The sequence below is a fragment of the Falcatimonas sp. MSJ-15 genome (assembly GCF_018918265.1).
Lineage (GTDB): Bacteria > Bacillota > Clostridia > Lachnospirales > Lachnospiraceae > Falcatimonas.
Map to the genome: position 1 here is coordinate 115,344 of NZ_JAHLQC010000009.1, position 43,269 is coordinate 158,612.

The window sequence follows — 43,269 nt, forward strand, 5'->3', positions numbered from 1 at the left end:
AAATAATGCTGCGCAGGAACTACAGGAATAGGTTCTTTAGTTATATCATATCCTTCTTCAAGACACTGTTTGTAGATATTAGGGAAGTGTGTAAGAATCTCATCAGTTGGAATATGTTCAAGTGATAATCTTACATAAGGCATATTATCAATCTTCATCTGTTCAAAGATTGCATTAGCAACAACATCTCTAGGAAGAAGTTCATTAACAAAACGTTCATTATTCTTGTTAAGAAGAATAGCACCTTCACCTCTTACTGATTCAGAGATAAGGAAACGTCTTCCATCTTTTTTGGAATAGAGAGTTGTTGGATGAATCTGAATATAATCAGGATTCTGTAATCTTATGCCATGTTTTAGTGAGATTGCAAGTGCATCACCTGTAAGATGACGGAAGTTAGTTGAATGTGTAAACAGACCTCCGATTCCACCAGAAGCAAAAACAGTATAGTCAGCAGTGAATGTTATAGGTGTTCCGGCTTCATTGCGTGCAACAATACCATAACATGTATTATCTTTTTCAAGAATGTCAAGCATTGTTACATGTTCATACAAAGTGATATTATGATGCTTCTTAGTCTCAGTGAGAAGTTTAGAAGTAATCTCTTTGCCTGTTATGTCTTCGTGGAAGAGAATTCTCTTGTCAGAATGTGCACCTTCTCTTGTATATGTAAGTTCACCATTCTCATCACGTTCAAAGTCAACGCCGTATCCGATAAGCTCATTAATAACATTTCTTGAAGATCTTATCATGATATCAACAGATTCCTTGTTATTCTCATAATGTCCCGCTCTTAAAGTATCTTCAAAGAAACTGTCATAGTCATTTTCATTCTTGAGGACACAGATTCCGCCTTGTGCAAGGAAAGAGTCGCTGTTCTCAAGAGAATCCTTAGTTATAACAGTAATACGCTTGTCTTTTGGAAGGTTAAGTGCACAGTATAAGCCTGATACACCACAGCCAATGATTATAATATCTGATTTGATATTGAATTTGTCATTTCTTCTAATCATTTTTTTTCATCTTCTTTCATATATTAAACTGGATTAATGCTAACATGTTATATCTTTGTTAGAAAAATACCAAACTTTTATGTGAGATTATAACACATAAAATTACAGGTGACAAGACACCTGAATATACAAAAGTAAAATTAGTGTAAAATAGTATATAGTTTAAATTGACGAAAAAAAATAAAAAATTTGTAAAAATGTTACATAGTGAACATTATATCCGATATATTCATCAATAATATTTTCTGAATAAAGCATCATATCATAATGTTAACATATTCATTATGATATGATGCTTGTAGCGATACATATATAATATATCAGATATTTTTATGCATCATATTTTTTAATAAGGCCAACACCAAGTGGATAAGGACCTGTATGAACTGCAATAGTAGCACCAATCTGGTAGATCTCTATGTCTTTTATGTTAGAATATTCACTAAGTGACTCAAGAAGTGCATCACGGAATCCAACAGCTTCATCATAATCGTAGCCAAATCCAACGACAATTCTGTAATTGTCAGGAGTGTCATGTACTTCTTCAAAATGTTCACGAATCTGAACAAGAAGTTTCTTAATAGAAGCTTTTCTGCTTCTTGCAACACCATTAGAGAAGATCTCGCCCTCTTTTAGAATGATCATAGGTTTGATTCCAAGAGTATCGACAGCTTTTCCCATAACTTTTCCGATACGTCCACCATGAATAAGATATTCAAGATTGCCAACAGTGAAGATGATACGACCGGTTGTCTTTATCTTATTGATAATCTTTATTGCTTTATCAAGTGTTATGCCATTAGCTTGCATACGGGCAGCTTCTTCAACAAGAATACCTTGAAGAACAGTATTAACTGTTGTATCAATAACTTCAATTCTGGCATCTGGATAAGTCTCAAGAAGGATGTCTTTTGCAGTCATTGCAGAATTGTATGAACCACTGAATTTGGTTGTAATACACAGACACAGAACATCTTCACCATCTTTTATAATTGGTTCAAATACATCTATATAGTCCTGTGAAGATGGCATAGAACTCTTTGGAAATACAGTAGGATTATCAACAATATGCTGATAGAAATCACGGATTCCTATATCAACGTTCTCTTTCATATATGTTTTTTCATCAAATGATACATAAAAAGGTACAACTGTAAGGTTAGCTCTATCTACATGTTCTTTTGAAAGGTCACAAGAACCATCTGTTACTATTCTATAACTCATAAAAATTCCTCCGGTTAATAATTATCTAATATGATATATGGTTTTGAAAACTACATTTCATTATATATCAGTCATATAATGTTGTCCATAGTTCATTATATAAAATCGGAATATTGTTGAAAATTTGCCATGGTAATTATAACGTCTTATATGATTATTGAAGAAATCAGCTGGTTAAGTGCTGAAAATATTGATAATTCACTAAAAAAATAATGTCGGATAATGAAATATGGTCAGTTCACTTGAAAAAAATAATGCCAAATAATCAAATATGGTCAGTTTAATTAAGAGAAATAAGACCAAAAGTGTGAAAAAAATATCTATTGTTTACTTTTATGAGTTAATTGATTATAATAGCCACTAGCAAAAAGAAAGAAGAGGAGATAAAATGAGCAGATTAAGCATTATTACTCAGGATAAAGCCCAAGTGACAATAGAATCACTTTACAAAGACCTTGAGAGAAGAATTGTGGCAAGTCCTCCGGGATTATGTCCAATCGACCTGACATGTTCTTTTATTAAGATGTGTCTTGCACAGTCATGTGGTAAATGTGTTCCATGTAGAATAGGACTTGCACAATTAGTAAAATTACTTGAAAAAGTATTAAGTGGAGAAGCAGAACTTGAAACAATTGAACTTATAAGAACAACAGCAGAAGGAATATACGCATCTGCAGATTGTGCAATAGGATATGAAGCCGCAAAACTTGTTCTTAAAGGACTTGATGGATTCATGGAAGACTTTGTACAGCATATTACCAAGAATAGATGTACATGTAACAGCAGTCAGCCGGTGCCTTGTGTGGCATTGTGTCCGGCAGGTGTTGATATCCCAGGATATGTGGCACTTGTTGGTGAAGGCAGATATGAAGATGCTATAAGACTTATAAGAAAAGATAATCCACTTCCGGTAGTATGTGCACATATATGTGAGCATCCATGTGAGAATAGATGTAAGAGAGGTATGATAGATTATCCTGTTAATATCAGAGGACTTAAGAAGATGGCAGTTGATAACGCAGGTGAAGTGCCAATTCCGGAATGTGCAAAGGCAACAGGTAAGAAAGTTGCAATTATCGGTGGTGGTCCTGGTGGATGTGTTAATGGTGGCGGTCAGCCAATTAATGATGGTAAACAGATGGCAGCAGTAAGAGCAGATGTATTATATGGTCTTGATAAAGTTAATAATCTTAGATTCTCACATGAGAACCCTGCAGTATTAGACTGCTATACTAAGTATTTTGGCGAACCAAATTCACATAAAGCACATGAACTTCTTCATACAGATCATCATGGATGGACTGTGGGAGAATAATTAGATAAGCATAATTGCAATATTATAAGAATAATTATATGATGTAGATAAGATAAAAAAAGACATTCCAGATTGTCAGATTATGTACCAAATTAAAAAGTTAGATCTAAAAATCTAACGATTGTTAGTACAGATTAGGGCAGTCTGGGATGTTTTTTTAGTTGGTTATAACCAAAACCTATAACCAATTAATTTTTTTTATAATAGCCAGCACTGTTGACAATTAGGTTAACTGGTGATAATCTAGTATTCATATTAATCATAGCAAATAAGTATGAATACTAAGCATACAAGAAGGCATGAGATTACGATATATCTTAATTCATCGGGAGGCAATTATGGATTTTGAATTTATAAAAGAATATTACCCCTTATATGTTGAAGCTGCAAAGATAACAATATCAATCGCAGCGATAAGCATTATATTGGCATTAATAATAGGAATATTAGTAGGAATGATTAATTACTACAAAGTTCCGGTACTTAGAAGAATATGTTCCATATATGTGGAACTTTCAAGAAATACACCACTATTAATACAGTTATTTTTTCTATATTTTGGACTTCCAAAGATTGGAATAGTATTAAGCAGTGAACAATGTGCAATAATTGGTCTTACATTCCAGGGTGGAAGCTATATGGCGAATGCGTTTCGAGGTGGTCTTGAGAATATAAAAAAGTCACAGGAAGAATCAGCATTAAGTCTTGGAATGACTAAGAGGATGACATTCTTCGAGATAATACTTCCACAGGGAATAATAATATCAATTCCTGCAATATGTGCCAATGTAATATTTATGATAAAAGAGACTTCAGTATTCAGTGCAGTTGCACTTGCAGATCTTATGTATGTTGCAAAGGATCTTATAGGTATGTATTACAATACTAATGAAGCATTGCTTATGTTAGTTATTTCATATCTGATAATACTGCTGCCAATATCAATTATTTTCAGTTTGATAGAGAGGAGAGTCAGACATGCAGCTTTTGGAGATTAATGTTTTATTAAAAGGTAATAATATTCTAAGACTGATATCAGGAATGTGGATAACAATAAGAATAGCTGTTATAGCGATGATTCTTTCGATAATACTTGGAACTGTCTTTGGACTTATAATGACAAGTAAGAGTAAGATTATAAAAGTAATATGTAGAATATACCTTGAGATAGTCAGAATAATGCCACAGTTAGTACTTTTATTTATCGTATATTTTGGATTCACTAAGATGTTTGGAATAAGCATGAGCGGTGAGACAGCTGCAATAGGCGTATTTACTTTTTGGGGATGTGCAGAGATGGGAGATCTTGTAAGAAGTGCATATATCTCAATACCAAAGCATCAAAGAGAAAGTGGTCTGGCACTTGGACTTACAAGAGTGCAGACAGCAGTATATATAATAATTCCACAGACAATAAGAATGCTTGTACCATCAATAGTAAGTCTTTTTACAAGAATGGTTAAGACGACATCACTTGTAGCACTTATTGGAGTTGTTGAAGTTGTCAAAGTCGGCAAGCAGATAATTGATGCTAATAGATTTGTCGCACCGAAGTCGGCAATATATGTATATGGAGCAATATTTATCATGTATTTTATCGTATGTTACCCGATGTCAAAACTTCAGGTATATTTAGAGAAGAAAATGAAAGGCTAGGTGTTATATTATGGGCGAGATTTTAGAGATTGATAATCTTACAAAGTCATTTGATGGCAATGTAATACTTAACAATATCTCATTCAAATTAAAAAAAGGAGAAGTTGTAGTTGTTCTTGGACCATCTGGTTGTGGTAAGAGTACATTCTTAAGATGTATCAATGGACTTGAGACAATCGATTCAGGTGAGATAAGACTTGATGACGCAAGAATAGATAATAATAAAGCTGAACTTCCAAGGATTAGGCAGAGAATAGGAATGGTATTTCAAAGTTATGATCTTTTTCCACATAAGAATGTGCTTGATAATATAACACTTGCACCGGTTAAAGTTCAAAAAAGAAATAAAAAGGAAGCTGAAGAAGAAGCACTTCTACTTCTTGACAGAGTAGGGCTTAGGAATAAAGCAAAGTCTTATGAACGTCAGTTATCGGGTGGACAAAAGCAGCGAGTTGCGATAGTAAGATCTCTTATAATGCATCCGGAGATACTTCTGTTTGATGAAGTTACAGCAGCACTTGATCCTGAGATGGTAAGAGAAGTTCTTGAAGTTATCTTAGAACTTGCAAAAGAAGGTAAGACAATGCTTATCGTAACACATGAGATGGAATTTGCCAGAGCAGTTGCCGACAGAATCATATTCATGGAAAGTGGCAATATAATAGAAGAGAGTACACCGAAGGAGTTCTTTAGCAATCCAAAGACAGAGAGAGCAAAAGCTTTTATTAATACATTCCATTATGATGCTAAGTAATAGATTAGGCGATTAAGTTTTTTATAAAAATAAAAATGTATTAAACAAATATATAAAGTATATAAGCAGCAGGCACATTAACTATATAAGTTGTAATAACTTTCTATATGTAATGATTTTCTATATTATTATAAAGTTAAAGATGCCGGAGTCAAAAGCCCCGACTTTGATGCCTGCTAACTGCTTAAAAATAGAAGTAACAAAAGTTACATAATAATGAGATGGAAACAGGAGGAGAAACCATGAAAAAATTATTAACACTTTTATTATCAGCATTACTTGTAACATCACTTTTTGCAGGATGTGGAAAAGGTGAGAGTACAGATGCAACAGACAAAAAAGATAACACAAAGACAGCACAGGCAAGAACACTTGATGAGATCAAAGAAAGCGGAAAGCTTATTATTGGTGTATTCAGCGATAAGAATCCATTTGGATATGTTGATGACAATGGCGATCTCAAAGGATATGATGTTAACTTTGGTAAGAGACTTGCAAAAGACCTCTTAGGAAGTGAAGATGCAGCAGAATTCGTATATGTTGATGCAGCAAGTCGTGTTGAATATCTTCAGACAGCCAAAGTAGATGTTATGCTTGCTAACTTTACAGTAACTGATGAAAGAGCAGAAAAAGTAGACTTTACATTACCTTATATGAAAGTAGCACTTGGTGTTGTATCACCGGAAGATGCACTTATCACTTCAGCAGATGATTTAGAAGGTAAAAAACTAATCGTTGTAAAAGGAACAACAGCGGAATCATATTTTTCAGAGAATTATCCTGAACTTGAACTTGTAAAATTTGATGAATATCAGGAAGCATACGATGCACTTCTTGATGGACGTGGAGATGCATTCTCAACAGATAATACAGAAGTTCTTGCATGGGCACTTCAGAATGAAGGATTCAAAGTAGGAATCGAATCAATCGGTAATACAGATACAATCGCAGCAGCAGTACAGAAAGGTAATACAGAATTACTTGACTATATCAATGATGAGATTAAATCACTTGCTGATGAACAGTTCTTCCATGCAGATTACAAAGATACACTTGAACCAGTATATGGCGACAGCATTGATCCAGATAACCTTGTTGTTGAAGGTGGAGTTGTTGATTAAGAGGTATTGACAATGATATATTGTTACAATTGTTGAAGAGTATGAATTGCCAGTAAATAGGCAAGAAAGAATCTTGATAAAATGAAGAAAAGATTTGTTATATAAGCATTAAAAGAGCCCCATTTGATGGGGCTCTTTTAATTGTCGCAGGTTTCTTGGAAAGATGGAAAATATGGAATATAGATGAAATATCCGTAAAAAAATTGCGGCTTATGTTGATTAATTTTACGGATTATAATATACTATGAGTAATGATATTTTACGTCCGGATTGTTATAAACAAATTAAATAAAAAACATTGATTTTTAATAGTTAAAATGGAATAATGAGTAAATGAGTAGTATATTAGAAAAATAAAAAGGTAGAATATAGAAAGCAGGAAATAAAATATATGGAAAGAAATTGTAATTTTAATGATATATCAGATGGAAAGTTATATAATTCAGAGGATATGGCAAGACTTGGATGCAACGATTGCAAAGGATGTTCATCATGCTGTCAAAAAGTTGGCAATACGATAGTGCTTGATCCTTATGATATTATGAGAATGTCATCAGGAACAGGGCTTGCACCATCGGAACTTATTGGCAGTCACGTTGAACTTAATGTAGTCGATGGAATAATTCTTCCGAATCTTAAGATGGCAGGAACTGAAGAAAAGTGTACATTCTTAAATGCAGAAGGTAGATGCAGTATACATGATATAAGACCTGGTATATGCAGACTATTTCCACTTGGAAGAATATATGAAGATGGTGGATTTAAGTATTTTTTACAAAAAGACGAATGTAAAGTCGCTAACAGAAGTAAAGTTAAGATTAGTAAATGGTTAGGGATAAAAGAACTTCCTAAATATGAGAAATATATTAATGAATGGCATTATTTTCTTAAGGACACAGAAGCAGAACTTAAGAATTATGATGAGACTGTATCTAAGAATATGAGTATGTACATATTAAAGGAATTTTATTTAAAAGAATATACTATGGATAATTTTTATCCTGATTTTTATGAGCGACTTGCTAAGGCAAGAGCTATGTTCTAATAAAAATAGTTCTAAAAATAGTTTGGTGCAAATATTTTTGAAAAAATTAGGACTTTTTATTAATCTTGGAAGTAAAATCGGTTCTTTGTCAAAAGTGAAGATAGAAGGCTCTTTGGCAAGAGTGGTGAAAAATCCAATATTGGAAACCTGGTGCGTTAGCATCAGGTTTTTTTGATATATTTAATGGCTTTTGTTAAGAGCAAGAGTAAAATTAGATGGTTTCCCTATTATAAAAAATATTTCCAAAATATACAAAAAGTATTTACAAAATATTCCCTTGACAAATTAAATTGTGTTAGTATATACTAGCCAAGGAAAATGAAAATCATTATCATTTAAATTTGGAATAGCAGGGAAATGAAATTTTAATGATATATGAAGTGTCAGTTTTGATAAGCCAGATTAGTCAATAATACTTATAAATATAATAATTGAGAAAGGTATAATTATGAGTAAAAAAACAGTAGAGGAAAAACGTATTAATGAGAAAAAACTTGTAATGACAATGATAAGAATATACTGTCATGGTAATCATAAGACTAAAAGAGGAGAGCTTTGCTTAGAATGTAGGGAACTTGCAGAGTATGCAGAACTTAGAATTGGTAGATGCCCATTTATGGAGACCAAGACTTTTTGTAGTGCATGCAAAGTTCATTGTTATAAGCCTGAGATGCGAGAGAAGATAAGGCAGGTTATGAAGTATTCAGGATGTCGTATGTTATTCAGTCATCCAATAATCACAATAAAGCATGGAATTGTAACAATAAAAAGTGTCAGAAAGGAGAAGAAACAGAATGTTCAACAAAAGGCTTCTTAAAGAATTTGCCGGTAATAAAAAGTATGTATCTGGAATAGTTATATGCCAATGTATTGTACTTATAGTGAATATTATATTTACATTATATACAGCAGGTATAATGGCAGATCTTCTTAATAAACAATATGAAAAAGTTAATGTATTAAGTTATGGAATAATGGCTGCAAGTATAATTATTATAAGAGTAATTGCAACAACTATAATGTCGAAATTGTCTTTTGCATCATCATCGAGAGTAAAAAAAACATTAAGAGATATGATATACGACAGACTATTTAAGGCAGGAAGCCATTACAGACAGATTATTGCAACATCAGAAGCTGTTCAGATAAGTACAGAAGGTGTAGAACAGTTAGAGATATATTTTGGTAAGTATATTCCACAGTTTTTCTATAGTATGATTGCACCACTTATTCTTTTTGCAATAGTAGGAACAATGAGCATTAAGACTGCTATTGTTCTATTTATATGTGTTCCTCTTATACCGGCATCAATAGTAGCAGTTCAGAAGTTTGCCAAGAAGATGCTTAATAGATATTGGGGAACATATACAGAGATGGGCGATAGTTTTCTTGAGAATCTTCAAGGGCTTACAACACTTAAGATATATAATGCAGATGACAGATATGCAGTTAAAATGGATGAAGAAGCAGAGAAATTCAGAAAAGTTACCATGCGTGTGCTTATAATGCAGCTTAATTCAATAAGTATAATGGATCTTGTGGCATACGGTGGAGCGGCACTTGGAATAATTCTTAGTATACTTGATTTAAAATATGGAAAAATAGATTTTTCACAGTGCTTTTTTATAATAATGATATCAGCAGAATTCTTTCTTCCAATGAGAATGTTAGGCTCATTTTTTCATATAGCGATGAATGGCAATGCAGCTGCGGACAAGATATTCGGATTTATCGATTCAGTAGATAAATCAGAGGATATACATAATTGTAATAATATGGATGTTGATGTGGCAATTTGTAATAATAAGGATGTTAATGTGACAACCAAAGATATAGTAACCAAAGATATATTAATTAATAATGTAACAGGCAGTAATATAGTGGCTGATAATGTATCAACTAAGAAAGATGACTTAGAAGTTAAGCCTAGAGAAGATGATAAAATAAGTAATTCAGTAATAAAATTTAGTAAAGTAGGCTTTACTTATGACGGTGAAAAACAGATTCTTAATAATATCTCTTTTGATATAAAAAAAGGAAATTTTGTATCAATAGTAGGTATATCCGGATGTGGAAAGAGTACAATAGCATCACTTATAATGGGAGAACATACGAATTATTCAGGTGATATTATAATAGATGGAGTACACAACAGAGAATATAGTACAGAAAAGAGATATAAGAAGATAACAAGAATTAATCATAATAGTTATCTTTTTAAAGGGAGTATAAGAGAGAATCTTCTTATGGGAAAAGAGAATGCATCTGATAGCGAGATTTATGAAGTATTAAAACAAGTTGATTTATATGAGTTAGTTATGAATAATGGCGGACTTGATATGCAGATAGAAGAGCGTGCAGCCAATATATCCGGTGGGCAAAAACAGAGATTTGCCGTAGCGAGAGCATTGTTAAAAGAAAGTGATATGTATATATTTGATGAAGCGACTTCTAATGTTGATGCAGAGAGTGAAAATAAGATTATGGAAGTAATTAATAATATAGCAAAATATAAGACAGTAATTCTTGTATCGCACAGACTTGCCAATGTTGTTAATTCGGATAATATTCTTGTTATGAATGAAGAAACTATATGTGAGAGCGGAACACATAATGAATTAATGGCTAAGAATGGATATTATGCAGAATTATACAATAAGCAAAAAGAACTTGAGATGTATAGTAATGGAGGTGACTGTGATGAAGAATAGAAGTGGATTAGGTGTAATGATGGGGCTTATAGGTCTTGTAAGACCGCTTATTCTTATCATGCTTGCTGCAATTATACTTGGCTGTATAGGTAATCTTTTTGCAACATTTATTACAGTACTTGGTGGTTATGGACTTCTTAATGTCACAGGAATTAATGATGACATGTCGCTTTCATTTATTTTTACATTGATTGCAATATTTGCAATATCAAGAGGCATATTAAGATATAGTGAACAGGCATGTAATCATTATATAGCATTCAAACTTCTTGCAAGAATAAGACATGAAGTATTCAAAGCACTAAGAAGACTTGCACCTGCAAAGCTTGATGGCAGAGAAAAAGGTAATCTTATTGCATTAATAACGTCAGATATAGAACTTCTTGAAGTATTCTATGCACATACAATATCACCAATAATGATTGCAATAATAACATCAATATTTATGTCAATATTCATTGGAAGAATATATTATGTGCTTGGAATTCTTGCATTGTTATTCTATATAATTGTAGGTGCAATAATTCCTATAATTAATGGCAGAATCGGTAAGAGTGCAGGAGAAGCATACAGAAGAGAATTTGGATCATTAAATAGTACACTTCTTGATAACTTGTATGGTCTTGATGAGATATTACAATATAATGTGCAGGATAAGAGAAATAAAATAATGTTAGATAAGACAGACAAGCTTGAAGATACTATGAGAGTATTAAAATATAATGAGAATGTACAAAAAAATATTACAGATATAGCGATATCGCTTGCAGGAATAATATTTGTAATATGCAATATATATTTTGTGAAAAATGGGACAGTTACATTAGATAAAGCAGTAATATCAACGATTGCAATTATGAGTTCATTTGGACCTACAGCAGCACTATCAGCATTATCTAATAATCTGACACAGACACTTGCATGTGGTAATAGAGTTCTTAATCTGCTTAATGAAGAACCGGTAACTTATGAGAATGTGAATGGTAAAGAATATGTAGATGATGATGTAATATGTGATATGGTAGATTTTGTTTATGATGCAGATAGTAAGATACTTGATAAGTATACTCATACTTTTACTAAAAATAAGATACATGGAATATTTGGAAAAAGTGGATGTGGTAAATCTACATTAATAAAATTGATGATGAGATTCTATGAGACACAAAATGGAACAATTAATTATGGAAATAATAATGTTAATGACATTAAGACAAAGTCACTTAGGAAGCATGTTGCTTATGTAACTCAGGAGACATTCTTATTTAATGATACTATTGAGAATAATATTAAAGTAGCAAATAATGATGCAACGCATGAGCAGGTTATAGAAGCGGCAAAAAAAGCTTCTATACATGATTTTATTGAAAGCCTGCCTAATGGATATGATACTGTGACAGGTGAGATGGGTGATGGAATATCAGGTGGTGAAAAACAGAGAATTGGACTTGCAAGAGCATTTTTACATAATAGTGAACTTATGCTTCTTGATGAACCAACAAGTAATATAGATAGTCTTAATGAAGGAATTATTCTTAAGAGTCTTAGAGAAGAGAAAAAAGATAAGACAGTTATACTTGTATCACATAGGCGTTCAACTATGGGAATATGTGATGATGTAGCGAAGATGTAACATAATTACATAATAAAAGAGAAGAATGAAAGGAAGAATAGATGAAAAATCCAATAAGAATTATATGGCTTATATTAGGCTTTGCGGCAATAGGGATAGGAACAGTTGGAGTTGTACTTCCGGTACTTCCTACAACACCATTTTTATTACTTGCATCATTTTGTCTGGCAAAAGGTTCAGAGAGATTTCATACCTGGTTTACACAGACAAAATTGTATAAGACACACCTTGATGATTTTGTTAAGACAAGAAGTATGACATTAAGGAGTAAGTTTACAATCCTATTACCGGCATCAGCTATGTTAATATTGGCATTTATAATGATGCCTAACTGGTATGGTCGAGGATTTATAATATTTTTGATAATATTTAAATATGTGTATTTCTTCACAAGAATAAAGACGATTGCGGCATAATCGTATAAGTAATTATTAAGAATAGAATACCAAAGAAGTTGTTCTGCTAAAATGCAAAAAAGAGCAACTTCTTTTCTTTTTATATTTTATAAAAATAATGTTTTACAAAAAAATCCCTAAATTTTGCTCCTTTTTTACCTTGATTTTACAAACTTTACCTGCTCTATATGGTAATAAAATAATATTCTACTAGACAACTCAAGAAAATCAACAACATAATTCGTGTAAAACACAGAAAATATTTGACGATAAGTATATACTATATGAATTAAAACTATGATATGTATATGAAATGTAAAAAATAGTCTTTTTAGACAGATAGAACGAATATTTTACAAAAATCACTATACATTTTTATAAAAATGTAGAATACTGTAAACGCACATCGAAATTTGTCTATGTGATTAAACTGCTTATGCTGATAAGATATACACAGAAGACAGAAAATAAACAGAAAAGTATACTATATGAATTGTTGCGATAATTGTAGTTAAAAGTACAGATAGATTGTATATTTCTGTTATTTATTTAAGGAGGAATTGGTATGAGTAGTATTTCACATTCAGCAGGAAGACTGGCAGCGGGGGCAGCAAGTGATATTGTTCTTAAAAGCCTTAAAAAAGACAGAGAAAAGTCAATAGTAAAATTGGTTGATTTTATGGAAAAATACATGGACGGAGAACAGATAGATCTTAACTATGAAAAAGCACGAGAGATGATATGTGATAAAGATAAGACACTTAACAGATATATTAACCGTCTTATTGATGAAGTAGATCCGCATGTTCTTAAGACGATGGCACTTAATCTTGGATTTGAAGCATTTATGCATGGAACTAAGACAATAAGAAAGATGCGAGAAAAATATCAGTGTAATGTTCCATGGCTGATACTTATGGATCCTACAAGTGCATGTAACTTACATTGTACAGGATGTTGGGCGGCAGAATATGGTAACAGACTTAATCTGACACTTGATGAGATGGATAAAGTTGTAACACAAGGTAAGGAACTTGGGGTATATCTGTATATGTTTACAGGTGGTGAACCTCTTGTAAGAAAAAAAGATCTTATCAAACTTTGTGAGAAGCATAATGATTGTGCTTTCTTATCATTTACAAATGGAACACTTGTTGATGAAGAATTCTGCAAAGATATGAAGAGAGTTGGCAATCTGTATCTTGCAATAAGTCTTGAAGGATTTGAAGCAGTTAATGATCTTAGACGTGGTAATGGTGTATTTGGTAAAGTTATGCATGCTATGGATCTGTTAAGAGAGAATGGCCTGGTATTTGGAACATCTATCTGTTATACATCTAAGAACATAGAGACAGTGACTAATGATGAGTTCGTAGATCTTATGGTTGAAAAAGGATGTCGATATGCATTATATTTTCATTATATGCCAGTTGGCAATGATGCATCAGTTGAACTTTTGCCAACACCTGAGCAAAGAGTATATATGAAGGACAGAGTTCGTGAGATTAGAAATATGTCACATGGAAAAGGTATATTTACAATGGATTTCCAAAATGATGGTGAGTTTGTCGGAGGATGTATAGCCGGTGGACGTAACTATTTCCATATTAATGCTAATGGTGATGCAGAGCCTTGCGTATTTATTCACTATTCCGGTGCTAATATAAGAACGCATAGTCTGATAGAGATTCTTCATCAGCCACTATTTATGGCATATCATAATAATCAGCCATTTAATGAGAATCACTTAAGACCATGTCCAATGCTTGAGAACCCAGAGATACTTGAGCGAATGGTTAAGGAGACAGGAGCAAAATCAACAGATCTTCAGTCACCAGAGAGTGCTTCGCATCTGTGTGGCAAGTGTCATGAATATGCCAAAAAGTGGAGACCATATGCTGACAGATTATGGAGCGAAGAACATCCAGGCTGTGCGAATAAAAACCCTAGTGAATGTTCTGACAAGCAGGCAGTTAATGATTAATTATCCGCAGCATTGATTAACCACATATTAGTATTATGTATTGTTATTGCATTTGTTATTGCATTTGTTATAAACATGGTTGTTATAAAAATAGAATTTGTGGACAAAATTAAATAATATATAATATACGCCGATAGAATATATAACGATATATAACGATATTAAGGCACACTGTATGAGATAACTTATCATAAATATAGCGTGCCTTTTGTTTTATGAACATAAGTATATGTTGATATATGTGATCATAGAACAGCTGATTATCTGGTGACAATATGAATTTTACTATTATCAGATATTTTGAAGATACATGGAGGTATATAAGAATGAAAGTATGGTTAGAAAATGGAATTAACGTATCGGCAGATAATATTATTACAAAGTCAGGACATAATAAGTTAGATAATGCTAAAAATAGTGGAAAGCAGGGAGGCTCTTCTTTTTTTGCAGGTGAAATTAATGGTCAGAATACAACAGATAGTATAATAGAACAGAAGAGAAAACTTGCAGGTAAACAGGCGATGAAGCTTGTAAAGGATGCATGGGAACGTGATAATGATAAAAGTGAATCGATGCAGTCGATGAATGATAATAGAGAGAAACTGCTTGGCGAGATGAGAGAGAATAATGAGAAGATAAAAGATATAGCAAAACAAAAGCAGATATGCAAAGAAAGCTATGGAATTACAGATGATAGTGAAGAACAAAAGGATTTTGAACTTCTTGAAAAATATCAGAATAATATATTAGGAGTATTTTCTGATGATTTTTCAAAGGAAGAGATTGATAGATTAAAAGAATTACAGAGCAAACCAAGAACTGAATATCAAAAAAAGATGCTTGAACTTAATGGACTTGAAAAAAATTATCGAATGGATAATGAAACTAAGAAGATGCAGATACAGTCGATTACTGCTACTGAGAATCAGGCAAAGATAGACAATCTTAAGAATCAGGATATGTTAGATGCATCTAATGCAGCAGATGACATATTAGCTGCACTTAATAAGGAGATGCTTGGACTTTTGTTATCTGACGCAAAAGATAAGAGCGATGAAAAGGCAGAGGAAGATTCGAAGAAGAAGGAAGAGATTGAAGAAAAACAAGAAGAGAAGAACGAACGACTTGAAGAGGCTAAAGAAAAACGAAAAGAAGAAGAGAAGATTATAAAGGATAGTATTGAGAGCGACAAAATACATACTGATGTTAAAAATAGTAGTATTAAGAATGACAGAAGTGAAGAAGTGCAAAAGATTATAAGTAAAGTGACAAAAGATAATAAGCTTGTTAATGAAGAACTTAAAGGAATTGAAATAGATCTTGGAATATAGAATCGAATAGTGCTACAATATACCTAAAAACTTAGAAAGAAGTGACAGAATATGATTCCAATAGTATGTGTAGATAATCGTATGGGAATGTTATTTAATAACAGAAGACTTAGCAGAGATAGATTACTTACTGAATGGATTATTAATTATGCAGGATGTATAAAAGTGTGGTGTAATTCTTTTTCAAAGGAACTGTTTGCTAATTATAATGTGATATGCGATGAAAATTTTATTTACAAAGCAGGAGAAAAAGAGTATTGTTTTATTGAGAATATAGATATTTCGCAGATGACAGACCTGTATAATGAGGTTATTGTATGCAAATGGAACAGAGATTATCCTTCAGATGTAAAATTTAACTTATGTAATGAAGAGAAAAACTGGGACAGCATGGTAATTGACGAGATAATAGGAAGTTCTCACGATAAGATAACGATTGAAAGATGGAGGATGAAGTTATGAAAATACGAAGACAGAGTATAATTACAGTGCTGATATTATCTGTAATGCTCCTTCTTGGAGGATGTGGAGATGCTGTTAATGATAAGGCAAATCTGTCAGATAATGATGCTAATGTAACAACAGAACAGACGACTAAGGTAGATGCTACAGAGAGTGCTAAAGATTCAAAAGATAGTATGCTTGTAGATGCAGAACATTCGAAACAGATCGAGGAAGATACGAATGTAGCTTATATAGAACAGGCACTTATAGCATCTGTTAATTCAGATGGTGCAGGCAATAATATTCCGGCTTATTCAGGTAGTCCATACATAATAGTTAATAATAATGTTCCTTTTTTTGATGCCACACAGTATAATTCACAGGCTTTCGAGACATATAGCGAGCTTGATACATTAGGAAGGTGTGGAGTAGCATTTGCTAATGTTGGTAAAGAGATTATGCCAACAGGTGAAAGAGGTTCAATAGGTTCAGTCAAACCTACAGGATGGCATACTGTAAAATATGATAATGTCGATGGCAAATATCTGTATAACAGATGTCATCTAATCGGATATCAGTTATCAGGTGAGAATGCTAATAAGCAGAATCTTATAACTGGTACAAGATATATGAATGTAGATGGTATGTTACCATTTGAGAATATGGTAGCAGATTATGTAAAAGAGACTAATAATCATGTTCTATACAGAGTTACACCAGTATTTGATGGTAATAATCTTGTAGCTGGTGGTGTGCTTATGGAAGCACAGAGTATAGAAGATGATGGAAGTGGTGTAAAGTTCTGCGTATATTGTTATAATATACAGCCGGGAATAAGTATTGATTATGCAACCGGTGACAGTGAGGTAGGAGATCCGGTATCGGCACAAGCTGATATAGGAGCAGCAGTAGCAGATGCAGGAGCGAGTGCTAATGTGCCACAGACAGAGGCACCGACAGCTGCACCAACACAGCCACCGACGCAGCCACAGACAGAGGCACCGACAGTTGCACCAACACAGCCACAGACAGAGGCACCGACAGTTGCACCAACACAACCACAAGATACAGGAAATAGTACATTAGTATGGTTGTCAGAGACAGGAGAGAAATATCATAGCATCAATAATTGTGGCAGAATGAATCCTGATAAAGCATATCAGGTAACACAAGAACAGGCAGAAGCTATGGGCAAGGGCAGATGTTCGAAATGTTGGTAATTAGGCAGTATTGCGATTTAACAATATTGGTAATTGTTAGTAACTAATAATATAGAAAAAACCTTCGTTTGATTATAAGTATGAGATAACTCACAGAGTATATAATCAGGCGGAGGTTTTTCTATATATCAGTTCTATTGGAACTTCCTAGGTTTTTAATTAGTTCTTTTAATATAATTAAAAAGCTATTTTTGACAGTCTATTTTATTTTTAGCAGACTAACTAATTTTTGACAGTCTATCTTATCTTGATAGATTATCTATAGAAAGCCTGAACTCTTATAGATTGATTGTGATCACCAAAGTCTTCACCAAATATTGTAAAACCACCACAATTAGGTGTATCTTTTGGAACTTCAAAACGAAAAGATATTATGCTTGTATAATCAATCTTAAGATCGTTAATAGTAACGTCAGATATCTGATTGCCACCATCAATAAATGTACCAATATCATTGATTATCAGAGTCTTAAGAAGTCCATATTGATTAAGAAGTTCTGGCCACCATGTAGGTGTTACGAATCCAGGGCGGCTTCCAAAGTCTCCCGGACTTACCCATATACCAAGTGGAATTCCATTAATAGAAAAATGAATGTCTGATGGATAATTCTCATTATAATTAGGACATTCAGACGATATCTCAAAAGATATTCTAAGCTCATCAAGTGTCTGACCGGCAACAAGATGATTAGGAATATTATATTCGACAAAACCATATCCAAACCATAATATACCGGCATCGAATCTCTCAGGGAACATAAAATATCTTGGATCGTCAAGAGCACCTATTATGGTCTTTGAAGTTGCAAGTCCACAAGTAGGTGCAACTTCACATGTTGTAAAGTGTCCGATTTTAATGTCATCCTGATAGTACTTTCTCTTTTCTTTAGCTGGTGTCAGGTTGACAAGAAGGCGATCATGAATAGGTTTTACAATCTTCATACTTCCTCTCTTGCCAGCAGTTGTATGGATGGATACCAGTCCTGCCTGTTCGAGCTTACTTACATGTAGTGAGATGGCACTATTGGTAAGACCAAGTGCTTCGGCAAGGTCATTCATACTCATCTCGTTATCTTCGCTTATCATTTCCATAATCTTTAGACGCATTGGTGTGCTGAGTGCTTTGAATACTTCAGCAGCATCATCTATGGAATCAAAATATAACATACTGGTCACTCCCTTATATATTGTGTATAAATATTAAAATTTATAATATTCGTTACATTAATATTCAAATAATGGCAGGCATCAAAGTTCGTATTTGTCCTGATATCATTATATGTAAATATAGTAATTATACTAAAAACTGACATATATAATTAATTCTACATTGCGTATGAGTATTAATAAATACTTAATATTTACTAAGCATTATATCGGTTAGTTAAATAAATGTCAATATGATATGGATTAAATGTTAAACGAAAAAGTTAAATACAAACTCAAAATATTGTAAAAATATCTAAAAAATGCAAAAAAAACTATTGACTATTGTGCAATATGGATGTATCTTATATGTATAATTAAATCAAAAACTTAATATTTAAGTTAAAACTTAAATAAATGGGAGATGCATTTAAGCAAAAACTATATTATAATATTGGGAGGAAGAAAATGGCAAAGTTATACATAAAACCAAGTGTTACTTTAGGTCATATTAATCCGGAAGTTCAAGGACATTTTTCAGAACATCTGGGGAGATGTATTTATGAAGGAATCTATGTAGGAGAAGATTCTAAGATTCCTAACACAAAAGGAATGAGAAATGATGTTGTAGCAGCATTAAAGGAGATTAAGATACCGGTTTTAAGATGGCCCGGTGGCTGTTTTGCAGATGAATATCATTGGAAAGATGGTATTGGTCCTAAAGAGTCAAGAAAGAAGATGATCAATACACACTGGGGTGGTGTTGTAGAAGATAATAGCTTTGGTACACATGAATTCTTTGAATTATGTGAACAGTTAGGATGTAAGACATATATTAATGGTAACGTTGGAAGCGGTACAGTTGCCGAGATGTCAGAATGGGTTGAATATATGACATTTGATGGTGTGTCACCTATGGCAGAACTTCGTAAGAAGAATGGTCATGAGAAAGCATGGAAGATTGACTACTTTGGTGTAGGCAATGAGAATTGGGGCTGTGGCGGTAATATGAGACCGGAATATTATGCTAACGAATATAGAAGATATCAGACGTATGTAAGAAATTACAGACATGATACACAGATATTTAAGGTATGTGGCGGTGCTAATGTAGATGATTATGAATGGACAAGAAAAGTTCTTGAGACAACATTCACAAGATGTCCGGATTTCTTACATGGTCAGATGGATGGATTATCATTACATTATTATGTACATCCAGAAGGATGGGATATAAAGGGAAGCGCAACACAGTTTGATGACAAAGTATGGTATAAGACACTTAGTAAAGCTCTCTATACTAATACATTAATCAAGAGACATGGTGCAATAATGGATGAATTTGATCCTGATAAAAAAGTCGGAATTATAATGGATGAATGGGGAACATGGTATACATGTGAGCCTGGAACTAATCCTGGATTCTTATATCAGCAAAATACAATGAGAGATGCACTTGTTGCAGGTATACATCTTAATATTTTTAACAAGAACTGTGACAGAGTTAAGATGGCTAACCTCGCACAGATGGTTAATGTACTTCAGGCAGTTATCCTTACAGAAGGCGATAAGATGATTCTTACACCTACATATCATGTATTTAATATGTATAAAGATCATCAGGATAATGAACTTGTTGACAGCTCAATTGAGACTAAGACAATTGGACTTGAAGAAGAGTATATGGTTCCTAATCTTAATGAGTCAGTTTCAAAAGATAAGGAAGGCAACTTACATATTACAATTAACAATCTGTCCCTTGAAGATTCAGAATTTATAGAAGGTGTTCTTGTTGATGTTAAGATACAGTCAGTTGAAGCAGAGATTCTTACACAGAAGATGGATGCATATAACGATTTTGAACATCCTGATGTTGTTAAAAAACAGGAGTTTAATGATATTAAGATTAATGGTGATAACAGAATTGAATTTACAATTCCACCTTGCAGCGTAATGCATATAAAAGTTGTAACAGAATAGATTGCCGGCTTGTATTGGAGGGATGTAATATGAAACGCACTAAGACGTATCATATGAAAAGAATATATAATAGAAAATCCATCACCAACAGAACAGTATCAGCGTTACTTACAGTATCACTTGCAATTACAGGTTTTAATTATTCGACAGTTGATGCAATAGCAGCAGAGAATCAGACGAACATTACAGAGTCATCAGATGAGAGTATGGCACAGTATTCGAATGAACGAGTTGATAATAATTATACAAAAGTAAGTGCTAATTACACATATAGCGAATATACAGGAGATACGATTATATACAGTGCCGCAGACATAATGAGTGATGGTACAGCAACGATTACAGATGATGTTATGGGATATGACAAAGATAATAAGGCTGTTAAAGCTGTTATTAATGATACATTTACATTAAAAGTAGATGCACCACAGGATGGAATATATTATATGAGCTTTGATTATCTGTCAGCTGACGATTCTATTTTGCCAATTGAAGCATCTGTTAAGATTAATGGCGAATATTCATTCTATGAACTTAGAAGACAGATATTCGAGAGCTTATGGGTGTCATCAGGCGAGAAGACATATGATAGTTATGGTAAAGAGATAACAAGTATTCCTGATAAGAAGTATGAGTGGCAGAACAAGTATATAATGGATGCTACTTACAGATATACAGAAGCACTTGGGATAGAGTTAAAAAAAGGTGCTAATGAAGTTACATTTGACATATCAGAAGGTGAAGTGCTGATTGGTAATGTATATCTTAGTGCAAAGCCTGATATAAAAGAATATTCAGGAAGTGAAGCAGCAGAAGGTGATGGATTCGTAGAGATTCAGGCAGAAGATTTTACATATAGAAATGATTCTTCGATTCATGCAGCTTGTGAATACAATCCTAATCTCTATCCTTATAATGTTAAGGAAAAATCACTTAATACGATTGATAGCAGTTCATTTTCAGAAGGTGGACAGACAGTCACTTATGAATTTGAGGCTTTGAGTGATGGCAATTATTATATGGCATTTAATTATAGTCAGTCAGATAAGTCGGATTTTCCGGTATTTATGAACATTAAGATTGATGGAGAATATCCTAATACAGAATTTCATAATTACGCATTTGACTATGATAAGACATATAATATGCTGACATTAAAAGATGAAAATGGTGACAAATTAAGTGTACCACTTACAAAGGGAACACATACAATATCACTTACAATAAGTATGGAACCGGTAAGACATGCACTTGAAGTTGTTGAGAGCGTAATGAATGATGTTAATGATCTTGCACTTGAGATAACTAAGGTAGTTGGTACTAACAAAGATAAATATAGAGATTTTTCACTTGAAGCATATATACCTGATGTTGGTGATACATTAACACAATATGCTGATGAACTTGATGCAGTTATGGAAGAAGCTAAGCAGTATAATCCGGGAGTTAAGAAGATAGCAGCATTTTCTTCATTATCAATTGCTTCAGGACAGTTAAGAAGTCTTGCAAAAGATCCTGATGAATTATTATATAGAATAAGCGAACTTGCGACAAGTACTAACTCAGTTAACAAATACCTTGCAAACCTTGTTGATTCACTTAATGGTAATGATTTTTCACTAGACAGTATCTATTTTTATCAGAGTGATTCAGCATCCAAACTTCCTAAAAAAGTTGGATTTTTCAAAGGAATATGGCTTGCAATAGTAAGATTTTTTACATCTTTTACAGAACAGGCATATTCAACAAGTAATACAGATAAAGAACATCTTCAGGTATGGGTTAACCGTTCAAGACAGCATCTTGAGATTATGCAGCAGATGATTGATAAGGAATTCACACCTAAGACGGGTATAAAAGTAGATCTTTCACTTATGCCTGATCAGAACAAATTAGTTCTTGCTAATGCATCAGGAGATTCACCTGATATAGCAACAGGTATTAACTACTCAGTACCATTTGAACTTGGTATAAGAGGAGCGATAAAAGATCTTAGTGAATTTGATGATTTTGCAGAAGTTGCAGAGAGATATAATGAAGGTCTTCTCTTAGCATCGACAATCGGTGATGGAATATATGCAGTTCCGGAGACAATGAACTTCTCAGTACTATATTATAGAACTGATATCCTTGAAAAATTAGGACTTACAGTTCCGGATACACTTGAGGATGTAAAAGCAATGTTACCTGATCTTCAGATGAGAGGACTTAACTTCTATTATCCTACAGCGAGAACTACAGGTACTAAGACATTCCTTGATACGACACCTATTATATTCCAGCATGGAGCATCATTATATGGTGATACAATAGCTGATTCAGCAATTAATAGTGAAAGTGTTGTTGAAGGATTTAAGGAACTTACAGATTTATTTACAATCTATAATCTTCCAAAAGATGTACCTAACTTCTATCAGCATTTTAGAAATGGAGATTATCCTATTGGTATATCAGACTTCGGAACATATAACCTGCTTAGTAATGCAGCACCTGAGATAGCAGGTTCATGGGATATAGCACTTATTCCGGGTGTCGTTAATGATGAAGGTGAAGTTGTACGTTATTCATCAGCCGGTGCAGAGAGTACAGTAATGTTCAAATCGGATGAAGAACGAGAGAATATGAGCTGGGAATTCATGAAATGGTGGTCAAGTGCAGAAGTTCAGGCAGAATTTGGTCAGACATTACAGATTACTTATGGTGATGAGTATTATTGGAATACAGCTAATATGGAAGCTTTTGCAGAACTTCCATGGTCAACAGATGATAAAGAAGTTATTATAGAACAACTAGACTGGACACTTGAAGCTCCACGAGTACTTGCAAGTTATATGACAGAACGAGAACTTAGTAACGCATATAACCTTGTTGTTATAAGTGGTGAGAATATAAGAGAAAGTCTTGACAGTGCAGCCAGAACTATTGAGAAAGAGACAGACAGAAAGCTTGAAGAGTTCGGCTACAGTGATAACAAAACTGTTATCAAAGAGTATGACGTACCTACAATCGAAAAGGTTCGTGAGATTATCGAAAGTAGCAAAAATGGTAAGTAGGAGGGAGAAAAAGTGGCTTTAAGAAAGAGAACAAAGATAGCTAAAAGAGAGCAAAGCAATTCCTCTGCATACTGGTTCATGGCACCATACGTGTTAATGTTTCTTACATTCATTATCATTCCAATGGTTGTCGCAATCGGATTATCATTTACGAGTTTTAATACAATTCAGATGCCTACTTTCAAAGGATTTTTGAATTATATTAACCTTTTAACTGCAGATGATGTATTTATGCAGAAGGTACTGCCTAATACAGTAATATATGCACTTATTGTAGGACCTGGTGGATATGTACTTTCATTCATTGTTGCGTGGGGGCTTTCACAGCTTACAAGTGTTCCACGAACAATACTTACAATAATATTTTATTCACCAAGTATGACTGGTGCAACAGCGATGACTGTGCTTTGGAGAATTATCTTCTCAGGTGATCAGATGGGTTATGTTAATAACTGGCTGATGAAACTTGGAATTATTGATGAACCTATATTATGGCTTGTTGATTCAAGATATCTTCTTCCAATTATGATTATCGTTGCATTATGGTCAAGTATGGGTGTTGGTTTCCTTGCGATGCTTGCAGGTATACTTAATTCAGATGAAGAGATATATGAAGCAGCAGCAATAGATGGTGTTAAGAACCGTTTTCAGGAAGTTATATATATAACAATACCAACAATGAAGCCACAGATGTTATTCGGTGCAGTTATGGCAATTGTTGGTGCATTCCAAAATGGTGCAATCGGTGTTCAGCTCTCAGGCTCGAACCCGACACCTAACTATGCAGGACAGCTTATAGTTAACCATATAGAAGATTATGGATTTATCAGATATGAGATGGGTTATGCTGCCGCAGTATCAGTAGTACTGTTACTTATGGTATGGGTGTTCTCAAAACTGTTTGGTAAGTTATTCAGAGAAAAATAGGAGGAGGAAACATGGCTGGATATAAAGGTAGTAATATCAATCCTAAAAAGTTTGAACGTGGACAGATAAAGATAATAATACTTTTATTACCACTTGCGATATTTATGGGTATACCAATCGTATTTATCGTCTGTCACGCATTTAAGCCAATAGATGAGCTGTTTGCATTTCCACCTCAGATATTGGTACACAAACCAACACTTGAAAATTTTTCAAAATTATTTAAAGCTTCACAAAGTGCTGATATACCAATGAGCAGATATGTGTTCAACAGTATTATTGTTACAGCAGTAGTAGTTATAGCTTCGATATTCATGTCAACAATGGCTGGATATGCATTATCAAAGCTTAAGTTTAAAGGTAAGAATACAATACTTGAAGTTAATAATATGGCTCTTATGTTTGTAGCAGTTGCAGTTATGATTCCAAGATATCTTATCATTGATATGCTGGGAATTAAGGATACATATCTTGCACATATACTTCCACTTCTTGCAATGCCGGTTGGTCTGTTCCTTGTTAAACAGTTTATTGACCAGATACCGGATGCACTTATAGAAGCGGCATACATAGATGGAGCATCAGATTTTAAGATATATAGAAAGATTATACTTCCACTTATAAAACCTGCGATATCAACAACAGTAATTCTTGCATTCCAACAGGTATGGACTAATGTTGAAAGTTCGAATCTATATATTAATAATGAGAGTATGAAGACACTTGCATTTTATCTGAATACACTTTCTAATGCGAATAATACAGTAGCAGGTCAGGGTATTCAGGCAGCAGGTATACTTATACAGTTTATACCGAACTTGTTAATTTTCCTTATCTTAAGAAAGAGCTTTATGAATACAATGGCTCATTCAGGCATCAAGTAGGGGGTGGCAGTTATGAAAAAATTAGCAAAAATTCTTGTTACGGCATTAGTATTAATATTCTTAACTACACCTGTGATAGTTAATGCAGAGACGCCTTATAAGACTTATACAGTTGATGGATATGGATATGTAATGGAGACACAGACAGCATATACTCCATATTCAGCGATAACCAAAGTTGGTGAGACATCATTTATAACACCGGTTGATATGTCACTTTCAAAAAGTGGTAATCTCTATATAGCAGATTCAGGAGCAAAAGCAATTCTTGTATGTAATCTTGCCGGTGAAGAAGTTGGAAGAATAGGAGATGGCATATTAGTCGCACCAACAGGTGTATATGTTACAGAAGATGAGACAATATATGTAGCAGATAAGGATGCCGGTAAAGTATTCGTATTTAATAAAGATGGTGAAGTAATTCACGAATATGGCAAACCATCATCTCCAATATATGGCGATGCGATGGCATTTAAGCCAATTAAGATTGTAGCTAACTCATCAGGAACAATGTATATTATCTGCGAAGGTAATATGAATGGTATAGTACAGTTAAGTCCGGTAGAAGGTGGATCATTCCTTGGATATTTTGGTACTAACTATACTTCACTTAATCCTTTTGAGATATTACAAAGAATGATTCTTACAGATGCACAGAGAGCAAAACTGTTAAGTAATATTCCATCAACACCAACTAATCTGGCGATTGATGATGACGGTCTTATATATACTGTTACACAGGGTGATGATTCGTTAAGCCTTAAAAAACTTAACATAGCAGGTAATAATATGCTTACATCAGATCCATATTATGCAGACCTTCCTGCAGCAGTAACAACAGGAAAATATAATAATATTCTTGTTGCTGATTCAGACGGATATATATATGAATACAATGAAGAAGGAGAACTTCTCTTCATGCTTGGCGGACGTGATGATGGACGTCAGAGAATAGGTCTTTGTAATAAAGTTGAAGCGATAGCAGTAGATGATAATGACAGAGTATATCTTCTTGATTCAGATAAGAAACAGATACATGTATTTGAACCAACAGAATTCACTAATCTACTTCATGAGTCACTTGAATTATATGCAAAAGGAAGTTATACACAGAGTAAGGAACCACTTACAGAAGTTCTTAAGATGAATAGCCTGTTTGATTATGCTAACAAAGCAATAGGAAGAGCATATTATCAGGAAGAGAATTATAAAGAGGCATTAAAATATGCTAGATTATCAAAAGACTTTGACGGATATTCCAATGCATTTTGGGAAGTAAGAAATGTCTGGATAAGATCTAATCTTGTAAAAGCTGTTGGTATTATAATTCTTATAATAATACTTATTAAGATATGGAAGATGCTCGTTAAAAAAGGCAAATTTGGGAATATCGTAAGTAAATATGAAAAGTTTAAGAATATAAAACTGGTAGACAGATTAAAATATTCAAAGTTCTTTATGAGACATCCGATTGATGGATGTTATGCAGTAAAACGTGAAGGCAAGAATTCAGTTTTATGTGCAACAATAATACTTGTATTATTCATAATAATCTCAATAATTGGCAAGTATTATCCGGGATTTTTATTAAAAACAGTAAGAGAAGGCAGATATGACCTTGTAACAGATATTGGTAAAGTACTTGTTATATTCTTCGGATTAATAGCATGTAATTATCTGGTAGTAACAATTAATGATGGTGAAGGAAGTATCAAAGAATTATATTGTGCATACGCATATTGCTTATCACCATACGTATTTATCAAACCAATATGTATACTTGTAGGTAATGTTCTTACATATAATGAAGTATTTATAATCCAGTTTGGTAATCTGTGCATTACAGTCTGGGTAGTAGTATTGTTATTCTTAACACTTAAAGAGATTAATAATTACAGCGTCAAGGAGACAATTAAAGCAATATTTATTACAGCATTTACAGTATTAATAATGGCATTACTTATATCTATTCTATATGTATTATGTTCACAGGTTATAGACTTCGTAATAACTGTAGTACGAGAGGTGGTGTATCGCATTGGCAACTAAGAATGTTAAAAACAGAAAAAAATTAATAATTGCGATAATATGTGTTATGATTGTGGTAGTGCTTGTTATAACAGGAGTGAACGTAGCAGGCGGACATATAAGTAACACTAACATTACATATGCTGAGGCGGCAACAATAACACCTCCACAGGCTGAATTAAGTTCTGATAAGACACAGAACAAAGAAGAGATAAAAGGACATAAGCTTGTCGCAGCTAATGATAATTATGAACTGTATCTAAAAGAAGATACATTATCAATTATCGTAAGAGATGTTAAAACAGGCGAGATAATGGAATCAGTTGTAGATGATGCCACAGAACTTCAAAATGTCAATGATACTTGGAAAAGTTTTCTTCAGTCAGGTGTGGTTGTAGAAGTTCAGGAAGATACTAATACAATGCAGAAAAAAGCAGGTGTTAATAATGCTTCTGTAAATGTTACTTATGTTGATGGTGGATTTAAAGCAAAGATAGACTATCCTAATTATAAGTTTGGATTCGAACTTGAAGTATTATTATATGATGACGGAAGTATCACAGCATATATCCCTGAAAGCTCAATATATGAAGAATCAGACAAAGTAAAGATTGGTAATATATACGTATTCCCAATGCTTGGCAATACATGTCTTGATGAAAAAGAAGGATATATGTTCGTTCCGGATGGCAATGGTGCACTTATATATCTTGATGACAAAGAAGGAAGATTTGATTCAGGATATACACAAAGAGTATATGGAAGTGATATAGGTATTGGTGAATCCTATGTATTATCACTTCTTTGGGATAAATATGAGACACATAACGATTCCGAGAATGTACTTGCACCAATATTCGGTATGGTTTATACAGATGCCAAACTTGGTTATCTTGCAGTAATTGAAGCAGGTGCAGAAGAAGCGACAATAATGGCAACACCTAATGGTGCATATACAGATTATAACTGGATTACATCATCTTTTAGAAAGTCAGCAACATATATACAGCCAACATCTAATTCAGGTGGTTCTGTAACAAAAGTAACAGACAGAATACAATATGATATTAAGATAAGATATATGTTCGTTAATGGTGATAAAGCTAATTATACAGGACTTGCCGAGAAGTACAGAGATTATCTTATTGAAAAAGGTGAGTTGCAGGAAAAAGAAGATTCATTCAATATAAGACTTGACTTCCTTGGAAGTGATGTGGAGAACTGGTTATTAAGCAAGAAAAGTGTAGCAATGACAACAACTGATAATATAAGAGATATATACAAAGAACTTCAAAGTGAAGGAGTTAATAATATATTCTCATTATACAAAGGCTGGCAGGACGGCGGAATATATGATATTCCGGTAACTAAAGTTGATACAGAAGGCAGCATAGGAAGTAAAAGCGACCTTAAAAAACTTGCAAAAGATGCAAAAGATATGGGAATAGACTTCTATCTATATACAGATGGACTTAGAGCTAATCCGGATACCGGTAATACTACATTTAATACAGTTAAGAAGATGGATAAGCGTCTATATACAGAATCAACATACAAGAGTGTATATGAAAAGATGGTATATTGGACACCGGATAAGTCAGTATTTAATGTAAATCAGTTAAAAGATAGTATGCTTGATAATGGACTTAATAACCTTGCACTTTCAGGTATAAGCAATACATTATTCACATATACAATCAGTGATACAATGAAGACAAGACTTACAACTGAATACATATATAAAAATATGTATGAGAATCTTGATAAAGATATGAATCTTGTATTATGTGAACCAATATCAGAATACTGGAAATATACAGATGCATTTGTTGATATGCCAGTATCAGATTCAGATTTTATCTATACAGATAAGAGCATACCTTTTTTATCAATAGTACTAAAAGGAATGGTTCCAATGTATAGTGATTATATTAACTTTGAAGCTAATGAGAGAGAATACTTTTTAAAACTTGTAGAGACAGGAATATATCCTTCATATTATCTTACATACGAAGATTCTTCAAAATTAATATATACTAATTCAAGTGATATCTATACATCAAAGTACAGCACATACAAAGACAGAATTATAGATACATATAATGAGTTAAAAGCTATTGATGATAAGACATCAGGTGCATATATAGTTAATCATGAGATACTTGATAATGGTGTTGTGGCAGTAACATATGATAATGGTGTCAGAATACTTGTTAATTATTCAGATAAAGAGCAGACAGCATACGGTGAGACAGTAGATGCTATGTCATATAAGGTAGGTGAAGTGCAATGAGACAGCAAGATAAGAAGATAAGTGTAAAACCTGGAAAACTTAGAAAACGTGAAAATATGATGGGATACATATTTATACTTCCATGGCTGATAGGATTTTTACTTCTGGTTGTATATCCTATATGTGAATCATTCATATATTCGTTAAATACAATAAAACTTCTGCCTCAAGGCATGGTTAAAAAATTCATCGGATTTGGTAACTATACACAGATGTTTTTAAAAGATCCTAATTTTGTAATGGGACTTGAAAGTTATCTTCTAAAGACAATAATATCAGTTCCAGTTATTGTAGCATTTGCACTTATTATAGCAATGTTACTTAATGGTAAAATAAAATGCAGAGGAATATTTCGAATGATATTTTTCCTTCCTGTTATCATAGCAAGCGGTCCTGTAATGAACCAGCTTGCTGACCAGGAAGCTGCAACAGTTCCAATGCTTAATACAACAACAATTAATCAGGTGTTATCAGAATATCTTCCAAAAGTGCTTGCAAGTTCAGTTACAGATGTATTCGGCAATATGATTACACTTCTATGGTATTCCGGAATACAGATACTTCTGTTCCTTGCAGCATTACAAAAGATTGATTCAACACTCTATGAAGCAGCCAAGATTGATGGTGGTTCAGGATGGGAGTGTTTCTGGAAGATAACACTTCCGACAATTAAACCAATAATATTACTTAATGCAGTATATACAATAATATTTATGTCTAACAATGAGCAGAATGCACTTATCGTATTAATCTATGATACAATGCTTTCAGCAACAGGTGGTTATGGATATGCATCAGCTATGGCATGGTGTTATTCAATAATTATAACAGCAATAGTTGGTCTGTTTGCACTCATTATAGCAGGAAGAAAAGATGTATATGAGAGACGTGTTAAGAAATATATGAGAGAAGTCAAGAAGCAGGAGAGACTTCAGAGAAGAATAAGAAGGAGGGGCAAGAGAAATGAAAAACGTTATAGAAGAAAATACGCATCATAATTCATCCCTCCTAAAAAGGGAACAGATTAAATATAAAGTAAAAAGATTCCTGTGGGGTTCAAAAGACAAACAGGGTGTAGGTAAGCAGATATTTGTATATGTACTACTTATAGCTATTGGTTTCATATATCTCTATCCTGTGCTTTATATGATAAGCAAGAGCTTTATGGATCTTAACGATCTGCTCGATTCTTCAATCAATTGGATTCCAAGCAAACTTAATATTAGTAATTATAAACAGGCATTTAAAGCCATGAATTACTGGAAGACATTCAAGGATTCTATCCTTATAGCTGGAATTCCAACACTTATTAATCTTGTGGTATGTGCTCTTGTAGGTTATGGATTTGCAAGATATGAATTCAAAGGTAAAAAATTACTGCTTGGATTATTAATCTTCTCATTCATACTTCCACCACAGGCAACAATGATGCCAACTTATGTATTCTATACTAAGATAGGACTTGTTAATTCAATAAAAGCTTTTATAGTACCGGCAATTCTTGGACAGGGATTAAAATCACAGATATATATACTTATATTCTTCCAGTTCTTCAGACAGATACCACAGGTACTTATTGAAGCAGCCAAGATTGATGGCGCAGGACACTTAAAATCATTCTTTAAGATAGCAGTTCCGTCAGCAGCACCAGCCATACTTGTTGTATTTCTTTTCTCAATAGTATGGTACTGGAATGAATCATATCTTACACAGTTATATGTAGTTGGTGCTTTTACAAGCAAAACAGTAGGTTATCACTGGTCATCATTAATTGTAGCACTTAAGAACTTTGACAGCAGCTATGCTGATGCGAGAGCAGTTGCTGGAAGTGGAATGGCTGATATTAATGAATCGATTAAGATGGCAGGAACAATGCTTAGCATACTTCCACTGCTTATTATGTATCTTATCTTACAGAGACGTTTTGTTGAGAGTATCGACAGAACAGGTATTACAGGTGAATAAACATACATTAAGTGTTTATTATAAAAAACATATTTTATGGGAGGTTTTATCATGAAGAGAAAACAATTATTAAGCGCAGCACTTGCAATGGTATTAGGTATTTCAACACTTGCAGGATGTTCAGACAAAAAAGAAACTAACAACGATGCACCTGCAGACAACAAAGCAAATGAAGAATCAAAAGCAGATGGGGATAGTGCTGATGGTCTTCCAGCTATGACAACTGATAACATTACTCTTACATATATGCACTTTGATAATGAAGAGCTTGTTAATTCTGTAGCAGAAGCATTCATGGAAGCATATCCAAATATTACTGTAAAAACAGAAGCTTATGCAGCAGATGGAGAATATAACAATACATTATTAAATCTTGTTCAGTCAGGTCAGACACCAGACTGTATGATGATTCTTGGTAACTGTGATTTTGCACTTTCTAATGCAATTCTTGGAGATATGACAGAGTATTGGGAGAACGATCCTGAGAATGAGAATATTCTTCCAACAATTAATTCAGCAAAACTTGGATATTATGGAACAGATAAGAAGTTAGCAACTCCTATTAAGTTCTTCCCAGATGCAATCTACTGTGATCTTAACGTACTTGAGACATTAAACCTTGAAGCACCAAGTACAAGCTGGTCATGGGATGAGATGATTGATTCATTCAAGGCAGCTACTAATACAGATGCAGGAACATATGGATTCAACCAGTTCCATTCAATAATTACATATTGTCCGGTTGCAAGTGATAAGAATTGTATTGGTGAATTCGGATGGGATGGCAAACAGTACAACATGGATTCATGGGCAAAAGGTGTTAACCAGTGGGCTGAACTTGTAAATGGTAAATATCATGCACCATTTGGTGATACAGATGAGATGGAAGCATGGACAGGCGACAGAACAATGTGGGCTGCATATACAGGTAAACTTGGATATCAGCTTGATGCATGGTGGACATATCTTAACTTATTCGATACACCAGAATATAGACAAAGAGGTATGGAATGGGTACCTTATACAACACCAATCGGTGAAAGCGGATATACATTCGGTGTACTTGACTTTGGTGGTATCTCATCATTAACAGAACATCCAAGAGAAGCATACGAACTCCTTAAATGGATGGGCTGGGGTGTAGACGGCTGGAAAGCAAAACTTAAAGCATACCAGGATACAACAACATATGCTGAGAACCCACTTTACAGACAGGCAATGCCATGTCCAATCACAACAGATGCAGACATCTGGGAAGAATTCCAGCAGAGCTTCTATCCAACAGCTAAGACAAGAAAATATGACTCAGTAAATGATCCAGTTAACAATGAAGCACTTGTAACAGCTGATGAAGATACTAAGTATGGTAAATACTTCGATGACTTCTTTGCAAACTGTAAGAATGCAATTCCATTCGGTGACTGTCAGATTCCTGGATTCTCAAGCTTCTTATCAACATCATATTTCGCAGTTGGTGATACACTTGGTGTAGAAGATCAGGTAAGACTTGAAGGCAAGAATGCTAATGACTTTGTAGATGAACTTGAACAAAAAGGTGTAGAAGCTAACAAAGAAGCACTTGAGGCAGCAAAAGAAGCATATTCAATGATTGGTATTGAACTTAATATTGGTGAATAATTAGAAGTTATTATTGAGTGACACGATCTGATTTACTTCTTAATATGTAGAATATCTTCTAAATAGATGCAGAGTATGTGTAGAATATCAGATGCATGATATGAATGTGATATGTGTAATATCAGAGGCATGATATGAATGTGATATGTGTAATATCAGAGGCATGATATGAATGTGATATGTGTAGTATCAGATACATGGCATAAATGTGATATATGTAGTATCGAATGCATGGTATAAATGTGATATATGTAGTATCGAATGCATGGTATAAATGTGATATATGTAGTATCAGATGCATAGTATTTTGGAAGATATATATAGCATAAGCAGGGGAGAGTACCTACAGAACGGTACTCTTCCCTGTTTTATATTATAGAAGTCCTTACTCAAACAGACTTATACCTGTATTCTAAAACCTATGGAATATTCATATGGTGTACGATTACAGGCTAAACTTGGCAGTAAGAACCCCACAGGCTTGCCAGTAGGAGTAGTCAGATAGATATACTAAGGCTTATATATAATGATTTTGATGATAAGAACGAATATTTGATTTAGATTCAATTTAGTAATTCTATTAATGTCAGTTACTATTATAATCTAAGAAAAGTAGGTAATTAATATGATTAAAATAAACAAAACTATATTGACAGCAGCAGTACTGTTAATGACATCAATAGCATTGACAGGGTGCAACAATAAAAATAATGATATACAGGGGGAATCATCTCAGATGGAATCAGTTAAGAATGAAAATGAAACAGAAAGACCAACACCTGCAGTCTTAAGTCAGGTAGAAACTCTTGCAGATGAAGAGGCTGTTGATGTTACATATAAAAGAGTATCAGTTCATGATCCGTCAGTAGTATATGCAGATGGACATTATTATCTCTTTGGTTCACATATGGCCTGGGCAAAAAGTGATGATCTCATGAATTGGGAGACATTTACAATGAATATTAATGATGATTATGGAACACTTTTTGGTAAAGAATGGGCTGAATATTGTAAGACAGATAATAATCCGGAACTTGGTGGTAATCTATGGGCACCAGATGTCATCTATAATGAAGATATGGGCAAATATTGTATGTATATGAGTGTTAATGGAAGTGATTATAATTCAGTTATAGTGATGCTTACAGCAGATAGCATAGAAGGACCTTATGAATATGCTGGACCAGTTGTATATTCAGGATTTGGAGAGAATCACGATCCTAATCTTACAGATGTCTATAAAGTGCTTGGAGAGGGAGCAGATCTTACAAGATATCAGTCAACTACTAATACTAAACTTAATGCGATAGATCCATGTGTAAAATATGATGAAAATGGAGATCTTTGGATGTCTTTTGGTTCATGGTTTGGCGGAATATATATACTAAAACTTGATAAGACAACAGGATTTAGAGATTATACATGTACATATGAGACAGTAGCTAATCAGTCAGATGCCTATTATGGATATAAGATTGCAGGTGGATTCACTGTATCAGGTGAAGGCTCATATATAATTCATGAAGGCGATTATTATTATCTATTTTTATCATATGGTGGACTTACTGCTACAGGAGGGTACCAGATGAGAATATTCCGTTCAGAGAATATATATGGACCATATACTGATGAAGTTGGTAATTCGGCAGTATATACTAAGAATGAGAATAATCTTTTTGCCAAGAACGGAATAAGAATTATGGGCTCTTATGAGTGGAGTGGCAGCAATGAGATGCGAGTTGCACAGGGACATAATTCAGTTATAGAGACAGAAGATGGTAAAGTATTGTGTGTATATCATTCAAGATTTGCGGATGGAATAAGTGGCAATGCTGAAGCACATCAAGTAAGAGTACAGCAGATGTTCATGAATGAAGATGGCTGGCTTATCTGTGCACCTTATGAATATAGTGGTGAGACTATAAGCAATGAAGAATATGATATTAATGATATGACAGGTGATTATGAGTTAGTAATTCATGTACCTACATGTTATTATCAGGAGAGAGATACATTTGGCAAATATGGATATCAAAAAGCTGTTAATATAATGCTTAATAAAGATGGTTCAGTCTCAGGTGACAAAGAAGGAACATGGACATACGAAAAAGGAACATCCAATATGAGTATTACAATCGACAAAGTGACATATACAGGTAAGTTCATTGAGATGGCTAATGAGAAGACATATAAAGGCGGCAAACATAAGTTAGTTATGACATTCTCAGCACTTGGAGATAATGTATGTGCATGGGGAAGTAAGAAGTAGAAAGGATATTTTGTAAAAATCACTATATTATCTTAGCATTTCCGTTTGGTGATTATCTAATGGAAATAAAAGTATATAAGTAATAAAAGAAAAAAATAGTGATTTACTGATATTAGTATGATATACTGTAATAGAATAAACAGATAAAATATCAAAGTGAATATCAGGAGGATGAAAAATGGATATGAATATTGTATGCCTTGACCTTGAAGGTGTGTTAGTACCAGAGATATGGATTGCATTTGCAAAAGAAAGCGGAATTCCAGAACTTACAAGAACTACAAGGGACGAACCAGATTATGACAAGTTAATGAAATGGAGACTTGGAATATTAAAAGAGCATGGTCTTGGATTAAAAGAGATCCAGGATACAATAGCTAAGATTGATCCAATTCCGGGAGCAAAAGAATTCCTTGATGAATTAAGAAGTATAACACAGGTAATTATTATAAGTGATACATTCTCACAGTTTGCAGGACCACTTATGAAGAAACTTGGTATGCCAACAATCTTCTGTAACACACTTGAAGTGGCAGAAAATGGAGAGATTACAGGCTTTAAGATGCGAGTTGAGAATTCTAAGTATTCAACAGTTAAGGCATTACAGTCAGTAGGTTTTGAGACAATCGCAAGTGGTGACAGTCATAATGATCTTGGAATGATAAGAGCAAGTAAGGCAGGATTCTTATTCAAGAGTACAGAACAGATTAAGAAAGATAATCCTGATCTTGAAGCATTTGAGACATACGATGAATTACTAGATGCGATTAAAAAAGCATTATAATCTATAATGTATAATAAAAGAATAGTACAATAAAAGATTAAACTAAAAACATTGTAGAAAAATCAAAATACATATTATTAAAAGTGGTCAAAAACGTTAAGTATGGAATGAAGAGATGTTTTTGGCTACTTTTTGTTTTTATATATTTTTTCGAAAAAGGACATTTAAAAACTCATATTTTTAATTATGTCATCCATTGTTCAATTTAGTCATTTTAAACGCAAATGACTAAATTAAAATTGGAAATGAGGTGATTGAATGAGAGACTATAACTACAGAAAAAAATGGCAAAAACTGTTAACACCAGAAATAGTTAAAAAACTTACGCTTATTAATGAATATAAAGGTGAACAGCGACTATTTATTGAGACGCACAAAGATGAACTTAATGAACTGATGGAAATTGCCAAAGTTCAAAGTACAGAAGCTTCTAATAAAATTGAGGGCATTTCTACAGCTGATGACAGGTTGAAAAATCTTGTACAGGCGAAGACAACTCCTAGAAATCGTGATGAATCGGAAATTGCTGGATATAGAGATGTGCTTAATACGATTCATGAAAACTATGATTATATTCCGATTAATGCTAATTATCTTTTACAACTGCATAGAGATTTGTATAAATTTCTTGGAAGTGTAGAAGGAGGAGTTTTTAAAAATTCAGACAATGTTATTCGTGAGATGGATAAAGATGGAAACGAGAAAATTCGCTTTAGACCGGTCCCAGCATGGGCAACACCAGATTCGATAGATGCTTTGTGTTTGGCATTTCGTGAAGCAAAAGGGGAAGTTGATCCGTTATTGCTTGATATGATGTTTGTTTTGGATTTTTTTAGTATTCATCCATTCAATGATGGTAATGGAAGAATTAGCAGACTACTTACATTGCTTTTACTATATCAGTCAGGTTTTATAGTTGGTAAATATATTAGTATTGAAAAGATAATAGAAGAGTCGAAAGAAACTTATTATGAAGCACTTCAGGACAGTTCTGTTAATTGGCATGAGAATGAAAACGATTATAAGCCATTTGTAAATTATATGCTTGGCGTTATTGTAAGTGCGTATAAGGAATTTGAATCGAGAGTAAAATTGCTTACAGATCCTGGAATTACTAAAACAGACCGTATTCAGGAGGTAATTAAGAATCATATTGGTCCAATTACAAAGACTGAATTAATGAATATGAATCCTGATATTAGTGATACTACGATACAGAGAACTTTGAGTGATTTGTTAAAAAATAAAAAAATAGAGAAAATTGGCGGAGGCCGTTACACAAAATATGTGTGGAAAATGGAGGAATAGATTAGATGATTACAGGTGAATTAAAAAATAAAATTGATAGTCTATGGGATACATTTGCAGCATGAGGACTGGTTAATCCTCTTGAAGTAATTGAACAGATAACATATCTTATGTTTATTCATGATTTGGATGATTCAGATAATACGAAAGCAAAAGAAAGTGCAATGCTTGGTCTTCCATATAAGAGTATTTTTTCAGAGGAAGTAAAGATTGGCGAAAGAACTATTGAAGGCTCACAACTTAAATGGTCAGTGTTCCATGATTTTCCAGCTGATAGAATGTATTCTGTAATGCAAGAGTGGGTATTTCCATTTATTAAGGCATTACACAGTGATAAGAATAGTGCCTATTCAAAATATATGGATGATGGTTGAAATGATGGATCCGGCAAGCGATGAAGTGATTTGTGATCCTGCTTGTGGAACATCTGGATTTTTGGTTGCATCAGGAGAATATTTAAAAGAAAAGAAAAAAGAAGAAATCTTTTTTGATAAGAAGAAGAAAGACCATTATATGAATCATATGTTTTATGGATATGATATGGATAGGACAATGCTTCGTATTGGTGCTATGAATATGATGACACATGGAATTGATAATCCATATATTGAATATAGGGATAGCTTATCAGATCAGAATCAAGATAAGGAAAAGTATTCGTTAGTATTAGCAAACCCGCCATTTAAAGGAAGTCTTGATGCAGAATCAGTATCAGGTGATCTGCTTAAAGTATGTAAGACAAAGAAAACAGAATTATTGTTTCTTACATTATTTCTTAGAATACTTAAAGTTGGTGGACGATGTGCGTGCATTGTTCCTGATGGAGTATTGTTTGGTTCATCTAAAGCACATAAGGATATTAGAAAGGAAATTGTTGAAAATCAAAGATTAGAGGCAGTTATTTCAATGCCTTCGGGTGTTTTTAAACCGTATGCAGGAGTTTCGACAGCTATTCTTATATTCACAAAAACAGAACATGGTGGAACTGATAATGTATGGTTCTATGATATGACAGCAGATGGATTTAGTCTTGATGATAAGCGTACTCCGATTGCAGATAATGATATACCGGATATTATAGAGAGATTCCGTAATCTAGATAAAGAAATTGAAAGAAAACGTACAGAAAAATCATTCATGGTTTCCAAAAAGGATATTGTGGATAATGACTATGATCTCAGTATCAATAAATATAAAGAAATTGAATATGTGCCTGTGGAATATCCATCAACATCAGAGATTATGGCTAATATTCGTAAAATCGAGATGGAGATTAGCGAGAATATGAATGAATTAGAAAAATTGTTAAATATATAAGAAAGGATATGCAAAACTGATAAATTCGGATTCGTCGGAAGCAGTCCCCGAAGCTGTCACGACCTACCAGTATGACCTTCAGGGCAGCCTGATCAGGGAGCAAAGCATAGATATCTGCAGACAGTATCTCTACAACGACTTCCACCAGTGCATCCAGACTGATGTTATCAGGGGAAGAGAAGAAGAGGCAGAAAGACTTGTACAGCAGAATTTCTATGATGGAGAAGGCTTACGCTTTGCCCTGATCGAGAACGGCAGCAATACCGGCTTTATCACAGACGGCTGGAATAATGTAACCGAGTTTGATGGGAACGGCAGGGTAAGGAAGAGAATCATCCGCGGAATGGGTATCGCAGCAAGTGAGGATATCGGGGAATCTGCTGATACAGCCAATGCATTCACTTCGTCATACCATTATTACCATGGCAATGAGCGAATGGATGTGGAATATATCACAGATGAATCAGGAAATGTGGTAAACAGCTATGCTTATGATGCATTCGGAAGTATAATAAGTTCCAAAGAGACCATTCAAAATCGGTATACTTACAATGGTGAAGCTTATGATAAGGCTGCAGAACAGTATTATCTTAGAAAACGATACTACAATCCAAAGCTCAGCCGCTTCATACAGGAAGATGAATACCGAGGTGACGGACTGAACCTGTATGCATTCTGTGCGAACAATCCAGTGATGTATGTGGATCCGAGTGGGTATGCAAAGAAAGATAATGTTATTAATATAATAATTATAGATAATACTGATTTTAAAGAAAGATTTCCAATATTAAGCAAAAAATATGATAAAATTTATATAGAAGGAACTGTTTATTCAAGAGTTAGTGTAAATAGTATTGATAGAACTGTATATCAGATGAATGATATTGATTGGGATTATGTTTCATCAAATCCTATTAATACCAAAGGATTGTCGAACAGAGCACTTGCACACTTAGGTAGAGTTCCTTTTGGAACAGATGATATGTGGATAGAGTTACATCATATAACACAAAATGAACCAGGAGCGATGATAGAAATGATGGGTAGCATGCATGATAAATATTCAAAACAACTTCATGGGTCAATAGAGTCAGGAGAAAGTTTTAGAAATGATTTGGATTTAAATGCGCAATATGAAAAATTTCGAAGCGAATATTGGAAAAAACGTATAGAAGAAGTAGATAAAAACGAAAAAACAGGCAAATGTGCAAGATAGGAGTTAAGAAAAGTATGGACACATATAAAAGATTTAGTGATTTACTTGAACAAGTATGTTTAGATGAAGGTGTGGAGCTAAATGAAATTTTTGATATGCCACAAAAGGATAACACAAACCTTATATTACAATTTGAAAAAAAATTTGAAGTTAAATTACCAGAGGATTATAAGTTTTTTTTGTTAAAATATGGGTCTGGTGGTATGGAGAATTTTGATTATTTTGGTATTGAATCAAAGAAGTGCAATATAGATATGTGTACAGTATCTTTAATGACTTCAGAGTATCGAAAAAAAGGAATGCCTAACAACTTAGTTGTTATTGAGTATGATGGTGACTATATAACTTGTATTGATACATTGAAAGAGAACAAGGGGCAAATTGTAACATGGTCTTGGCTAGATAATGGAAAAATTGTAGAAAAAGCAGACAATTTTGAAGAGTATTTTATTGAAAAATTAGAAGATTATGTATAAAAATAATGTAACTGTTATACCTTATATTCCTACGACACAGAACGCAATCTCGCATCCATGGAAACCAGAGACAGGAATGGAAACAGTTTACTTTCATACAGCTATCAGTATGACCACAACGGCAACCGCATACAGAAGCAGACACAGAGTTATGTGGAGGATTATCTGTATGATGAGCGCAACCGCCTGATGCAGAAGAGTGTAAAAAACAGCACAATAAAGAACCCGACAAACCCGGATTTGCCGGAAGCAGATATCACGACCTACCAGTATGACCTTCAGGGCAGCCTGATTAAGGAACAAAGTACAGATCTCTGCAGACAGTATCTCTACAACGACTTCCACCAGTGCATCCAGACTGATGTTATCAGGGGAAGAGAAGAAGAGGCAGAAAGACTTGTACAGCAGAATTTCTATGATGGAGAAGGCTTACGCTTCGCCCTGATCGAGAACGGCAGCAATACCGGCTTTATCACAGACGGCTGGAATAATGTAACCGAGTTTGACGGGAACGGCAGGGTAAGGAAGAGAATCATCCGCGGAATGGGTATCGCAGCAAGTGAGGATATCAGGGAATCTGCAGATACAGCCAATGCATTCACTTCGTCATACCATTATTATCATGGCAATGAGCGAATGGACGTGGAATATATCACAGATGAATCAGGAAATGTGGTAAACTGCTATGCTTATGATGCATTCGGCAGTATAATAAGTTCCAGTGAAACCATTCCGAACCGTTATACCTACAATGGTGAAGCTTATGATAAGGCTACAGAGCAGTATTACCTTAGAAAACGATACTACAATCCAAAACTCAGCCGCTTCATACAGGAAGATGAATACCGAGGTGATGGACTGAACCTGTATGCATTCTGTGCGAACAATCCGGTGATGTATGTGGATCCGAGTGGGTACAAGTGTGAGACCGGGGCAGAAGCTGATGGGGATACTGATGCAATAAGTGGGAATACTAAACGTTTGATTCCAGGTACAGAAGGTGTTGTTACTGGTGGAAGTTCAAAAAAATTGGGAGAAAACTTATTTAAAGAGATGCGACTAGACCCTAATACATCAAGAGCAGGCTATCAAGCTCAACATATAATTCCTAAAGAATTCAAAAATCATCCTATTTTGAAAAAATAGGCATAGATTTAGATGATGCAAGTAATGGTATTTTCTTGAGAAATCGTAAAAGTGGTGGAGTGAGCCCAATGTCAAGGCATCAGGGGGGCATGAGCAATATTCAAATGTAATTTTAGAGCGATTAAATGAAATGGATATAAATAAAAGCGTTCCAGAGCTAGAGCAAGAGGTATATGCTTTACAACAGTCAGCTAAAACTATGATGCAAAATGGTACACCAATTTATATGAAGGATTATGCACCTACACCCAGTAATAGTAATATAAGTGATATTTGCGAAAAAATATATGGAATTGATGCAAGTGTTAGAACAGAAGACTTTTTAAGGAGGATGTTAGAAAGATATGGATATTAATTATGAATTACTAGAAGAAACAAAAAAAGAAATTAATGAGATGTTTTTTTGGAAAGAGAATATAGAGATAAACAAAGAAGAATACGAAGTTATTAACGATTATGACCAAGCTTATGAGAATGCATTTGAAGTATTTTATGATTATGAAGATTTAGATGGATTGTCGTGGGTTGATATATTAGAGGAAAATATGGCAAAAATATGGGAAATAGTATTTCAATCTGATAATTATGCAGAACTTTCTAATATTATAAATAATGTAGATATACCAAAGATAGGAGAAAACTATTCTATAGACGATTCTGATGTAATTGATGAAATTGAATATGAGATTAGATTATGTGTAAAAAGCAGACTAGTTTGTGGAAAACAGAATCCTTTTTTTGAGAGTTTGTTTAAAGCATATAAACTAGGTGGCTGGCCATGTGGATGGAATGATGGGAAAATAGTAGTATATGTTCCTCAAAATGCAGATTAATCTGTAAGTGTTTCAAAACAATAAGTTCTTTATATCTTTAGGGGCGTGTGAAAAAACGAGAGTTTTTTCATGCGTCCTTTTGCTTATGGATGTAATAGTAGTTATATTACATAAAAAAGGGTATAGTTCCCCTTACCCCATAAGAATGCTATTATGAAAT

Annotated in this window: 35 protein-coding genes and 2 pseudogenes (1 of these 37 cut by a window edge); 34 read left to right on the forward strand and 3 right to left on the reverse strand. The window is 33.7% G+C overall.

The features are described from left to right. Positions 1-1,013 carry the 5' portion of an L-aspartate oxidase gene (locus tag KQI85_RS08745; protein WP_216575707.1) on the reverse strand. Its footprint begins 328 nt before the window's first position, so the window shows 1,013 of its 1,341 coding nt (coding positions 1-1,013); it begins with the start codon at positions 1,011-1,013; its stop codon lies beyond the left edge, outside the window. Between the two features lie 330 nt (positions 1,014-1,343). Further along, on the reverse strand, positions 1,344-2,237 hold the full coding sequence (locus KQI85_RS08750; protein WP_216575708.1) for a DegV family protein: 894 nt from the start codon (positions 2,235-2,237) through the stop codon (positions 1,344-1,346). Positions 2,238-2,625: 388 nt separating this feature from the next. Here KQI85_RS08750 and KQI85_RS08755 point away from each other — a divergent pair. The 15 genes and pseudogenes from KQI85_RS08755 to KQI85_RS08820 form a co-directional block, all read left to right on the forward strand. Further along, positions 2,626-3,333, forward strand: a pseudogene (locus KQI85_RS08755) (NADH-ubiquinone oxidoreductase-F iron-sulfur binding region domain-containing protein); the annotation flags it as partial. Between the two features lie 42 nt (positions 3,334-3,375). Continuing rightward, a complete protein-coding gene (locus tag KQI85_RS16555) occupies positions 3,376-3,552 on the forward strand; it encodes an iron hydrogenase small subunit (RefSeq protein ID WP_253293816.1) in 177 nt (58 codons plus the stop codon). Positions 3,553-3,890: 338 nt separating this feature from the next. Beyond that, positions 3,891-4,550 (forward strand): amino acid ABC transporter permease, encoded by a 660-nt coding sequence (locus KQI85_RS08760; protein WP_216575710.1) that lies wholly within the window; start codon positions 3,891-3,893, stop codon positions 4,548-4,550. Further along, positions 4,531-5,208 (forward strand): amino acid ABC transporter permease, encoded by a 678-nt coding sequence (locus KQI85_RS08765; protein WP_216575711.1) that lies wholly within the window; start codon positions 4,531-4,533, stop codon positions 5,206-5,208. The genes KQI85_RS08760 and KQI85_RS08765 overlap by 20 nt, the downstream gene beginning before the upstream one ends. A 10-nt stretch (positions 5,209-5,218) precedes the next feature. Next, the gene (locus KQI85_RS08770; RefSeq protein ID WP_253293808.1) at positions 5,219-5,962 is read left to right on the forward strand and encodes an amino acid ABC transporter ATP-binding protein; all 744 of its coding nucleotides are present in this window, start codon (positions 5,219-5,221) and stop codon (positions 5,960-5,962) included. A 242-nt stretch (positions 5,963-6,204) separates the two neighbouring features. Continuing rightward, the gene (locus tag KQI85_RS08775) at positions 6,205-7,083 is read left to right on the forward strand and encodes a cysteine ABC transporter substrate-binding protein (RefSeq protein WP_216575712.1); all 879 of its coding nucleotides are present in this window, start codon (positions 6,205-6,207) and stop codon (positions 7,081-7,083) included. A gap of 391 nt (positions 7,084-7,474) precedes the next feature. After that, entirely contained in the window at positions 7,475-8,128 is a 654-nt protein-coding gene (locus KQI85_RS08780; protein WP_216575713.1) for a YkgJ family cysteine cluster protein, read from the forward strand. Positions 8,129-8,576: 448 nt separating this feature from the next. Continuing rightward, positions 8,577-8,945, forward strand: a complete 369-nt coding sequence (locus KQI85_RS08785; protein WP_216575714.1) for a nitrous oxide-stimulated promoter family protein — start codon at positions 8,577-8,579, stop codon at positions 8,943-8,945. Next, positions 8,923-10,839 (forward strand): ABC transporter ATP-binding protein/permease, encoded by a 1,917-nt coding sequence (locus KQI85_RS08790; protein ID WP_216575715.1) that lies wholly within the window; start codon positions 8,923-8,925, stop codon positions 10,837-10,839. The genes KQI85_RS08785 and KQI85_RS08790 overlap by 23 nt, the downstream gene beginning before the upstream one ends. After that, a complete protein-coding gene (locus tag KQI85_RS08795; protein ID WP_253293809.1) occupies positions 10,829-12,472 on the forward strand; it encodes an amino acid ABC transporter ATP-binding/permease protein in 1,644 nt (547 codons plus the stop codon). Before KQI85_RS08790 ends, KQI85_RS08795 begins: the two co-directional genes overlap by 11 nt. A 41-nt stretch (positions 12,473-12,513) precedes the next feature. Continuing rightward, on the forward strand, positions 12,514-12,888 hold the full coding sequence (locus tag KQI85_RS08800; RefSeq protein ID WP_216575717.1) for a YbaN family protein: 375 nt from the start codon (positions 12,514-12,516) through the stop codon (positions 12,886-12,888). A 544-nt stretch (positions 12,889-13,432) separates the two neighbouring features. Next, positions 13,433-14,851 carry a radical SAM protein gene (locus KQI85_RS08805; RefSeq protein WP_216575718.1) on the forward strand — a complete coding sequence of 473 codons (1,419 nt, stop codon included), beginning with the start codon at positions 13,433-13,435 and terminating at the stop codon, positions 14,849-14,851. A gap of 326 nt (positions 14,852-15,177) precedes the next feature. Next, entirely contained in the window at positions 15,178-16,182 is a 1,005-nt protein-coding gene (locus KQI85_RS08810; RefSeq protein ID WP_216575719.1) for a hypothetical protein, read from the forward strand. Between the two features lie 51 nt (positions 16,183-16,233). Continuing rightward, positions 16,234-16,644: a ribonuclease Z gene (locus tag KQI85_RS08815; protein ID WP_216575720.1), complete on the forward strand. Its 411-nt coding sequence runs from the start codon at positions 16,234-16,236 to the stop codon at positions 16,642-16,644. Next, positions 16,641-17,846: a DNA/RNA non-specific endonuclease gene (locus tag KQI85_RS08820; RefSeq protein WP_253293810.1), complete on the forward strand. Its 1,206-nt coding sequence runs from the start codon at positions 16,641-16,643 to the stop codon at positions 17,844-17,846. Before KQI85_RS08815 ends, KQI85_RS08820 begins: the two co-directional genes overlap by 4 nt. 255 nt (positions 17,847-18,101) lie before the next feature. On the opposite strand, the gene KQI85_RS08825 is transcribed toward KQI85_RS08820, so the two are convergent. Further along, positions 18,102-19,013: a transcriptional regulator gene (locus tag KQI85_RS08825; RefSeq protein WP_216575721.1), complete on the reverse strand. Its 912-nt coding sequence runs from the start codon at positions 19,011-19,013 to the stop codon at positions 18,102-18,104. 447 nt (positions 19,014-19,460) lie between these two features. On the opposite strand from KQI85_RS08825, the gene KQI85_RS08830 reads away from it, so the two are divergent. The 19 genes and pseudogenes from KQI85_RS08830 to KQI85_RS08920 all read left to right on the forward strand — a co-directional run bounded on the left by KQI85_RS08830 (position 19,461) and on the right by KQI85_RS08920 (position 43,109). After that, positions 19,461-20,972 (forward strand): alpha-N-arabinofuranosidase, encoded by a 1,512-nt coding sequence (locus KQI85_RS08830; RefSeq protein ID WP_216575722.1) that lies wholly within the window; start codon positions 19,461-19,463, stop codon positions 20,970-20,972. Between the two features lie 29 nt (positions 20,973-21,001). Further along, positions 21,002-24,025, forward strand: a complete 3,024-nt coding sequence (locus KQI85_RS08835) for an extracellular solute-binding protein (protein ID WP_216575723.1) — start codon at positions 21,002-21,004, stop codon at positions 24,023-24,025. Positions 24,026-24,037: 12 nt separating this feature from the next. Beyond that, on the forward strand, positions 24,038-24,952 hold the full coding sequence (locus tag KQI85_RS08840) for a carbohydrate ABC transporter permease (protein ID WP_371820580.1): 915 nt from the start codon (positions 24,038-24,040) through the stop codon (positions 24,950-24,952). Positions 24,953-24,963: 11 nt separating this feature from the next. Then, positions 24,964-25,836, forward strand: a complete 873-nt coding sequence (locus KQI85_RS08845) for a carbohydrate ABC transporter permease (RefSeq protein WP_216575724.1) — start codon at positions 24,964-24,966, stop codon at positions 25,834-25,836. Between the two features lie 12 nt (positions 25,837-25,848). Beyond that, the gene (locus tag KQI85_RS08850; RefSeq protein ID WP_216575725.1) at positions 25,849-27,885 is read left to right on the forward strand and encodes a YIP1 family protein; all 2,037 of its coding nucleotides are present in this window, start codon (positions 25,849-25,851) and stop codon (positions 27,883-27,885) included. Continuing rightward, positions 27,875-30,157 (forward strand): DUF5696 domain-containing protein, encoded by a 2,283-nt coding sequence (locus tag KQI85_RS08855; protein ID WP_216575726.1) that lies wholly within the window; start codon positions 27,875-27,877, stop codon positions 30,155-30,157. Before KQI85_RS08850 ends, KQI85_RS08855 begins: the two co-directional genes overlap by 11 nt. Continuing rightward, positions 30,154-31,155, forward strand: coding sequence for a carbohydrate ABC transporter permease (locus KQI85_RS08860; protein ID WP_216575727.1), 1,002 nt, complete (start codon positions 30,154-30,156; stop codon positions 31,153-31,155). Before KQI85_RS08855 ends, KQI85_RS08860 begins: the two co-directional genes overlap by 4 nt. Continuing rightward, entirely contained in the window at positions 31,121-32,122 is a 1,002-nt protein-coding gene (locus tag KQI85_RS08865) for a carbohydrate ABC transporter permease (protein WP_216575728.1), read from the forward strand. Before KQI85_RS08860 ends, KQI85_RS08865 begins: the two co-directional genes overlap by 35 nt. 51 nt (positions 32,123-32,173) lie before the next feature. Beyond that, the gene (locus tag KQI85_RS08870) at positions 32,174-33,760 is read left to right on the forward strand and encodes an ABC transporter substrate-binding protein (RefSeq protein WP_216575729.1); all 1,587 of its coding nucleotides are present in this window, start codon (positions 32,174-32,176) and stop codon (positions 33,758-33,760) included. A gap of 625 nt (positions 33,761-34,385) precedes the next feature. Then, positions 34,386-36,029, forward strand: coding sequence for a glycoside hydrolase family 43 protein (locus KQI85_RS08875; RefSeq protein ID WP_216575730.1), 1,644 nt, complete (start codon positions 34,386-34,388; stop codon positions 36,027-36,029). A 184-nt stretch (positions 36,030-36,213) separates the two neighbouring features. Further along, positions 36,214-36,813, forward strand: a complete 600-nt coding sequence (gene thrH / locus KQI85_RS08880; protein WP_216575750.1) for a bifunctional phosphoserine phosphatase/homoserine phosphotransferase ThrH — start codon at positions 36,214-36,216, stop codon at positions 36,811-36,813. A gap of 258 nt (positions 36,814-37,071) precedes the next feature. After that, positions 37,072-38,121, forward strand: coding sequence for a Fic family protein (locus KQI85_RS08885; protein WP_216575731.1), 1,050 nt, complete (start codon positions 37,072-37,074; stop codon positions 38,119-38,121). Positions 38,122-38,126: 5 nt separating this feature from the next. Beyond that, positions 38,127-39,438 (forward strand): annotated as a pseudogene (locus KQI85_RS08890) (N-6 DNA methylase). 343 nt (positions 39,439-39,781) lie between these two features. Further along, entirely contained in the window at positions 39,782-40,654 is an 873-nt protein-coding gene (locus tag KQI85_RS08895; RefSeq protein ID WP_216575732.1) for an RHS repeat-associated core domain-containing protein, read from the forward strand. A 14-nt stretch (positions 40,655-40,668) separates the two neighbouring features. Then, entirely contained in the window at positions 40,669-41,130 is a 462-nt protein-coding gene (locus tag KQI85_RS08900) for an SMI1/KNR4 family protein (RefSeq protein ID WP_216575733.1), read from the forward strand. 57 nt (positions 41,131-41,187) lie between these two features. Then, positions 41,188-42,276: an RHS repeat domain-containing protein gene (locus tag KQI85_RS08905; protein WP_216575734.1), complete on the forward strand. Its 1,089-nt coding sequence runs from the start codon at positions 41,188-41,190 to the stop codon at positions 42,274-42,276. 29 nt (positions 42,277-42,305) lie between these two features. After that, positions 42,306-42,386, forward strand: a complete 81-nt coding sequence (locus KQI85_RS16925) for a hypothetical protein (RefSeq protein ID WP_371820581.1) — start codon at positions 42,306-42,308, stop codon at positions 42,384-42,386. Between the two features lie 20 nt (positions 42,387-42,406). Beyond that, positions 42,407-42,631 (forward strand): hypothetical protein, encoded by a 225-nt coding sequence (locus tag KQI85_RS08915; protein WP_216575735.1) that lies wholly within the window; start codon positions 42,407-42,409, stop codon positions 42,629-42,631. Then, the gene (locus KQI85_RS08920; RefSeq protein ID WP_216575736.1) at positions 42,621-43,109 is read left to right on the forward strand and encodes a hypothetical protein; all 489 of its coding nucleotides are present in this window, start codon (positions 42,621-42,623) and stop codon (positions 43,107-43,109) included. The genes KQI85_RS08915 and KQI85_RS08920 overlap by 11 nt, the downstream gene beginning before the upstream one ends. Positions 43,110-43,269 lie beyond the last annotated feature (160 nt).

Excerpts from the sequence above, each read along its gene's own strand:
- KQI85_RS08865 (WP_216575728.1), top strand. The coding sequence starts at position 31,121 with ATGAAAAACGTTATAGAAGAAAATACGCATCATAATTCATCCCTCCTA.
- KQI85_RS08785 (WP_216575714.1), top strand. The coding sequence starts at position 8,577 with ATGAGTAAAAAAACAGTAGAGGAAAAACGTATTAATGAGAAAAAACTT.
- KQI85_RS08800 (WP_216575717.1), top strand. The coding sequence starts at position 12,514 with ATGAAAAATCCAATAAGAATTATATGGCTTATATTAGGCTTTGCGGCA.
- KQI85_RS08870 (WP_216575729.1), top strand. The coding sequence starts at position 32,174 with ATGAAGAGAAAACAATTATTAAGCGCAGCACTTGCAATGGTATTAGGT.
- KQI85_RS08815 (WP_216575720.1), top strand. The coding sequence starts at position 16,234 with ATGATTCCAATAGTATGTGTAGATAATCGTATGGGAATGTTATTTAAT.
- KQI85_RS08750 (WP_216575708.1), bottom strand. The coding sequence starts at position 2,237 with ATGAGTTATAGAATAGTAACAGATGGTTCTTGTGACCTTTCAAAAGAA.
- KQI85_RS08875 (WP_216575730.1), top strand. The coding sequence starts at position 34,386 with ATGATTAAAATAAACAAAACTATATTGACAGCAGCAGTACTGTTAATG.
- KQI85_RS08900 (WP_216575733.1), top strand. The coding sequence starts at position 40,669 with ATGGACACATATAAAAGATTTAGTGATTTACTTGAACAAGTATGTTTA.
- KQI85_RS08905 (WP_216575734.1), top strand. The coding sequence starts at position 41,188 with ATGGAAACCAGAGACAGGAATGGAAACAGTTTACTTTCATACAGCTAT.
- KQI85_RS08835 (WP_216575723.1), top strand. The coding sequence starts at position 21,002 with ATGAAACGCACTAAGACGTATCATATGAAAAGAATATATAATAGAAAA.
- KQI85_RS08915 (WP_216575735.1), top strand. The coding sequence starts at position 42,407 with ATGGATATAAATAAAAGCGTTCCAGAGCTAGAGCAAGAGGTATATGCT.
- KQI85_RS08860 (WP_216575727.1), top strand. The coding sequence starts at position 30,154 with ATGAGACAGCAAGATAAGAAGATAAGTGTAAAACCTGGAAAACTTAGA.
- thrH (WP_216575750.1), top strand. The coding sequence starts at position 36,214 with ATGAATATTGTATGCCTTGACCTTGAAGGTGTGTTAGTACCAGAGATA.
- KQI85_RS08760 (WP_216575710.1), top strand. The coding sequence starts at position 3,891 with ATGGATTTTGAATTTATAAAAGAATATTACCCCTTATATGTTGAAGCT.
- KQI85_RS08885 (WP_216575731.1), top strand. The coding sequence starts at position 37,072 with ATGAGAGACTATAACTACAGAAAAAAATGGCAAAAACTGTTAACACCA.
- KQI85_RS08810 (WP_216575719.1), top strand. The coding sequence starts at position 15,178 with ATGAAAGTATGGTTAGAAAATGGAATTAACGTATCGGCAGATAATATT.
- KQI85_RS08765 (WP_216575711.1), top strand. The coding sequence starts at position 4,531 with ATGCAGCTTTTGGAGATTAATGTTTTATTAAAAGGTAATAATATTCTA.
- KQI85_RS08830 (WP_216575722.1), top strand. The coding sequence starts at position 19,461 with ATGGCAAAGTTATACATAAAACCAAGTGTTACTTTAGGTCATATTAAT.
- KQI85_RS08920 (WP_216575736.1), top strand. The coding sequence starts at position 42,621 with ATGGATATTAATTATGAATTACTAGAAGAAACAAAAAAAGAAATTAAT.
- KQI85_RS08825 (WP_216575721.1), bottom strand. The coding sequence starts at position 19,013 with ATGTTATATTTTGATTCCATAGATGATGCTGCTGAAGTATTCAAAGCA.
- KQI85_RS08795 (WP_253293809.1), top strand. The coding sequence starts at position 10,829 with ATGAAGAATAGAAGTGGATTAGGTGTAATGATGGGGCTTATAGGTCTT.
- KQI85_RS08895 (WP_216575732.1), top strand. The coding sequence starts at position 39,782 with ATGGGTATCGCAGCAAGTGAGGATATCGGGGAATCTGCTGATACAGCC.
- KQI85_RS08775 (WP_216575712.1), top strand. The coding sequence starts at position 6,205 with ATGAAAAAATTATTAACACTTTTATTATCAGCATTACTTGTAACATCA.
- KQI85_RS16555 (WP_253293816.1), top strand. The coding sequence starts at position 3,376 with ATGGCAGCAGTAAGAGCAGATGTATTATATGGTCTTGATAAAGTTAAT.
- KQI85_RS08770 (WP_253293808.1), top strand. The coding sequence starts at position 5,219 with ATGGGCGAGATTTTAGAGATTGATAATCTTACAAAGTCATTTGATGGC.
- KQI85_RS08790 (WP_216575715.1), top strand. The coding sequence starts at position 8,923 with ATGTTCAACAAAAGGCTTCTTAAAGAATTTGCCGGTAATAAAAAGTAT.
- KQI85_RS08850 (WP_216575725.1), top strand. The coding sequence starts at position 25,849 with ATGAAAAAATTAGCAAAAATTCTTGTTACGGCATTAGTATTAATATTC.
- KQI85_RS08820 (WP_253293810.1), top strand. The coding sequence starts at position 16,641 with ATGAAAATACGAAGACAGAGTATAATTACAGTGCTGATATTATCTGTA.
- KQI85_RS08845 (WP_216575724.1), top strand. The coding sequence starts at position 24,964 with ATGGCTGGATATAAAGGTAGTAATATCAATCCTAAAAAGTTTGAACGT.
- KQI85_RS08780 (WP_216575713.1), top strand. The coding sequence starts at position 7,475 with ATGGAAAGAAATTGTAATTTTAATGATATATCAGATGGAAAGTTATAT.
- KQI85_RS08805 (WP_216575718.1), top strand. The coding sequence starts at position 13,433 with ATGAGTAGTATTTCACATTCAGCAGGAAGACTGGCAGCGGGGGCAGCA.